Source organism: Bradyrhizobium sp. C-145 (assembly GCF_023375135.1).
GTDB lineage: Bacteria > Pseudomonadota > Alphaproteobacteria > Rhizobiales > Xanthobacteraceae > Bradyrhizobium > Bradyrhizobium zhanjiangense.
Genome location: NZ_CP088150.1, coordinates 4,806,968 through 4,862,002, shown reverse-complemented (window position 1 = coordinate 4,862,002; position 55,035 = coordinate 4,806,968). Strand labels below are relative to the sequence as shown.

57 protein-coding genes and 1 tRNA gene (2 of these 58 only partly in view) are annotated in these 55,035 nt (G+C 64.1%); 34 read left to right on the top strand and 24 right to left on the bottom strand.

All coding sequences use genetic code 11. The features are described from left to right. The 6 genes from ribD to LRP30_RS22700 form a co-directional block, all read left to right on the top strand. Window positions 1-1,047, top strand: the 3' portion of a protein-coding gene (gene ribD / locus LRP30_RS22725) for a bifunctional diaminohydroxyphosphoribosylaminopyrimidine deaminase/5-amino-6-(5-phosphoribosylamino)uracil reductase RibD (RefSeq protein WP_249756382.1). It extends 102 nt beyond the left edge of the window; 1,047 of the gene's 1,149 nt are visible here — the last part of the coding sequence; its start codon lies off the left edge, out of view; its stop codon occupies window positions 1,045-1,047. Continuing rightward, window positions 1,047-1,655 carry a riboflavin synthase gene (locus LRP30_RS22720; protein WP_249756381.1) on the top strand — a complete coding sequence of 203 codons (609 nt, stop codon included), beginning with the start codon at window positions 1,047-1,049 and terminating at the stop codon, window positions 1,653-1,655. The genes ribD and LRP30_RS22720 overlap by 1 nt, the downstream gene beginning before the upstream one ends. Window positions 1,656-1,744: 89 nt before the next feature. Continuing rightward, window positions 1,745-2,236 (top strand): 6,7-dimethyl-8-ribityllumazine synthase, encoded by a 492-nt coding sequence (gene ribH, locus LRP30_RS22715; RefSeq protein ID WP_128941835.1) that lies wholly within the window; start codon window positions 1,745-1,747, stop codon window positions 2,234-2,236. 3 nt (window positions 2,237-2,239) lie between these two features. After that, window positions 2,240-2,737, top strand: coding sequence for a transcription antitermination factor NusB (nusB, locus tag LRP30_RS22710; RefSeq protein ID WP_249756380.1), 498 nt, complete (start codon window positions 2,240-2,242; stop codon window positions 2,735-2,737). A gap of 154 nt (window positions 2,738-2,891) precedes the next feature. Continuing rightward, on the top strand, window positions 2,892-3,893 hold the full coding sequence (thiL, locus tag LRP30_RS22705) for a thiamine-phosphate kinase (RefSeq protein WP_249756379.1): 1,002 nt from the start codon (window positions 2,892-2,894) through the stop codon (window positions 3,891-3,893). Window positions 3,894-4,126: 233 nt separating this feature from the next. After that, window positions 4,127-6,247, top strand: a complete 2,121-nt coding sequence (locus LRP30_RS22700; protein ID WP_128941834.1) for a sodium-translocating pyrophosphatase — start codon at window positions 4,127-4,129, stop codon at window positions 6,245-6,247. Between the two features lie 175 nt (window positions 6,248-6,422). Here LRP30_RS22700 and LRP30_RS22695 read toward each other — a convergent pair whose 3' ends face one another. Further along, the gene (locus LRP30_RS22695) at window positions 6,423-7,436 is read right to left on the bottom strand and encodes a tripartite tricarboxylate transporter substrate binding protein (RefSeq protein ID WP_245474190.1); all 1,014 of its coding nucleotides are present in this window, start codon (window positions 7,434-7,436) and stop codon (window positions 6,423-6,425) included. A 110-nt stretch (window positions 7,437-7,546) separates the two neighbouring features. Continuing rightward, window positions 7,547-8,029, bottom strand: coding sequence for an outer membrane protein assembly factor BamE (gene bamE / locus LRP30_RS22690; protein WP_164935048.1), 483 nt, complete (start codon window positions 8,027-8,029; stop codon window positions 7,547-7,549). Between the two features lie 98 nt (window positions 8,030-8,127). On the opposite strand from bamE, the gene LRP30_RS22685 reads away from it, so the two are divergent. The 8 genes from LRP30_RS22685 to LRP30_RS22650 all read left to right on the top strand — a co-directional run bounded on the left by LRP30_RS22685 (window position 8,128) and on the right by LRP30_RS22650 (window position 14,436). Then, window positions 8,128-8,679 (top strand): ubiquinol-cytochrome C chaperone family protein, encoded by a 552-nt coding sequence (locus LRP30_RS22685; protein WP_128941832.1) that lies wholly within the window; start codon window positions 8,128-8,130, stop codon window positions 8,677-8,679. Continuing rightward, window positions 8,676-9,245, top strand: a complete 570-nt coding sequence (locus LRP30_RS22680; protein WP_128941831.1) for a DUF177 domain-containing protein — start codon at window positions 8,676-8,678, stop codon at window positions 9,243-9,245. Before LRP30_RS22685 ends, LRP30_RS22680 begins: the two co-directional genes overlap by 4 nt. Before the next feature lie 297 nt (window positions 9,246-9,542). Further along, window positions 9,543-10,604, top strand: a complete 1,062-nt coding sequence (plsX, locus tag LRP30_RS22675) for a phosphate acyltransferase PlsX (protein WP_091893283.1) — start codon at window positions 9,543-9,545, stop codon at window positions 10,602-10,604. Then, window positions 10,601-11,581: a beta-ketoacyl-ACP synthase III gene (locus LRP30_RS22670; RefSeq protein WP_128933372.1), complete on the top strand. Its 981-nt coding sequence runs from the start codon at window positions 10,601-10,603 to the stop codon at window positions 11,579-11,581. Before plsX ends, LRP30_RS22670 begins: the two co-directional genes overlap by 4 nt. Before the next feature lie 131 nt (window positions 11,582-11,712). Beyond that, window positions 11,713-12,054 carry an integration host factor subunit alpha gene (locus LRP30_RS22665; RefSeq protein ID WP_176945860.1) on the top strand — a complete coding sequence of 114 codons (342 nt, stop codon included), beginning with the start codon at window positions 11,713-11,715 and terminating at the stop codon, window positions 12,052-12,054. A gap of 24 nt (window positions 12,055-12,078) precedes the next feature. Then, on the top strand, window positions 12,079-12,657 hold the full coding sequence (locus LRP30_RS22660; RefSeq protein ID WP_128933373.1) for a MerR family transcriptional regulator: 579 nt from the start codon (window positions 12,079-12,081) through the stop codon (window positions 12,655-12,657). Window positions 12,658-12,770: 113 nt separating this feature from the next. Beyond that, window positions 12,771-12,848, top strand: a tRNA-Pro gene (locus LRP30_RS22655). 1,369 nt (window positions 12,849-14,217) lie between these two features. Further along, complete coding sequence (locus tag LRP30_RS22650) at window positions 14,218-14,436, top strand: hypothetical protein (RefSeq protein ID WP_128941828.1); 219 nt, start codon at window positions 14,218-14,220, stop codon at window positions 14,434-14,436. Window positions 14,437-14,563: 127 nt separating this feature from the next. On the opposite strand, the gene LRP30_RS22645 is transcribed toward LRP30_RS22650, so the two are convergent. The 5 genes from LRP30_RS22645 to LRP30_RS22625 all read right to left on the bottom strand — a co-directional run bounded on the left by LRP30_RS22645 (window position 14,564) and on the right by LRP30_RS22625 (window position 18,082). Next, window positions 14,564-14,773: a PRC-barrel domain-containing protein gene (locus LRP30_RS22645; RefSeq protein ID WP_128933375.1), complete on the bottom strand. Its 210-nt coding sequence runs from the start codon at window positions 14,771-14,773 to the stop codon at window positions 14,564-14,566. Window positions 14,774-14,881: 108 nt separating this feature from the next. Further along, on the bottom strand, window positions 14,882-15,112 hold the full coding sequence (locus tag LRP30_RS22640; RefSeq protein ID WP_249756378.1) for a hypothetical protein: 231 nt from the start codon (window positions 15,110-15,112) through the stop codon (window positions 14,882-14,884). Window positions 15,113-15,610: 498 nt separating this feature from the next. Further along, window positions 15,611-15,856 carry a hypothetical protein gene (locus LRP30_RS22635; protein ID WP_128933377.1) on the bottom strand — a complete coding sequence of 82 codons (246 nt, stop codon included), beginning with the start codon at window positions 15,854-15,856 and terminating at the stop codon, window positions 15,611-15,613. A 686-nt stretch (window positions 15,857-16,542) separates the two neighbouring features. Next, window positions 16,543-17,055, bottom strand: coding sequence for a septal ring lytic transglycosylase RlpA family protein (locus LRP30_RS22630; protein WP_245508733.1), 513 nt, complete (start codon window positions 17,053-17,055; stop codon window positions 16,543-16,545). Window positions 17,056-17,449: 394 nt separating this feature from the next. Continuing rightward, window positions 17,450-18,082, bottom strand: a complete 633-nt coding sequence (locus LRP30_RS22625; protein ID WP_128946716.1) for a TetR/AcrR family transcriptional regulator — start codon at window positions 18,080-18,082, stop codon at window positions 17,450-17,452. Between the two features lie 123 nt (window positions 18,083-18,205). On the opposite strand from LRP30_RS22625, the gene LRP30_RS22620 reads away from it, so the two are divergent. Continuing rightward, complete coding sequence (locus LRP30_RS22620) at window positions 18,206-19,171, top strand: alpha/beta hydrolase fold domain-containing protein (protein WP_249756377.1); 966 nt, start codon at window positions 18,206-18,208, stop codon at window positions 19,169-19,171. A gap of 121 nt (window positions 19,172-19,292) precedes the next feature. On the opposite strand, the gene LRP30_RS22615 is transcribed toward LRP30_RS22620, so the two are convergent. Beyond that, on the bottom strand, window positions 19,293-19,532 hold the full coding sequence (locus LRP30_RS22615) for a hypothetical protein (protein ID WP_128933382.1): 240 nt from the start codon (window positions 19,530-19,532) through the stop codon (window positions 19,293-19,295). 419 nt (window positions 19,533-19,951) lie between these two features. On the opposite strand from LRP30_RS22615, the gene LRP30_RS22610 reads away from it, so the two are divergent. Continuing rightward, the gene (locus LRP30_RS22610; RefSeq protein ID WP_249756376.1) at window positions 19,952-20,923 is read left to right on the top strand and encodes an SDR family NAD(P)-dependent oxidoreductase; all 972 of its coding nucleotides are present in this window, start codon (window positions 19,952-19,954) and stop codon (window positions 20,921-20,923) included. A 248-nt stretch (window positions 20,924-21,171) separates the two neighbouring features. Beyond that, a complete protein-coding gene (locus LRP30_RS22605; RefSeq protein ID WP_128941823.1) occupies window positions 21,172-22,284 on the top strand; it encodes an alpha/beta hydrolase in 1,113 nt (370 codons plus the stop codon). A gap of 13 nt (window positions 22,285-22,297) precedes the next feature. On the opposite strand, the gene LRP30_RS22600 is transcribed toward LRP30_RS22605, so the two are convergent. After that, window positions 22,298-22,804: a MarR family transcriptional regulator gene (locus LRP30_RS22600; RefSeq protein WP_164935046.1), complete on the bottom strand. Its 507-nt coding sequence runs from the start codon at window positions 22,802-22,804 to the stop codon at window positions 22,298-22,300. Window positions 22,805-23,210: 406 nt separating this feature from the next. On the opposite strand from LRP30_RS22600, the gene LRP30_RS22595 reads away from it, so the two are divergent. Next, the gene (locus LRP30_RS22595; protein ID WP_128933386.1) at window positions 23,211-24,734 is read left to right on the top strand and encodes a porin; all 1,524 of its coding nucleotides are present in this window, start codon (window positions 23,211-23,213) and stop codon (window positions 24,732-24,734) included. 466 nt (window positions 24,735-25,200) lie between these two features. Here LRP30_RS22595 and LRP30_RS22590 read toward each other — a convergent pair whose 3' ends face one another. The 3 genes from LRP30_RS22590 to LRP30_RS22580 form a co-directional block, all read right to left on the bottom strand. Further along, the gene (locus LRP30_RS22590; protein WP_249756375.1) at window positions 25,201-25,704 is read right to left on the bottom strand and encodes a GcrA family cell cycle regulator; all 504 of its coding nucleotides are present in this window, start codon (window positions 25,702-25,704) and stop codon (window positions 25,201-25,203) included. Between the two features lie 74 nt (window positions 25,705-25,778). Beyond that, window positions 25,779-25,976: a hypothetical protein gene (locus LRP30_RS22585; RefSeq protein ID WP_007603456.1), complete on the bottom strand. Its 198-nt coding sequence runs from the start codon at window positions 25,974-25,976 to the stop codon at window positions 25,779-25,781. Between the two features lie 200 nt (window positions 25,977-26,176). Further along, window positions 26,177-27,118, bottom strand: coding sequence for an acetamidase/formamidase family protein (locus LRP30_RS22580; RefSeq protein WP_249756374.1), 942 nt, complete (start codon window positions 27,116-27,118; stop codon window positions 26,177-26,179). Window positions 27,119-27,286: 168 nt separating this feature from the next. Between LRP30_RS22580 and LRP30_RS22575 the strand changes: the two genes are divergently transcribed. From LRP30_RS22575 to LRP30_RS22565, 3 genes are read left to right on the top strand one after another with little or no spacing between them, the layout of a single operon-like run. Beyond that, complete coding sequence (locus LRP30_RS22575) at window positions 27,287-28,054, top strand: YdcF family protein (protein ID WP_249761813.1); 768 nt, start codon at window positions 27,287-27,289, stop codon at window positions 28,052-28,054. A gap of 56 nt (window positions 28,055-28,110) precedes the next feature. After that, the gene (locus tag LRP30_RS22570) at window positions 28,111-28,893 is read left to right on the top strand and encodes a DUF169 domain-containing protein (protein ID WP_128946720.1); all 783 of its coding nucleotides are present in this window, start codon (window positions 28,111-28,113) and stop codon (window positions 28,891-28,893) included. A 9-nt stretch (window positions 28,894-28,902) separates the two neighbouring features. After that, on the top strand, window positions 28,903-30,081 hold the full coding sequence (locus LRP30_RS22565) for a saccharopine dehydrogenase NADP-binding domain-containing protein (protein WP_249756373.1): 1,179 nt from the start codon (window positions 28,903-28,905) through the stop codon (window positions 30,079-30,081). A 138-nt stretch (window positions 30,082-30,219) separates the two neighbouring features. On the opposite strand, the gene LRP30_RS22560 is transcribed toward LRP30_RS22565, so the two are convergent. Further along, the gene (locus tag LRP30_RS22560) at window positions 30,220-31,416 is read right to left on the bottom strand and encodes an FAD-dependent monooxygenase (RefSeq protein ID WP_249756372.1); all 1,197 of its coding nucleotides are present in this window, start codon (window positions 31,414-31,416) and stop codon (window positions 30,220-30,222) included. 147 nt (window positions 31,417-31,563) lie between these two features. Here LRP30_RS22560 and LRP30_RS22555 point away from each other — a divergent pair, with 147 nt between their 5' ends. Further along, the gene (locus LRP30_RS22555; RefSeq protein WP_164935052.1) at window positions 31,564-32,034 is read left to right on the top strand and encodes a MarR family transcriptional regulator; all 471 of its coding nucleotides are present in this window, start codon (window positions 31,564-31,566) and stop codon (window positions 32,032-32,034) included. Here LRP30_RS22555 and LRP30_RS22550 read toward each other — a convergent pair. From LRP30_RS22550 to LRP30_RS22540, 3 genes are all read right to left on the bottom strand, one after another. Further along, window positions 32,009-33,262 carry an O-antigen ligase family protein gene (locus LRP30_RS22550; RefSeq protein WP_249756371.1) on the bottom strand — a complete coding sequence of 418 codons (1,254 nt, stop codon included), beginning with the start codon at window positions 33,260-33,262 and terminating at the stop codon, window positions 32,009-32,011. The genes LRP30_RS22555 and LRP30_RS22550 overlap by 26 nt on opposite strands. Window positions 33,263-33,418: 156 nt before the next feature. Next, the gene (locus LRP30_RS22545) at window positions 33,419-34,969 is read right to left on the bottom strand and encodes an undecaprenyl-phosphate glucose phosphotransferase (RefSeq protein WP_128946724.1); all 1,551 of its coding nucleotides are present in this window, start codon (window positions 34,967-34,969) and stop codon (window positions 33,419-33,421) included. A gap of 117 nt (window positions 34,970-35,086) precedes the next feature. Beyond that, window positions 35,087-36,220 carry a glycosyltransferase family 4 protein gene (locus tag LRP30_RS22540; protein WP_128933395.1) on the bottom strand — a complete coding sequence of 378 codons (1,134 nt, stop codon included), beginning with the start codon at window positions 36,218-36,220 and terminating at the stop codon, window positions 35,087-35,089. Window positions 36,221-36,423: 203 nt separating this feature from the next. Between LRP30_RS22540 and LRP30_RS22535 the strand changes: the two genes are divergently transcribed. After that, complete coding sequence (locus LRP30_RS22535) at window positions 36,424-38,670, top strand: exopolysaccharide transport family protein (RefSeq protein ID WP_249756370.1); 2,247 nt, start codon at window positions 36,424-36,426, stop codon at window positions 38,668-38,670. Between the two features lie 164 nt (window positions 38,671-38,834). Here LRP30_RS22535 and LRP30_RS22530 read toward each other — a convergent pair whose 3' ends face one another. After that, window positions 38,835-40,016 (bottom strand): GNAT family N-acetyltransferase, encoded by a 1,182-nt coding sequence (locus LRP30_RS22530; protein ID WP_249756369.1) that lies wholly within the window; start codon window positions 40,014-40,016, stop codon window positions 38,835-38,837. Window positions 40,017-40,142: 126 nt separating this feature from the next. On the opposite strand from LRP30_RS22530, the gene LRP30_RS22525 reads away from it, so the two are divergent. Continuing rightward, on the top strand, window positions 40,143-41,186 hold the full coding sequence (locus LRP30_RS22525; RefSeq protein WP_249756368.1) for a polysaccharide deacetylase family protein: 1,044 nt from the start codon (window positions 40,143-40,145) through the stop codon (window positions 41,184-41,186). A 17-nt stretch (window positions 41,187-41,203) separates the two neighbouring features. Here the strand turns inward: LRP30_RS22525 and LRP30_RS22520 are convergent, their stop codons facing one another. Continuing rightward, complete coding sequence (locus tag LRP30_RS22520; RefSeq protein WP_027529931.1) at window positions 41,204-41,425, bottom strand: DUF2842 domain-containing protein; 222 nt, start codon at window positions 41,423-41,425, stop codon at window positions 41,204-41,206. A gap of 93 nt (window positions 41,426-41,518) precedes the next feature. Between LRP30_RS22520 and LRP30_RS22515 the strand changes: the two genes are divergently transcribed. Continuing rightward, complete coding sequence (locus LRP30_RS22515) at window positions 41,519-42,601, top strand: COX15/CtaA family protein (protein WP_249756367.1); 1,083 nt, start codon at window positions 41,519-41,521, stop codon at window positions 42,599-42,601. On the opposite strand, the gene LRP30_RS22510 is transcribed toward LRP30_RS22515, so the two are convergent. The 4 genes from LRP30_RS22510 to LRP30_RS22495 form a co-directional block, all read right to left on the bottom strand. Then, window positions 42,602-42,946, bottom strand: coding sequence for a hypothetical protein (locus tag LRP30_RS22510; RefSeq protein ID WP_128933400.1), 345 nt, complete (start codon window positions 42,944-42,946; stop codon window positions 42,602-42,604). 120 nt (window positions 42,947-43,066) lie between these two features. Further along, the gene (locus LRP30_RS22505) at window positions 43,067-44,347 is read right to left on the bottom strand and encodes an O-acetylhomoserine aminocarboxypropyltransferase (RefSeq protein WP_249756366.1); all 1,281 of its coding nucleotides are present in this window, start codon (window positions 44,345-44,347) and stop codon (window positions 43,067-43,069) included. Window positions 44,348-44,486: 139 nt separating this feature from the next. Next, window positions 44,487-45,071: a CoA-binding protein gene (locus tag LRP30_RS22500; RefSeq protein WP_091893390.1), complete on the bottom strand. Its 585-nt coding sequence runs from the start codon at window positions 45,069-45,071 to the stop codon at window positions 44,487-44,489. A gap of 19 nt (window positions 45,072-45,090) precedes the next feature. After that, complete coding sequence (locus tag LRP30_RS22495; RefSeq protein ID WP_249756365.1) at window positions 45,091-45,915, bottom strand: enoyl-CoA hydratase; 825 nt, start codon at window positions 45,913-45,915, stop codon at window positions 45,091-45,093. A gap of 85 nt (window positions 45,916-46,000) precedes the next feature. Between LRP30_RS22495 and LRP30_RS22490 the strand changes: the two genes are divergently transcribed. From LRP30_RS22490 to LRP30_RS22465, 6 genes are all read left to right on the top strand, one after another. Continuing rightward, the gene (locus LRP30_RS22490; protein ID WP_128933403.1) at window positions 46,001-46,429 is read left to right on the top strand and encodes a PaaI family thioesterase; all 429 of its coding nucleotides are present in this window, start codon (window positions 46,001-46,003) and stop codon (window positions 46,427-46,429) included. A gap of 156 nt (window positions 46,430-46,585) precedes the next feature. Next, complete coding sequence (gene rplM, locus LRP30_RS22485) at window positions 46,586-47,050, top strand: 50S ribosomal protein L13 (protein WP_018642440.1); 465 nt, start codon at window positions 46,586-46,588, stop codon at window positions 47,048-47,050. A gap of 1 nt (window position 47,051) precedes the next feature. Further along, window positions 47,052-47,531 carry a 30S ribosomal protein S9 gene (gene rpsI, locus LRP30_RS22480; protein ID WP_027559530.1) on the top strand — a complete coding sequence of 160 codons (480 nt, stop codon included), beginning with the start codon at window positions 47,052-47,054 and terminating at the stop codon, window positions 47,529-47,531. A 229-nt stretch (window positions 47,532-47,760) separates the two neighbouring features. Then, window positions 47,761-48,981 carry a GGDEF domain-containing protein gene (locus LRP30_RS22475; RefSeq protein ID WP_249756364.1) on the top strand — a complete coding sequence of 407 codons (1,221 nt, stop codon included), beginning with the start codon at window positions 47,761-47,763 and terminating at the stop codon, window positions 48,979-48,981. Window positions 48,982-49,040: 59 nt separating this feature from the next. Then, window positions 49,041-49,277 (top strand): hypothetical protein, encoded by a 237-nt coding sequence (locus tag LRP30_RS22470; protein ID WP_091893392.1) that lies wholly within the window; start codon window positions 49,041-49,043, stop codon window positions 49,275-49,277. 116 nt (window positions 49,278-49,393) lie between these two features. Further along, a complete protein-coding gene (locus LRP30_RS22465; RefSeq protein WP_091893338.1) occupies window positions 49,394-49,690 on the top strand; it encodes an antibiotic biosynthesis monooxygenase family protein in 297 nt (98 codons plus the stop codon). Between the two features lie 7 nt (window positions 49,691-49,697). Here the strand turns inward: LRP30_RS22465 and LRP30_RS22460 are convergent, their stop codons facing one another. Beyond that, on the bottom strand, window positions 49,698-50,837 hold the full coding sequence (locus tag LRP30_RS22460) for an AI-2E family transporter (RefSeq protein WP_249756363.1): 1,140 nt from the start codon (window positions 50,835-50,837) through the stop codon (window positions 49,698-49,700). Between the two features lie 260 nt (window positions 50,838-51,097). Between LRP30_RS22460 and LRP30_RS22455 the strand changes: the two genes are divergently transcribed. After that, window positions 51,098-51,871 (top strand): gamma-glutamyl-gamma-aminobutyrate hydrolase family protein, encoded by a 774-nt coding sequence (locus LRP30_RS22455; protein WP_249756362.1) that lies wholly within the window; start codon window positions 51,098-51,100, stop codon window positions 51,869-51,871. A gap of 823 nt (window positions 51,872-52,694) precedes the next feature. On the opposite strand, the gene LRP30_RS22450 is transcribed toward LRP30_RS22455, so the two are convergent. Beyond that, a complete protein-coding gene (locus LRP30_RS22450) occupies window positions 52,695-53,672 on the bottom strand; it encodes a helix-turn-helix domain-containing protein (protein ID WP_249756361.1) in 978 nt (325 codons plus the stop codon). Between the two features lie 149 nt (window positions 53,673-53,821). Here LRP30_RS22450 and LRP30_RS22445 point away from each other — a divergent pair, with 149 nt between their 5' ends. Together LRP30_RS22445 and LRP30_RS22440 are read left to right on the top strand one after the other, a co-directional pair. Then, entirely contained in the window at window positions 53,822-54,076 is a 255-nt protein-coding gene (locus LRP30_RS22445; protein WP_128941804.1) for a tautomerase family protein, read from the top strand. 180 nt (window positions 54,077-54,256) lie between these two features. Further along, window positions 54,257-55,035, top strand: partial view of a nodulation protein NfeD gene (locus tag LRP30_RS22440; protein WP_249761812.1) — the 5' portion only. It continues 604 nt past the right edge of the window; only the first 779 of its 1,383 coding nucleotides appear in the window; it begins with the start codon at window positions 54,257-54,259; its stop codon lies beyond the right edge, outside the window.

Below are 55,035 nucleotides of genomic sequence, written 5' to 3'. Positions count from 1 at the left end.
GGGCAGGGTCGCACTTGGCCGAACCCGGCCGTCGGTGCGGTCATCGTCAAGGATGGGGTCATCGTCGGCCGCGGCTGGACACAGCCCGGAGGGCGGCCGCATGGCGAGCCCGAGGCCTTGCTGCGGGCCGGCGAGGCGGCGCGCGGCGCCACGCTCTACGTCACGCTGGAGCCATGCTCGCATTTCGGCAAGTCGCCGCCTTGCGCCGATGCGGTGATCGCCGCCGGCATCAAGCGGGTGGTCGCCGCGATCGAGGATCCCAATCCGGAAGTTGCCGGCCAGGGCCATGCGCGTTTGCGGGCAGCCGGCATCGTCGTGGATGTGGGTCCATGCGCTGCGGAAGCCGCGTTCGATCACGCCGGCCATTTCCGCCGCATCCGGGACAAGCGTCCGCACGTGATCCTGAAGCTCGCGGTCTCGCCCGACGGCAAGATCGGCGCGGCCGGCGGCAAGCCGGTTGCGATCACCGGCGAGGCGGTGCGCAATCGCGTGCATCTCTTGCGCGCGCAGAGCGATGCCATCCTGGTCGGCATCGGCACGGTGTTGGCAGATGATCCGCTTCTGACCTGCCGCCTGCCGGGCATGGCGGCGCGCTCGCCGGTGCGGGTCGTGCTCGATCAGAGCCTACGGATACCCGGCGCAAGCAAGCTCGTTCGCACCGCGCGCGAGACGCCGCTCTGGGTGGTGAGCTCTGAACTCGCCGAAGCTGCGGCCGCCATGCGGCTTGGCGCGGCCGGTGCGCAAATGTTGCGCGTGCCGCCGGTCGGCGCATCAGGGCTCGATCTTGCGGCCGTGCTGCATGCGTTGGCCGAGAAAGGCATCACGCGCCTGATGGTCGAGGGCGGCAGCCGCGTTGCCGCGTCCTTTGTGGTGGCCGACCTCGTCGACGAAATCTGGCTGTTCCGCGGCACGGAAGAGGTGGGCGCCGGCGGCGTCGATGCGCTCGATGCATTGCCCCTGTCGAAAATCACGCAGTCGCAGGCCTACAAGGTTCATGCTAGCGAGACATTCGACAGGGATACTCTCACCGTTTACGAGCGCTCGTAATGTTCACTGGCATTGTCACCGATATCGGCGAGATCGTCAGCTTCACGCCAACGGCGCAGGGGCAGCTGCACCGCCTGCGCATCGCCTGCCGTTATGATCAGACCACCATCGCAGATGGCGCCTCGATCGCCTGCAACGGCGTCTGCCTCACCGTGGTCGCCTCCGGCATTGAGGGGAATAAGACCTGGTTCGACGTCGATGCCGCCGCCGAGACGCTGGCGCTGACGACCGCAAAACACTGGAAGGTCGGAACAAAGCTCAACCTCGAGCGGGCGCTCAAGATCGGTGACGAGCTCGGCGGCCACATCGTCGCCGGCCATGCCGACGGCATCGCGACGCTTCTCAGCCGCGAGGACCTGCCCGACATGGCGCGGTTCGAGCTCTCGACGACGCGCGAGCTGGCGCGCTTCATCGCCACCAAGGGCTCGGTCACGCTCGACGGCGTGTCGCTGACCGTCAATACGGTGAAAGACACGACCTTTACGGTGCTGATCATCCCGCACACGCTGACGGTGACGATGATCGGCGGCTGGAAGGCGGGGCACGAGGTCAATATCGAGGTCGATCTGATGGCCCGCTACGCGGCGCGGCTGACGGAAATGAAGTGACCGGCGCAGCCGGAACGACGGTTTAAAACTTGGCTTACCCGCCTGCGGCGACTACATAACGCGCCGACCACTGTAGAACGGATTGAACGATGGCAGACGCGCGGCGCGCACCCCTGAAGGACCAGACCGACATCTCCGGCGCACGCGCGCTGATTGTCGAGGCGCGGTTCTATGACGATCTCCAGGACGCGCTCCTGGACGGCGCAGTCGCCGAGCTGAAGGCGGCCGGCCTGACCCATGACGTCATCACGGTTCCCGGCGCGCTGGAGATTCCGGCAGCAGTTGCCATCGCGATCGACGCGGCTGCGGCGAACGGCAGGCCCTATGACGCGGTGATTGCGCTCGGCTGCGTGATCCGCGGCGACACCATCCATTTCGAGATCGTCTCGCAGGAATCCTCGCGCGCGCTGATGGATCTTGCGGTGGCGCGAAAGCTACCGCTCGGCAACGGCATCCTCACCGTCAACACCGAGGCGCAGGCCTGGGCGCGGGCACGCGCCAGCGAGCTCAACAAGGGCGGCGATGCCGCACGTGCCGCGCTTGCGATGCTGCGCATCAAACGCCGCCTGGCGCAGGCCTGAGCCATGGCCGACAACAACAAAAAGCCGGCGGGCGCTCCGGAGAAGAAGGCGAACCGCCGCGGCGCGGCGCGGCTTGCCGCCGTGCAGGCGCTGTACCAGATGGACATCGCGGGAGCCGGCATCAACGACATTTTTGCGGAGTTCGAGAGCCATTGGCTCGGCAACGAGGTCGAGGGCGACACATACCTGCCGGCAGAGGCCGCCTTCTTCCGCGATGTCGTCTCCGGCGTCGTTCGCGACCAGAGGAAGCTCGATCCGCTGATCGACGAGGCGCTGTCGAAGGGCTGGCCCTTGAAGCGGATCGAGGCGATCCTGCGGGCGGTGCTGCGCGCAGGAGCCTACGAATTGGAGCACCGCAAGGATGTGCCGGGTCGCGTGGTGATCTCCGAATATGTCGACGTCGCCAACGCTTTCGTCGATCGCGAGGAGACTGGTATGGTCAACGCGGTGCTCGACCAGATTGGCCGCCAGTTTCGCGGTGACGAGTTCGGGCGGGGGTAATTGAGACGACGACTTCCGCCGTAGCCGTCACCCTGAGGTGCCGGAGCGAAGCGGAGGCCTCGAAGGGCGGCGGCGTGCCGCTGAGGTCGCACCTCGGCCGTGCATCCTTCGAGGCTCGCAAGGGCTCGCACCTCAGAATGACGGGTCTGTTATCGTGACGCAGGACAAATACCAAATTTCCGGCGAAGGCTCCCTCATCGCGCGCTATTTCAAGCCGCTGGCGACCGATCCCGGCGCGTTCGGACTGGTCGATGATGCCGCTATCCTGAGATCTGCGGGCGAGGACATCGTCGTCACCACCGACGCGGTGGTGGAGGGCGTGCATTATCTTGTCACCGATCCGCCTGACGCCATCGCGCGCAAGGCACTGCGGGTGAACCTGTCCGACCTCGCGGCCAAAGGAGCGGTGCCGGCCGGCTTCGTGCTGACGCTGGCATTGCGCAGCAAGGAGGATGCCTGGCTCAGGCCGTTTGCGGATGCGCTCGGCGAGGACGCCAAGAGCTTCGCGTGCCCGCTGCTCGGCGGCGATACGGTGTCGACCCCAGGACCGCAGATGGTCTCGATCACTGCCTTCGGCCGCGTGCCGCAGGGACGGATGGTCGGCCGCACCGGCGCACGGCCGGGTGATCGCATCCTGGTGACGGGCACGATCGGCGATGCTGCGCTCGGCCTCGACGTGCTTACGGGCGGCGCTGCGGCCGGCGCGCTGACATCCGATCCCGCTGCACGGGATTTTCTGGTCTCGCGCTATCGCGTGCCGCAGCCGCGCAACGTGCTGGCGCAGGCCGTGCGCGATCATGCGACCGCTGCGATGGACGTCTCCGACGGGCTCGCCGGCGATCTGACAAAGCTCTGTGCGGCATCGGGCGTCTCGGCCACGGTCGAGGTGGCGAACGTGCCGCTCTCGGCTGCGGCCGCAAGCCTGATCGCGCGCAACGCTGTTGGCGTCGAGACGCTGCTGGCGGGCGGCGACGATTACGAGGTGCTGTGCACCGTTCCGCCGGCACAAAGCGATGCGTTGATCGCAGCCGGGCGGACGGCAGGCCTCGCCGTCACCGCCATTGGCACGATCATCGAGGGCGGGGCGCCACCGCGCTTCCTGGATGGGCAGGGCCAGGAACTGATCTTGAAGCGGCTGTCGTACAGCCACTTCTAGGAATTGCTCCAAACCGGCATCTTAGTTCTCCGGACTGGCCTAAATACCTGCCGAGATCGGCCGTTTCGGCCTTATCCGGCGTTGCACCCTTAATTTGATTTTGGCAAGCTTGCGACCGACTGGGGCCGCCCCTTCGGGCAAGGGGCGGCTTTGTTCAAAATCAAGGCGCCGCACCGCACGACGGACAACAAAAGGCGCCGGGGGTACATCAAGGATCTGAGGCAAAAAATCACATGACAGCATTATGGTTGATAGTGCTCTGCGGAGTGCTTTCCGTCGTCTACGCGATTTGGGCGACGTCTTCGGTGTTGGGCGCGGATGCGGGGACGCCGCGCATGCAGGAGATCGCAGGAGCGGTGCGCGAAGGCGCACAGGCGTATCTGCGGCGCCAGTACACCACGATCGGTCTCGTCGGCATCGTCATCTTCTTGCTGCTTGCCTATTTCCTCGGGGTCTATGTCGCGATCGGTTTTGCCATCGGCGCCGTCCTATCGGGGGCGGCCGGCTTCATCGGCATGAACGTCTCGGTCCGCGCCAATGTGCGCACCGCGCAGGCCGCGACGACCTCGCTCGCCGGCGGCCTCGAACTCGCTTTCAAGGCGGGCGCCATCACCGGCCTTCTGGTCGCCGGTCTCGCGCTGCTCGGCGTCACCCTCTATTTCGGCTTCCTGGTCCATTCGCTGAAGCTCGCGCCCGACAGCCGCACCGTGGTCGACGCCATGGTGGCGCTCGGCTTCGGCGCCTCGCTGATCTCGATCTTCGCCCGTCTTGGCGGCGGTATCTTCACCAAGGGTGCGGACGTCGGCGGCGACCTCGTCGGCAAGGTCGAGGCCGGCATCCCCGAGGACGATCCGCGCAATCCCGCCACCATCGCCGACAACGTCGGCGACAATGTCGGTGACTGCGCTGGCATGGCCGCCGACCTGTTCGAGACCTATGCGGTGACCGCGGTCGCCACCATGGTGCTCGCGGCGATCTTCTTCGCCAAGACGCCGATCCTCGCCAACATGATGACGCTGCCGCTCGCGATCGGCGGCATCTGCATCATCACCTCGATCATCGGCACCTTCTTCGTCAAGCTCGGGCCGAGCCAGTCGATCATGGGCGCGCTCTACAAGGGCCTGATCGCGACCGGCATCCTGTCGTTGATCGGCATCGCGCTGGTGATCTACTACCTGATCGGCTTCGGCAAGCTCGAGGGCGTCGACTTCACCGGCATGGCGCTGTTCGAATGCGGCGTGGTCGGTCTCGTCGTCACGGCGCTGATCATCTGGATCACCGAATACTACACCGGCACCGACTACCGTCCGGTGAAGTCGATTGCGCAGGCCTCGGTTACCGGCCACGGCACCAACGTGATCCAGGGCCTCGCGGTCTCGATGGAAGCGACCGCGCTGCCCGCGATCGTCATCATCGCCGGCATCCTGGTCACTTACAGCCTCGCCGGGCTGTTTGGCATCGCGATCGCGACCGCCACCATGCTGGCGCTGGCCGGCATGATCGTCGCGCTCGACGCCTTCGGCCCGGTCACCGACAACGCCGGCGGCATTGCAGAGATGGCGGGCCTGCCCAAGGAGGTGCGCAAGTCGACCGACGCGCTCGACGCGGTCGGCAACACCACCAAGGCGGTGACCAAGGGCTACGCGATCGGCTCGGCCGGTCTCGGTGCCCTGGTGCTGTTCGCGGCCTACAACCAGGACCTCAAGTTCTTCGTTGCGGACTCCGCGAAACACGCCTACTTCGCCGGCGTCAATCCGGACTTCTCGCTCAACAACCCCTATGTGGTGGTGGGCCTGCTGTTCGGCGGCCTCTTGCCGTATCTGTTCGGCGCGCTGGGCATGACCGCGGTCGGCCGTGCGGCCGGCGCGATCGTCGAGGAGGTCCGGCGTCAGTTCCGCGAGAAGCCGGGCATCATGCAGGGCACCGACAAGCCCGACTACGGCAAGGCGGTCGACCTGCTCACCCGCGCGGCGATCAAGGAGATGATCATCCCCTCGCTGCTGCCGGTGCTGTCGCCGATCGTCGTCTACTTCCTGATCTACGCGATCGCAGGCGGCGGCGTGGCCGGCAAGTCGGCAGCGTTCTCGGCGGTCGGCGCGATGCTGCTCGGCGTGATCGTGACCGGCCTGTTCGTCGCGATCTCCATGACCTCAGGCGGCGGCGCCTGGGACAACGCCAAGAAGTACATCGAGGATGGCCATTTCGGCGGCAAGGGCTCTGATGCCCACAAGTCGGCCGTCACCGGCGACACCGTCGGCGATCCCTACAAGGACACGGCCGGCCCCGCAGTGAACCCGATGATCAAGATCACGAACATCGTGGCCTTGCTGCTGCTGGCGATTTTGGCGCACTGAGCGGCGGCGGCGACACAAGACAAAACCCCGCGGCGCGAGCCGCGGGGTTTTTGCTTGGCAGGCCGAGCCCTCTCACCACGTCATTGCGAGCGCAGCGAAGCAATCCAGAATTTTTCGGCAGAGGCAGTCTGGATTGCTTCGTCGCAAGAGCTCCTCGCAATGACGAAGGTGGCGATCACTGCACGTCCATCTGCAACCCTTCCTTCTGGATGATGCCGGCGAACTTCTTCGTCTCGGCGTCCACGAAGGCGGCGAATTGCTCTGGCGTGCCGTAGTCGGCGCGGGCGCCCATGGCGGCGATCTGCTTCTTGATGTCGTCGCGCTCCAGCATCGCCTTGACCTGAAGATTGAGCGCGTTGAGCACCTCGGGTGAGACCCCCTTCGGCAGGAAGACGGAGAACCACGAGGATACGTCGAAGTTCGTCAGCTCCGGCGCGCTCTCGCGCATGGTCGGCAGGTTCGGCGCGAGCTCGCTGCGCTCGGTCGTGGTGACGCAGAGGCCGTTGAGCGTGCCGTTCTGCACCTGCGGCAGGCTCGGATAGAGATTGTCGAACAGGATCTGGATGTCGCCGGCGAGCGCGGCCTGGAGCGCGGGGCCGGCGCCGCGGAACGGGATGTGGGTCATCTTCAACCCGGTGAGCTGGAGAAACCAGGCGCCGGTGAGATGCGGGCTCTGGCCGACGCCGGAGGAGGCGTAGCTGAGCTTGTCCGGATTGGCCTTCAGGTACGCGATCAGCTCGGCGATCGATTTGATGCCGGTCTTCGGATGCGCCGAGACGATGTTCGGGATCCGGATCATGTTGGAGACCGGCTGAAGCTGGTCCGGCTTGTAGGTGAGGTTCTTGAAGATGCTGTAGGCGATCGCGTTCGGTCCGGGGTTGCCGACCAGGATGGTGTGACCATCAGGCTTGGCCCGGACCACCTCGGCCGTTCCGATCGTGCCGCCGCCGCCGGAGCGGTTTTCCACGACCGCCGACTGGCCCCAGGCGGTTTGCAGCTGTGCGGCGAGCAGCCGGCCCATGACGTCGGTGGAGCCGCCGGCCGCCGCCGGCACGACGAGGCGAACGTTCTCGGTCGGCTTCCAGTCGGCCAGGCTCGATCGCGGCAGGATGGCTGCGGCCGACAGACCGGCAACGCCGGTGAGCACGCGACGGCGGGACAACGAAATGTTCTGAAGTTTCTTGGGCACGAATCCTCTCCCTGCTTCTTGTTTTGCCGGGAGCGTAGGGAACCCGGCGCGCGGCGGCAAGCCGCGCGCGAGGGCAAGTGCCGCGCGGAGGGCGGCACGACGCCGCAGGCTCAGTTAAAGCTGAGCAGCTTGAACAGCGGCGCGAGGTAGCTCATCTCCTGGCCCGACGTCGCCGTGGTGCGGCTGATGAAGTCGAAGATCTTGCCGTCCTGGAGGCCATAATTCGCCAGCCGGCGCACGCGGCGGTTCTTGTCGAAATAGATCGCGATGACGCGCTGGTCGACCACCTTCTGGTTCATGAAGGCGACCATGCGCTCGGAGCGCTGCGAGATGTAGTAGAACACTTCACCGTCGAGGGTCGCGACCGTGGAGGGCGTGCCCATCACGATCAGCACTTGGTCCTGGCTCGCGCCGATCGGAATCTGCTCCAGCGCGCCGGGCGGCAGGATGTAGCCCTTCTGGAACTGCTCCCCAGTGCACCCGGCGAGGGCGGCGCCGACCAGAGCCACGGCCGCGAACATGCGCAGGCCGCGCCAGCGTGCATGAAGGCCGCGCTTGTCCGCGCGCAGGCCGGTCTGGTTCGTCATCGTCATTGCGGAATTGATTCCGTCCCCTTGCGTCGCGCGAGGCGCTGAAGTACCGGGCGGAGGCTCTGAATGCAACACGCGCGCGCCCGCTTGCGGAAACCACAATGCTTTGGCCGTTCAATCACTTCAGGAAACCCCGGCTAACCCCGCCGGGCACCATTGAAGCCATCTATGGCATGATCGTGACGCAGGCGCGAGAACCCATATTTTACCGTGACTTGGACGTACCAGATACGGTTAACGGGCGTTTCGACCTGTTGCTGCTGCATCTCTGGCTGCTGCTGCGCCGCCTGCGCACGGTCCAGGGCGCCACCGGGCTGTCGCAGGCGCTGTTCGACCGCTTCTGCGAGGACATGGACGACAATCTGCGCGAGATGGGGGTGGGCGACCAGACCGTACCGAAGCGGATGCGGGCTTTTGGCGAGGCCTTCTATGGCCGCGTCCAAGCCTATGACCAGGCCATGGAAGGGGCCGGCGACGCGCTGGCATCGGCGATCTGCAAGAATATCTTGAATGGGACCGGCATGGATCAGGCGCAGAGGCTCGCGGCCTATGCCCGGGCCACGGAAGCCGATCTCGGCCGGACCGACGAGGCCGCGCTCCTGCGCGCGTCCTTCAAATTTCCCCCGGCACTCCCAGAGGATGTCACGCCATGAGCCGACCGACGACCGGATCCGCGCCCGATCCCTGGCGGGCGCCCGTCATCGTGGCACAGGTCCCCGACACCGGCCTGCATCGCGAACTCGAGGCCTCGGCGGCCGAGCGGCAGGCTATGGCCGAGATCGCGGGCCTGCGGGAGATCCTGTCCGCCCATGCCAGCTTCGATGTCGTGCCGAAAAGCGGCGGGCGGGTCGAGGTCACCGGGCTGGTCCGCGGCCGGATCGGCCAGACCTGCGTCGTCACGCTCGATCCGATCGAGAGTGAGATCGAGGAGGAGGTGGACCTGATGTTCGCTCCCGAGGCCGAGGCGCGCCGGCTCGCCGACCTGATCGAGGAGGGGCAGGACGATCAGGAGCCGCCTGATGTCGCCGACCCCCCGGAGGCGATCGTCAATGGCATCATCGACCTCGGCCGTCTCGCCACTGACGCGCTGTTCCTGGCGATCGATCCCTATCCGCGCAAGGAGGGGGCCGTGTTCGAGGCGGAGGTCACGGCCCCCGATCCCGAGGACCATCCATTCGCAGCCCTGAAGGCACTTCAGGACAGGAAAAAGGGCAAATAGCTCGGCATTTCCGGCGGGACCGCTTGGGGCGGGACACGAGCCGTTTGCTGCGATGGTTTGAAGAGCGGTTATATCCGTTTGATTTCAATGCGTTTCCTGCCGATCCATCGGTTCGCTCGCGGATCGTCCTGAATGCAAAAGGCTGGGGGCAAGAGGTTGTTTCGGGGTAACAAAACGCTATTGTCGCGCCCCGGTTCGGGTGCGGCGTGGCGCTTGGCCAGTCGCCATGTCCGTGGCGAACCCATTTTGCGGCCCCGCTAGCTCAAGACCGCACGAGACCAGGTTTCCAGGACTTTCATGCCAAGCAAGGTTCGCATCGCGCTGGACGCCATGGGAGGCGATGTCGGCCCCGCCGTGGTGATTCCCGGTGCTGCCATCTCGCTGGGCAGGCACCGCGATAGCGAATTCCTGCTGGTCGGGGACCGCGCCAAAATCGAGCCCGAGCTCGAAAAGCACCCCGCGCTCAAGGCCGCCTCGAAGATCATTCATACCGACGTTGCCGTCAGCGGCTCGGACAAGCCGAGCCAGGCGCTGCGGCGCGGCCGCAAGACCTCCTCGATGTGGCTCGCGATCGATGCCGTGAAGAAGGGCGAGGCGGATGTCGCGATCTCCGCCGGCAACACCGGCGCGCTGATGGCGATGGCTCGCTTCCACTTGCGCACGCTGCCGGGCATTGACCGTCCGGCCATCTCCGCGATATGGCCGACCAGGCGCGGCGAGTCGGTCGTGCTCGATCTCGGCGCCACCCTTGGCGGCGATGCGCACCACCTGGTGTCGATGGCGGTCATGGGCGCGGCCAAGGCGAGCGTGCTGTTCAACAAGACGCGGCCCACGGTCGGGCTGCTCAACATCGGCGCCGAGGAGATCAAGGGCCACGAGGAGATCCGCGAGGCCAGCGAGATCCTGCGCGCGAGGAACCTGCCCGAGCTCGACTACATCGGCTTCGTCGAGGGCGACGGTATCGGCAAGGGGCTGGCCGACGTCATCGTGACCGAGGGTTTTAGCGGCAACATCGCGCTGAAGGCCGCCGAGGGAACCGCGCGCCAAATGGCGGAATTACTCCGCAACGAGATGCAGCGGAGCTGGCTGTCCAAGCTCGGCTATCTCTTTGCGCGCAGCGCCTTCCAGGCCCTGCGCGACAAGATGGACCCCAACAAGTCCAATGGCGGCGTGCTGCTGGGGCTGAACGGGGTGGTGGTCAAGAGCCACGGCGGAACCAACGCCGAAGGCTTTGCCTATGCGATCGATGTTGGCTATGAGATGGCTCACTACGATCTCCTGAACAAGATCAATCAGATGCTCAACCGCGAGGGCGGTGCACTCAGTTCCGTGCAGGCCGCGCAGGAGGCTGTTTCGTGACGAAAATCCGTTCGGTCGTGCTCGGCTGCGGCTCTTATCTGCCGGAGCAGGTGGTGACCAACGCCCAATTGGCGGCGCGCATCGACACCTCCGACGAGTGGATCGTCCAGCGGACCGGCATCCGTGAACGGCACATCGCGGCCGAGGGCGAGTTCACCTCGCACCTGGCGCTGAGGGCAGCGCAGGCTGCGCTCACCGATGCCGGCGTTGACGCGCAATCGATCGAGCTGATCGTGCTGGCGACCTCGACGCCGGACAATACGTTCCCAGCAACCGCGGTCGCCGTGCAGCACGGGCTCGGCATCAACCATGGCGCGGCGTTCGATCTCCAGGCGGTGTGCTCGGGCTTTGTGTTCGCGCTCGCCACCGCCGACAATTTCCTGCGCACAGGCGCCTATAAGCGCGCGCTGGTGATCGGCGCCGAGACCTTCTCGCGCATCCTCGACTGGAACGACCGCGGCACCTGCGTGCTGTTCGGCGACGGCGCCGGCGCGGTCGTGCTGGAGGCGCAGGAGCAGCCCGGCAATGCCGCGACCGACCGCGGCATTGTGACCACGCATTTGCGCTCCGACGGCCGCCACAAGGCAAAGCTGTTCGTCGACGGCGGACCGTCCTCGACCCAGACCGTCGGCCATCTGCGCATGGAGGGCCGCGAGGTCTTCAAGCACGCGGTCGGCATGATCACCGACGTGATCGTCGACGCCTTCCAGGCGACCGGGCTCAACGCCGACAGCATCGATTGGTTCGTGCCGCACCAGGCCAACAAGCGAATCATCGACGCCTCCGCGCACAAGCTGCATATCGCGCCGGAGAAGGTGGTGCTGACGGTGGACCGGCACGGCAACACCTCGGCGGCCTCGATTCCCCTGGCGCTCGCGGTGGCGCGCAAGGACGGCCGCATCAAGAAGGGCGACCTGGTCCTGCTGGAAGCCATGGGCGGCGGCTTCACCTGGGGCTCTGCCCTCGTGCGCTGGTAGCAACAATCGATAAAATTTTGCCGGAATCAGCGCGATTATCGATGCCTCTGCATTGATGAGCGCTGTTGACCGCCGTATCGTAACCTCCTAATTTCAGACAACAATTGTTCGCCGTGATGTGGGGCAGGGCGATGACCGAGACCAGCAAAACCGTAACGCGTGTTGATCTTTGCGAAGCCGTCTACCAGAAGGTGGGACTGTCGCGCACGGAGTCGTCCGCCTTCGTGGAACTCGTGCTGAAGGAGATCACCGACTGCCTCGAGAAGGGCGAAACGGTGAAATTGTCCTCGTTCGGCTCGTTCATGGTGCGCAAAAAGGGTCAGCGCATCGGCCGTAACCCGAAGACCGGCACCGAGGTGCCGATCTCGCCGCGCCGGGTGATGGTGTTCAAGCCGTCGGCGATCCTGAAGCAGCGGATCAACGCCCAGCACCGCACCAACGGCGATGGCAGCAAGGTTCAACCCGAGGCGTAACCGCCTATCGGAAAGGATTGGCATTTGGACAAGGCGCCGGATGCGTTCCGAACCATCAGCGAAGTAGCGCAGGAACTCGACATTCCGCAGCACGTGCTGCGGTTCTGGGAGACCCGTTTCTCCCAGATCAAGCCGATGAAGCGCAGCGGCGGCCGCCGCTATTACCGCCCCGACGACGTCGACCTGCTCAAGGGCATCCGCCGCCTGCTCTACGGGGAGGGCTACACCATCCGCGGGGTGCAGCGGATCCTGAAGGAGCACGGCGTCAAATCGGTGCAGGGCCTCGCCGACAGCGCCGCCGCGGTCTCGTTCGGCGCCATCGAGGACGCCATCGGCGCGAGCCTGATGGAGCCCGAGGACGAGGCGCCGATCAAGGGCGTCACCGACACGGACGATGACGACTATCAGGGCAACGAGGAGGAAGGCATCGACTTCCGCTTCGCCGAGATCGACGACGAGGACATCCTCACCACCTTTCGCAAGGGCGGCGCCGCTGCCGCACCCGCCGGCCCCAGCGCGCTCGACCGGGAACGGCTCGGCCGTGCGCTCGCCGACCTCGTCGCAGCCAAGGAAATGCTGGATCAGGCTCTGAAGGACGGGTGAGGAGCCGCTTTCCGCCGGCTTTGCGGGGAGTTCCGGGGGCGGTGGGCGGATAAGCCAAAATGCTGCAGCCTCGCCTTGCGCAAAGCGGCGATCCTAGCTAATGGAACGGCATTCGGAGCGTGGCGCAGCCCGGTTAGCGCACTAGTCTGGGAGACTAGGGGTCGGAGGTTCAAATCCTCTCGCTCCGACCATTTTTCTCAAACGATCTGTCGGGTGGATTGACCGTCGGCGTGGGGGCCTGCTCCCAGCCGCGACAGATGCGTGTGACCAGAAGCGCTGGCCGCTTCGGCGGCCGGTGCATCAAATGTCGAAAAACAACCCCATGCACAGTAGCGATGTCATTGGAGAATAACGTTTTTCCGAATCGATTTGACGCGTCGGGCAAAACAGGGGCATGATGTCATCATGCCAGCGGTGTCGTGATGGGAAGGTATCTCCGACAGCCGGCTCCGTATCCCGTGTTGGTGATGCGCGGAATTCGGAGTGCGCCATTTGCGAAGCGTCGGCACGCTCGCCAAGTTCGGGTGGCGCGAAATGCAAACAGCGTCAGCTAACTCAGATCACGCAAAACTTTTGCCAGAACGTCGCGGGACGCACCGCGGGCAATCAAGCCTTTGGCGGGTTCATCGACAGCACGATGATGCGGCCGGTTTTCTAAGAGTCGCTTAACGTCTCAGGTCGTCGCTACTGCCAAAGCCGGCGAGTGAGGTTGAGAAAGCCTGCCAGAGGCACGCCAAGCAAAATGCCGACAGTGCCGTATGCGATCGCGAACCGCGTCGCCATCCATGGCCCTGAACTTGTCGCTATCCCGTAAGCCGCACCAAGCCCGCCAAGTGCTCCAGCAATAACGATCATCTTGCGATCGTTGCGCGCCTCAACGTTGTGAATGGGCGATCGCTTGCGACCAATGATCGGAGGACCAAACGGCTGCCTTGACCCACAACTTGGGCAGGCAGCAGCGTTCCCAGAGACCGAGTGTCCGCAGTCGTAGCAATCGATCAGTTTCTTGAACTGTCCCATGCCGGGGGCGGTGTTACTCTGCCGCCCCTCTTTTAAAGCGATTGCAGATGGCGATCATAAAATTGATTATATATTTTTTATTTAATGTGATTTAATATTGGGGCCTTAATTGTAACAGTGCCCGTGCCTGAGCTTGGCCTAGAACGCTGGGCATCTCCTCAGCCACGCAGCTTGGGGTAATCTGCAGGGACCCGGGTGGCATGGATCGAGATCACCTTGACGCGATGTCCATTGATGAGTTGTGGGCTCTGCACACCGACGTGGGGCGCGTCCTAGCTGTCAGGCTGATCGCAGCAAAGCGCGAGCTTGAAGAGCGGCTTAGTCAGCTCGGCAGGAGCGCAGACTGGAAGGAGCCGGGGAAAAAGCACTACGGCGCACGACCGAGCCTCCGGCGCGAGTGTTATAATTCGTGATTAATTTGAATTAACTTTATTTATTTTTTTTGGGCATTTGTGTGATTTAATTGTTGCCTCACTATGCAAAAAGCGCGGCGCGGCCTTCCTACTCCATTTCCCATGCGCCCGCTCGGAAGGTCCGGCCATGACTGGTCTCCATCATTTCCAGAATTCCCCAGCGTCAATGCGATCGGCAGCTCCGTTCGAATGGGCCAACTTGCCCGAGGCGGGCAATCGCGGCGGTCGAGCGGATGCCGCTGCCGCTGTTCTTCGGCACCGCTTCGAAGCGCTCGCTGCTCAGATTGCCGAATTGGAAGCACTGCGCGAACGCGTCCTTGAGGCTGAGCAGAAGATCGCCTTTTGAGTTGAACAACGCAGCTACCTCCGCTCACGTCGGCCGTCCGCGCCAGATGAAGCGCCTGCCACAGCGCGGCAGCACCAATTGCTCGTGCCATGAACGACGATCAGCGCACATAAGCAGATGGGCACCGTCACTTCTGCGCCAGCTTAATCGTTGCCACGGGCCACTTTCCGGGATGGCCAGCAATGGAAAGACGCAAGCCGTGCGCTTCGTCCAAGTACAATTCCTCGACAGTCCCTGCTGTACCGTCCGTGAGCACCACCGCCTTGCCGATCAATTCTGTCTCGGCTTCGTGATATTCGCGTAGAATAGCAGAGGCGTGAGCTTCAGCCCGGGGCATCTGCCGCATCTCGTCCTGGCTATGCGAGCAAAACCGTCGAGACTGAACTGCGTTCCTTTCGCCTATCGGAGTAGAAAGGGTCGGCGAGACGGAGATCATAACTCCCGATCAATCGCAGCAGCATGGCTGCGGTTCTTCACCTTGATCCAGTGCTTCTGCCGACCGCCTCGGTACGGCCGACGCGCTGTGCAGAGCGTTGAAGTCGCTGATACCGTCGACGCCGAGGATCACGGCCTCGCCATCGATCACAAAGCGCCTCTGCCGGTTTTTCAGCGCGGCCTCAGCAATCCAGAGATAGCGCTTCGTCCAGTCGGTGCCGTTGCGAGAGAGGAGGCGCACGCGCTCATCCCGACACAATGTCGATTAACTTGGATTATTGTTTAAATTTTAAACTGCAGATAAACTGACATTTAATTGGCGTGGACTGCTCGGGGGAGCGCAACCTGAGAGAGGAGAGATCCATGAAGCTCACCTGGGGCGTTCTTTCCGCAGCGGCATTTGCGTTGGCTCTTGCGATGACGACCGTGCCACCTGCCTCGGCTTGCAACGGCAATGGGAATTGTCCCAACGCGCCCGGCCAGAATAAGCCTGGTCATGTCAGTGGAGCCCCCGGACCGATCGCAGGTGCCGGCCTTCCTATTCTCGCGATTGGATACGGCGTGTACTGGCTGGTAAAACGGCGGCGGACCCGCTAGGTCCCCGCGATCGCTCTCACCGATGCAGCTGGCCAGCAGCGAGAACTCCAAGCAACCTCCAAGCGGCCCCGGCCTTTCTCGACGCCCAAAAGCCCCACGGCGGGGGCCGTTCCACTCGGGCTTGATGCAGAGCAATCGGAAATTAGTTTAAAAGGATCTCATAGCGACGTTTGAGCCGGTCGCTTGTGGTCTTTGCTGCGTATTGAATGCGTGCAAGGTCGCAGCCTTCCTGCGCGACGACATGTAGCTTCCACTCTGAGGTGCCGGGTCGGTGATCGGGCCCGAACTCAACTTCGATGGACACGACCTTCTCTGTGCCTGGAAAACTTCGGATCTCCTGCAGCGCAATTCGCTCGAGCTCGTCCTTCGACACCGGTGATCTGGACACCGTTCGCTCCTAAGGGTGGAGGCGGCTGCTTGAAGCCGCGCTCAGCTCAATGCAGTCAGTGACCTCGACGTTCCTCCTCAAGATGAGAAGGCGCATCGCGAATCGCTCCAAGCTCGCGCCGATCTTATGATCAGCGCAATTGCTGCAGAGCTTCCGGAGTCAGCTCGTATCGACTCCCCACCTTTTTCAACCAGCGTGCTTTAAGCATTTGCAGTGTAGAACCCGCACAGTGGACGGTTGCCTCCTGGATAAAATAGCAGGCCATCGCGTTCGATCAGATAGCCGTACAGCTATGCGCTCCGCAGCGGCCTACCGCGACTGGTCTACAACCCCAATGAACAACCCCAATGAAAAGTCGTGTCGGTTCAGTCAGAACCAGCTCAGTAGTTTCCTGAATTTTCCTTAGCGGAACAAAGGTCTGCTTGCGCCTGGGAGACTGGGGGCGGAGGTTCAAATCCTCTCGCTCCGACCATTTTTCTCAACATCTGTCGGGTGGATTGACCGTCGGTGGGAGCCTGCTCCCGCCGGCGGCGGATGCGCGCTCACCAGCCCCATGCACAGTAGCGATGTCATTTGGGTAATAACGGTTTTCCGAAGCGATTTGACGCGTCGGGCAAAACAGGAGCACGCAGTAGCGTCGGAGTTCTTTTAATTGCAGGCAATTTCGCTTCGGCGCCGGTGTGTGTTCACAACACCTCGGCACGAATCTGAGCCACGCCACGATCCGTAATCCCCAAGCTGCGCGCAGCAGCCAGCGAAAGGTCGAGGACACGACTGCGGACGAACGGACCGCGGTCATTGACTGTGACGATGACGCTTCGGCTGCCGTGAGTGACGCGCAACTTGGTGCCGAAAGGCAGGCGGCGGTGCGCCGCTGTTAGCCGATTACGATCAAACGATGAACCGCTCGCTGTCTTGCCTTTGAAATAAGAATAGTAGGAGGCTTTGCCGGAAAAGACTCGATTAGAAGATTGGGCTCCTAAACGATCTTTCGAGGGCTCTTCCGGAGTCAGAGGTTGCGCTTGCTGTGGGGTCGAAGGTGGCGTCTGCGTTTCGTCCTTCTTTGTCTGGTCAAGCCCTTCAGGGGCTGGCTCCGCCTGAGCTTTTGGAATGATGAACCACCTATCATCGAAGGTTTGCGCGACAGCAGGAGTCGAGTAGATCGCCATCCAAGCTGGGATTGTTGCAATCGCGATCATTCTACAAAGAACTTGCATGATCGGCCTCACGCATGAAACTGACGGACAATGCAACTCATCGGCCTGTGTTCCTGCACACGCATTCTCGTGCAGACAAAGGTGAATGCATACCGATCGTTATATGCGTAGTTCCGAGAGTGCTTAGCGCAGCGCAGCAAGCAATTGTCTCGCTGCGGCGCATCACGGCCGTAGATCTGCAACCCGAGGCACGAGATTGCCGCGTTCAGCAGCCACTGCTTGGCTTTTACTCCAACAGTGTAGTCCTTCGATCTCGAAACTGCTCGAGCTTCGCAATTTGCGTTAGCTGCCAGAACTCCCAGTCGGGCAAGGTCGAGATCAATAACCTTCTGGGACTTGTCGACGCTCTAGCAATGAGCGCTTGCAATATCGACTGCTAAGCGGTTGGTCGCAAATATCCCACCACCATCCGCGTCGTCTCGTCCACCAGCGTCCGCACCATTTTCTCCGACAGCATCTCGGCCTGGTTCAGCACGGTGTTGTGCGCGACCGCCTCGATCGCGCTGACGCAGATGAACGTCGCTAGGGCCGGGTCGATCTTGCGCATCTCCATGCGGCGGCTTTCGAGATAGGCGCGCACGAGAGCGTGGACCTCGCGGTTGAAGGCTTCGACGTCTTTGAGCTGGCCGGTGCGCGGGATCTGCTCGGCGAGGACGCGGTGCAGTTTCGGGTCGATGCGGTGGGCTTCGATCGCGACGGTGACGAGTTTTCGCACGGCATTTTCGATCGGCAGGTCGGCGACTTCGGACAGTGCGGCGCGGACGAGGCCCATGATCTCCTCGTTGTGACGGTCGATCACGGCGGCGACGAGCGCCTCCTTGCTCGGAAAATACTGATAGAGCGAACCGACGCTGACGCCGGCGACCTCGGCGATGCGGTTCGTGCTCGCCTTCTCAAAGCCTTCGCGGACCATAATGCGAGCGGTTGCCTCGACAAGTGCGTCGACGGTGGCGCGGGATCGCGCTTGCGAGGCATTTTTCCGGGGTTTTGTCGGCGGTTTGCGCGCCATGGTGTCGAATCCGAATGCGAGTAGGAAAAGCGAGCGAATGCTCGCATTATAGCCGCAAGTGGCGGCGGGTCGGCAAGCGTCTTTGTCGCCCTGAGAGATCAAGCCAGGCGGAGAGAAGTGGCCATGAGCGTCGCAAAGATGTTGTCGTCCCTGCAGTTTTGCCCTGACTTCGGTGCCTTGCGCCGCGGCGATCCCGCACCGAGCTTGCAGAGCCGTTGCTTCAATGCGCTGCTGCGGCAGCTTCTGTTCAAGCAGCAGCTCGCCTCAGCCGAAGCCGTGCAGGCGCATGTTCAGAAGCTCGCATTACAGCCGGCCTCATATGAGCCGACGGGACTGGGCCGCGGCGTCGAGGTGACGTTGACCAAGATGGGCGGCTGGCCCGTGTATTACACCGTGCCGTCGTCGGGCCATGAGGGCTGCAATCACGTCATGTTCCTGCATGGCGGTGGCTTCATCAACGAGATCGTGCCGGCGCATTGGCGCTTCATTGGCGAGATGACACGGAAGGCGCGCGTCGTTTGCGTCGTGCCGATCTATCCGCTGGCGCCGCGCGCGACCGCGAAGGAGATCGTGCCGGCGACGGCCGAGCTGTTGCGCATGCTGCTGGAAGACGCGGGGTCCGCAAAGGTCACGGTGGTCGGCAATTCCGCCGGCGCGGGTCTTGCGCTCGCCGCCTGCCAGTGGCTGCGCGATCGCGGGCACCGGCAGCCGGCCCGGCTGGTGCTGATCTCGCCCGCGGCCGATGCCACGGTCAGCCGTCCGGAGCAGGTCGCGCTTGCCGCCCGCGATCCCATTCAGGACATTCCGGGGATCGTCGAGGCGGGACGGCTCTATGCCGGCGAGCTCGATGTCGGTCATCCCTTCGTCAGCCCGCTCAACGGCGCGTTCCGCGCGCTCGCGCCGATGACGATCTTTTCGGGCACGCGCGACCTTCTGTATCCCGACAGTGTCGATCTTGTGGAGCGGGCGAGAGCGGTGGGTGTGGCGGTCGAGCTGCACCTGCTCCGTGACCAACCGCACAATTATGCGCTGATGCCGACGCCGGAGGGGCGACGTGCGCGTGCGCTCATTTTGCGCGCGGTAGCTTAAAGGAAGGGCGTGATCATTGTCACAGAGCGCGGCGGCCGAATGAGGTGGCGCTATCGAGCCCATGCGGAGGGAGAATGGGCGCGCCTCCGGGGCGTTTCCTCGACGTCGTAATTCTACGGGCCTACGCGTGGCCCTTGATCTCGTAGTGGCCCGGCACGCATTTGTAGCGCTCGAGGCGCCAATTGGCGTGATAGATCGGATGCTCGCCCATCCATTTCGCCAAGGGGGCCTGTGCGCCGATCGCGCATTGCATCATCGACATCTCGGGCGTCATGTTGCTGTCGGTCACGATTTCCTCGACGCAACTGCCTGAGCTGACTGCGCTTAGCCGGCAAAGCACGGCAACGACGGTCACGAACATTCCTGTCACCTCATCGGTTGTTTCTGACCACGAAGAGGATGCAAGCGGAGTGCCAGAGCCTGTGACACGCACGCAACACGCTGGCCTAGCCGAATCGCCCCAGCGTCCACGCCAATTTGGCGATTCGGACTGTAAAAAAATTCCCCCTAACCCGAAGCCGGACAAATACGGGAACGGGGCAGTCATCTCCCGATTGTGGGACCAGCGCCACGCGGCGGCCTTTCGCGAGGCGCGCCCGACGCGCTGAGCCAGCCGCGCGTCGACGCGGCGGAATAGTCCGTCCGCCGAAATAACTGATGTCGGACCTGGCTGGACGCCGCTTTTACCTGCGGATGCGGCGCTGCTACAGTTTTGCGCGCGTTGCGGTGAGCGACGCTGTGACGAAGAAACATACCGACAAGGGGAGGGACCGAAGTCCCATGAAGGATTTTGCAGGAAAGATCGCGGTCATCACCGGCGGTGGCACGGGAATGGGGCGCGAGCTGGCGCGGCAGCTCGTGGCCGAAGGCTGCAACGTCGCGATGTGCGACGTCTCGGAAGCGGCGATGGCCGAGACCAAGCGGCTCTGCGAGGTCGAGAAGCTGCCGCAGGGCCTGCGCGTCACGACGCATGTCGCCGACGTCGCGATCGAGGATCATCTGAGGCGCTTTCGCGACGAGCTCGCCGAGCAGCAGAAGACGGACAAGATCCATCTGTTGTTCAACAATGCCGGCATCGGCGGCGGCGGCAGCTTGTTCACCAACACGCGCGAGCAGTGGGAGCGAACCTTCAACATCTGCTGGGGCGGCGTCTATCTCGGTGTGCGCACCTTCCTGCCGATGCTGGTCGCCGCCGACGAGGCCCACATCGTCAACACCGCGAGCGTCAACGGCTTCTGGGCCTCGATCGGCATGAACCAGGCGCACACCGCCTACAGCTCGGCCAAGTTCGCGGTGAAGGGATTTACCGAAGCGCTGATCGACGACCTCCGCCTGCACGCGCCACACGTCAAATGCTCGGTGGTGATGCCCGGTCACATCGGCACCTCGATCGTCTCCAATTCGCGCAAGGTGCAGAGCAGTGACGGCTCGGACCGACTCAACGCCGACGAGGTCGCGCTGACCCGCAAGCGCATGGTCGCGGCCGGCGTGCCGGATGCCGACAAGATGTCGGACGATGACATCCAGGCGGCGTTTGCCGAGCGCGCCCGCAGCTTCCTGGAGGATGCGCCGACGACGGCGGCAGAGGCCGCGAAGATCATTCTCGATGGGGTCAAGGCGGAGCGTTGGCGCATTCTCGTCGGCGAGGACGCCAAGCGCCTCGACGAGCGCGTGCGCGCCACGCCGGAGCAGGCCTACGACCGCGCCTTCTACGAAAGTTTTACGCAGGAGGTCGGCTGGCGGCTTGGCTGACCGCCCAAGAGGCGCGCGAATGTAGGTATGATAATCGTCATGGCAAGAGGTGCGCCGGTGATAATGCGTGCCACCTCTTGCCAGTGTTCAGCGCCTCATGCCGAATTCGAATGTCACGCATGCGACGCGTCCGTGCGTTCAAGCGATGGTGATCTTGAATGGGTCTCATTTGACGCACGCCAGCTTGGTTGGCCAACCAAAATAGTCTAGTCAATCAGGGGTAACGCGACGACAGAGCGTAGCTCCCGATGATACCCGCATGCCTCTCCGACGACTGGACCCTTTGCCCGGAGAGAGAGGACATCTCCGCTGAATTCACGCGGCTGCTCACCGCGGCCCAGGAGGGCGGCGCCACGATCGCCGAATGCCTGATGATTGCGCGGCAGCTGAAGCGGGGCAACGATCAATCCTGGCATCGCGAGTGGAAGAAGCTGGCGCAGGCCAACCGGCAGCGTGCCGAAGCCGCCTTCGCGGAAGGCCATTTGGCGACGGCACAGCGCAACTGGCTGCGTGCGACGAACTACTATGGTGCAGCGGCGATGCCGCTCGACCCGGCCGACGAGCGCCGCTGGGTCGCAGTGCTCGCGATGCAGGAGTGCGCCCGCCGCTATTTGTCGGCGCGCGGCCCGGCGGGCGAGGTCGTGACCATCCCCTGGATCGACGGACATGCGCTGCAGGGCTACTTCCTGCCTGCGTCGTCGGGAAGGGGGCGGGCGCCGACCGTGATCTGCATTGGCGAGCCCGGCCACCGCAAGGAGGAGTTTCTGTTCAAGCTCGCGCCGCATGCGCGCGAGCGCGGATTCTCGATGCTGGCACTGGACCTCTTCGGCGACCAGCGCGACGATTTTCTCGACGAGCTGCTGCGACGCCGGGATCTCGAGAGCTCGATTCCCTGCGTCATGGACTATCTGGAGATGCGCAGCGACGTCGATTTCGGGCGCGTCGCGATCGTTGCGGACGGCTGGGGCTCTTCCTTCGTCGCGCGCGCGGTATTGCAGGAGCCGCGGCTTGCCGCCGCCGTCTGCGACGGCGGGCTGTGGGATCTGCACGAGCGGGCTTTCTTCGCCAGCCGATTCGCCATGAGCGACGTCAGCATCGTGCCGGTGCCGCATGCCCCGCTGATGGCTTCCAGCGCCGACTGCCCGGTGCTGATCACGCTCGGCGAGGACGGCTGGCTCAAGGCCGATCGGGCCCGTCAGCTCGTCCAGAAATCTCGGCTCGGAAGCTCGGACGTGATGCTGAAGGTGTTCACTGCGGCGGAGACCGGCGCGGCGCAGGCGCATGCGGACAATCCCAGCCTTGCCAACGAATACATCTTCGACTGGCTCGAATCGCGGCTCGGCGCGGCCGGGCGGATCTGATCTAAAGCGCGCGTCAGAAATCGAGGGTGAGGCGGACGCAGGCCTTCTCGAGGCGGGACTTCAGCATTGCGAGCTTGGCGGTGAATTCGGTGAGCTCGTGCTCGTCGAACTCCTGGAAGACAAATTCCTTGATGGTCTTGTACTGCTCGTTGAGGCTCGCCAGGTGCTTCTGCGTCTTCTCGGTCAGGGACAGTCGCACCACCCGAGCGTCGGTCGGCGAGGGGCGACGGCGCAACAGGCCCTTCTTCTCGAGCAGCTTGGACTGGGTGGTGACGAACGAGGGATCGACGTGGAGGAGCTTGGAGACGACGTTGACCGGGATGCCGTCGTCCTTGTCGAGGTCGGAGATGGCCATCAGGATCAGCCATTGCGGGCCGCTGATGCCGAGCGTCCTCGCCCAGAACTGACGCAGCTCCTCCAGATACATGTTGATCGACGATATCTCCCAGGTGAAGCGCCTGATGATATCCAGATTTCCGATGGAGCGCAGGCGCGCACCCTCTTTCCTCGTTGCGGACACAGCGTCACTCCCGTGAACTGATTCTTCAGGCCGGTGTTCATGGAGGGCCATAGTCCACGCAAGCCTGCCCTGACGCAAGTGCAGAGCAGGGTAATTTCGTCACTAAAACTACAAAGATGATCAGCTCAGCAGATTTGGCTCACCCTGGTGTTGCGCGCGGGGCACAGGTTTAGTGAAACAATAAAGCTGACTAAATAAACTATTTTGATTAGCGGAACAGCGTAGGCATATTGGCTGGCGACGGTGGGGGGTACTCGATCGTCCCGTTGCAGGTGGTTCGCTCACGTCCCTCGCGTTGCAAGCGGGTGCGTCCGAAAGCGCGAAGCGGCCGAGCGGATTGAAGAGGCGGGGACCTGGGGGGCCTCACGGTCCAGTCTCCGTAAAATGAGCAACTTGGAGGTTTTAAATGAAAGTAGTGAAGAGCCTTTTGCTCGGCACTGCGGCGGGTCTGATCGCCGTAGGTGGAGCCCAGGCGGCCGATCTTCCGGTCAAGGCCAAGGCGGTCGAATACGTGAAGATCTGTTCGCTCTACGGCGCGGGTTTCTACTACATCCCGGGCAGCGACACCTGCATCAAGCTGGGCGGCTATTTGCGTGCCGAAGTCGCGCTCAACGCGGGCGGCAACTACAGCGCCCAGTACAACGGCGTCTTCGCGGCGAACAACCGCCTGACGAACTACTACTCGATGCGTGCTCGTGAGGATCTCAACATCGATACGCGCACCGCGACCGAGTACGGCGTGGTCCGCACCTATTTCGATGCGGTCTTCACCTGGACGACCGGCAGCTATGTCGGCACCGGCTCTGCCACAGGTGCGACCGGCTACAGTGCCACGACGGCTGGCTCGTCCACCATCAACCCGACGGACGGCGGCATCTCGGGCGGATCGCTCGGCGTCTACTACGCCTTCATCCAGTTCGCCGGCTTCACCATGGGTAAGTCCGTCTCGCAGTTCGACGCGCCCTGGATCAACTATCCCGGCAACAACTTCGACCAGCTGGTCGGCGGCAGCGGCTCGACCAATGGCGTCGCCCAGTTCACCTACACGGCTGATTTCGGCCAGGGCGTGACGGCGACGATCTCGGCGCAGGACCAGACTCAGTTCTTCACGACCAACATCTGGAACACGGCCGGCATGAGCACCACCGGCGTCCTCGGCGGCGCCTACGGATCGAACGACATCGGTGGCACCCGGTCGCCCGACATCGTCGGCGTCGTCCGTGTCGACCAGGCCTGGGGCCTGTTCCAGGCGTCGGTCGCCGCGCACGACAATCACGTCGGCTACTACGGCGCCACTGAAGTCACCGGTCATCCGGAAGACAAATGGGGCTGGGCCGTCCAGCTCGCTCTGTCGATCAAGAACATTCCGACCGGCGCAGGCGACGTGATCAACGTGTCGGGCGTCTACACCGAAGGCGCGAGCCGCTACAACTTCCAGTCGCTGGCTGCGACCAGCTACTCGATGTTCGGCAGCTCGAATGCGGCATATCAGAGCATCGGCTTCGCCGGCGTGTCTGACGCGGTGTTCGGCCCCGGCGGCAACCTCGAGCTGACCAAGACCTATGGCTTCCGTGGTGCCTACACCCACAACTGGAGCCCGTACTGGAACACGGCGCTCTACGGCGCGTGGGCTGCGGTCAACTACAGCGGCACGGCGAAGGGCCTGATCTGCGGCAGCGCCGCGTTCGCGACCCTGACCGGCACCTGCAACCCGGACTTCAACATCGGCCAGGTCGGCGTCATCACCCGCTGGACGCCGGTGAAGAACCTGACCTTCTCGGCCGACTTCACCTACAGCCATCTCGACCAGAAGTATTCGGGCGCGATCACGACCGGAGCACTGACGAGCGTCGCCAAGCCCGCGGCAACATATGAGCTGAAGGACCAGGACACCTACAGCCTGCTGCTGCGCGCCCAGCGCAACTGGTAAGCGCGGTCTTCGGACATGAAGCAGCCCCGGCGGGAAACCGCCGGGGCTTTTGTTACGATTCGGAAATCCGGCATCTATCCACGCAATCGATGAAGGCAAGCCATGCGATTCGATCGCCCTCAGACTTATTTACTTACTTGAGTTACTAAGCTATATAACTCTCAGCCGATTACGAAAGTTGCGGCTCTTAGCTTCACGCTAAGCCTCCAAGAACCTCCGGTGATGCCCCGCCGGAGGTTTTTCGTTTTCTAGAGCATGATTGAGATGAGGCTTGATCGCTGCAACACCGGAGGTGCACTCCCTCTCCCGCTTGCGGGAGAGGGTTGGGGAGAGGGTGTTTCCGCAATGGGACAATCCCCAAGAGGAGACAGCCCTCACCCGGCGCTTCGCGCCGACCTCTCCCGCAAGCGTGAGAGGTGACCGAGCCGCGGCTACACACATTTCATGCTCAAGAGATCCCGCGGCTTCAGCCGCGCATGGCGCGGCTGCGCGAGTTCGGCCGGTAGGCGAGGCGGCTGTGGCCGGCGCAGTAGGACTGGCCGTCGGGTGCAGCATTGCCGCAAAAGCAGAAATCGTCTTCACCCGGCGTCGAGATCGGCCAGCGGCACCGGTTCTCGGAAAGCTCCAGCAGCGAGCAGCGGTTGGCCTCATCGATCGGCCCTGTGATCACAGGCGCGTCGGTCTCGCCGTAGATCGTGGCGAGCATCTCATATTGCAGCCGCGGCACGGCCCTCGGTGCGCGCGCCGGCGCAAAGCCCCTGTCGTGAACCTTGCGCTCGTCGGCCGTCCGGCCCCGCGTCAGATTCAATCGGGACAGCTTGCCGATCACGGCGTTGCGGCTGACGCCGATGTCGGCGGCGATCTCGCGGCAGGAGAGGCCGGCCTCGAAATACCGCTTCAAGAGTTCAATGCGTTCGTCGGTCCAAGTCTGTGAAGCAGTCTGTGAAGCAGTCGGGGAAACAGCAGGCATGTGTAACGGTCCCAGGTTGCGAGATGTCGGCCATCCGCCTCTCGAGATCGGTCCGCCTCACGTCCGGCGCGCGTTCACGTCCTGCCATTGTCGCGGATCGACAAAAGCCCGTCCTTGATGGCGAGACGGATGCCTTCCTCGATCAAGGTACGTGCGACGCCGGGGACGCTGGTGCCGTGGGTGCCCTGTCTCACCAGTTTCTCCAGATAGGTGATGGTCGAGAGCGCCAAGGTTACGGGAATACGGTCAGTCTCGGCTTTTTCGGTGGCCATGGCCCGAACGCTAGCCTCTTACTCGGGTACATAAAAGTAACGATTAAGACTCTATTTAGGTCCAGGGGTGGAAGTCAAATCCGGGCCATGCCGGTGCATCAGCCCATTGGAATCGCTGGAGAAGTTCGGGCATGGCGCGGCGCGCCGCCCGAACGGCCGGGCGGCGGGATGCATCGACACGTCAGGGAAGGGTGGCCGGCTCAGCCGTGCACGATCGCCTTTTCGATCATGCAATGGATGCCCTTGGCGCCATTGACGGTCTGGGTCACCCGCAAATCGGCGGCCAGGCTGCACAGCGTATAGGCGTCCTCGCGCGACAAGTTTCGCGTCTCGCCGAGCAGCGCGATCATGTCGCGCAGCGCGCGCACCGCGCACTGGTCGAGGTCGGGGTCCATCGCCATGGTCATGTAGTGCGTCGCCGTCTCGGCGCGGGGATAGTCGAACTTGAGGTCCTTGCGCAGCGTCAGGCGGAAGCGGCCCCGGAGTGCAGTCTCGATCGCGGTGACGCAGACCTCGCCGTCGCCTTGCACGCCGTGGCCGTCGCCACAGGAGAACAATGCGCCCGGCACGAACACCGGCAAATAGAGCGTCGCACCCGCACCTAACTCCTTGTTGTCGAGATTGCCGCCCATCGCACGCGGGATCAGCGAGGAGATGCGGCCCCAGTTAGGTGGCGGCGACACGCCCATCACGCCAAAGAACGGTTTGAGCGGCAGGTCCAGGCCCCATGGCATGCGGCCGACCATCCGCGACCGGTCGAGCGGAATATTCAGGATACGCGTCTCGTGGAAATCGTCGGGCAGGGTGCCGGACAGCGGCTTGATCATGTTCCAGCCCCAATCCTGCCGGAGCTGGACGTCGAGGATCTCGACCGCGAGCACGTCGCCGGGCTCGGCGCCTTCGACCGCGATGGGGCCGGTGAGGATGTGGCCGGGCAGCATGCGCTCGTTTTTGGCGTGAACCTCGAACATCTCCGGCGGAATGTGAAACTTGTTGCGGTCGGGCAGCATGTCCGGACCGCCGCTGATGGTGTCGACCGTCACCTCATCGCCGCTGGCGATGGTGAGGACGGGCTTGAGCGCGGCTTCGAAGAAGCCCCAATGACAGGTTTCGGGGCTGGAATGCAGGTGATGATGGGTCATTTGCCGCGTCCGGTTGGTTTCATCGGCCGCGGGCTTGACCCGACGATCGATCCTCTTTCAAGAAGATTTCTGAAGAAGGCCGGGCCGGTCAAGCCCGCGCATGACAGGCACGATCATTTCAGCGAGGCTCCCCTGTTTTTCGCTCTTTCCAAGACCCTCGGCGTCGCGCTGCTGCCGATCAATCTCCTGGCCGAGCTCGGAATCCTGTCTGTCGTGCTGATGGCGACGCGCTTTGCCGCGCTCGGCCGCAAGCTTGCCGTGACGACGCTGGTTCTGCTGGCTCTGGCGGTGTTCTCGCCGCTCGGCAATCTCCTGATCTATCCGCTGGAGTCGCGCTTTGCGCCCTGGGATCCGTCGCGCGGTGCGCCCGACGGCATCATCGTGCTCGGTGGCTCCGTCGACACCGATCTGTCGGCGGCGCATCGCACGCCGGTCGTCGCCCACGCGGCCGATCGTCTATTTGCGCCGGCCGAGCTTGCCCGCCGCTATCCCAATGCGCGCATCGTCTTCACCGGGGGCACGTCGAACCTGGTCTCGACCAACGCGAGGGAAGCTGATTATTCCGCGCCAGTCCTGGAGAATGCCGGCATTGCGAAGGAACGCCTGATCCTCGAGCGGGACTCCCGCAACACCTGGGAGAATGCCATCTTCACCAAGCAATTGGTGTCACCGAAGCCGGGCGAACGCTGGCTCCTGGTGACGTCGGCCTTTCACATGCCGCGCTCGATGGGAATCTTCCGCAAGGCCGGATTTGACGTCGAAGCCTATCCGGTGGACTGGCGAATGGGCGGGCGTGACGATCTCTTCTCCTTCACCAATATGGGTGCGGACGGCCTTGGCCGAACCGACGTCGCCGTGCGCGAGTGGATCGGCCTCGTGGCCTACCGCCTGATGGGCAGGACCGGCGAGTTGCTTCCGGGGCCCGCCAAGGACTAGAACGAGAGCCGTAGAACAAGAACAGACGGCGCGCGATCGCCGGCTCGGAGGACGCCATGCAACAGCAGAGTGCGGACAGGATCGATCTTGCCGGCCTCGTCGCCGATCTCAACAGCCTGCTGCGGCTGAAGACGACGGTGATCGGCATGAAACTGTTCGCGCGTGCCGCGGACATGGAGGCGATCCCAAAAATCCGGCGGCCGAACGCGATCCACACCACCGATCAGATCGTCAGCATGGCCGCGCGTCTGGGATGGACCGTCGGCATCACGGCCGACGATCTCGTGGGCGCGCAATGCCGCGCGGTGATCGGCCTTGCGCCGCAGGATGAAAAATGGCTCGCCGGCGAAAATTACGTCGGCGTGTGGCACGGCACGGCGGAAGATGCGCGCAAGCGCCAGGAGGCGCTGGACGTGGTGCCGTTCGGGCAGTATCAGGCGCTCGCCGTCAGTCCGCTGGCGAGCGGCCGGCTCGATCCGCCCGACATCTGCCTCGTCTATGCGACGCCCGGGCAGATGATCATCCTGATCAACGGGCTGCAATATACCGGCTACAGGAAGTTCGAATGGGGCGTGGTCGGGGAGACCGCCTGCGCGGATTCCTGGGGACGGGCGCTCAAGTCCGGCGAGCCCAGCCTGTCCTTGCCATGCTATGCCGAACGGCGCTATGGCGGCGTGCCGGACGAGGAGATGCTGATGGCCTTGAAGCCCTCGCATCTTGCGAAGGCGATTGAGGGCATGAAGGCGCTGGCTAAGAACGGCCTGCGCTATCCGATCCCGCCCTATGGCATTCAAAGCGACGTCCGCGCCGGCATGGGCGTGAGCTACGCGAAAAAGTAAAGGCCGATCATGAGCTCTGCGAAATTCGACATCGTCGTCTATGGCGCGACCGGTTTCACCGGCCAGCTCGTCGCCGAATATCTGGCGGCGCATTACAAGGACGACAAGGCGCTGAAATGGGCGATGGCGGGCCGCAGCCTCGACAAGCTGAAGTCCGTGCGCGAGGCGATCGGCGCGCCCGCGGATACGCCGCTGATCGTGGCGGATGCGGCCGATCCAGCATCGCTGAAGGCGATGGTGGCGCAGACCAAGTCGGTGATCACGACGGTCGGTCCGTACCAATTCTATGGCGAGGGCTTGCTCGCGGCCTGCGTCGCCGGCGGCACCGATTATTTCGATCTCTGCGGCGAGCCGGTCTGGATGCGGCAGATGATCGACAAGTACGATGCGGCGGCCAAGGCGAGCGGCGCGCGCATCGTGTTTTCCTGCGGCTATGATTCCGTGCCGTTCGAGCTTGGCACCTTCTTTGTGCAGGAAGAGGCCAAACGCGTGTTCGGCGCCTCGGCTGCGCGTGTGAAGGGCCGCCTGCGCGACATGCGCGGCACGCTGTCAGGCGGTACCGCGGCGAGTGCGAAAGCGACCTTCGATGCGGTTGCCAAGGACCTCAGTCTTGTCGCCATTCTCAACGATCATTTTGCGCTGACGCCGGGCTTCACCGGGCCGAAGCAGCCGAAGGGTAACAGGGCATCCTATGAGGAGGATCTGCAATCCTGGGCCGCGCCGTTCATGATGGCGCTGATCAACACCCGCAACGTCCATCGTTCCAACATGCTGATGGGCTTTCCCTACGGCAAGGACTTCGTCTACGACGAGATGGTTCTGACCGGTCCCGGCGAGAAGGGCGAGGCCAACGCGAAGCGCGTGATGGCGGCCAATGCCGAGAAGACCGGGCCGAACGCGCCGAAGCCGGGTGAGGGGCCATCGAAGGAGGAGCGCGAGAACGGTCTCTTCAATCTGCTCTATGTTGCCATCGCACCGGATGGCCGCCAAGTGCGCGCCGGCGTCACCGGCGACCGCGATCCCGGCTACGGCTCGACCTCGAAGATGATTTCCGAATGTGCGATCTGCCTGCTGCGCGATGCGGCCGACGTTCCGCCTGGCTTCTGGACCCCGGGCGCAGCGATGCAGCACAAGCTGATCAAGCGGCTGCGTGACAATGCGGGGCTGACGTTCGAGGTGGAAGGGTGAGCGCGGGTGCGCATCACAACCACGGTGTCATCGTCGGGCTTGACCGGACGATCCAGTATTCCAGAGATGGTGTGATTGAATCGAGAGGCCGCGGCGTACAGGATGCCCCGCCTGCGCGGGGCATGACAACGTCCGCCGTCACACCGCCCGCGCGTCATACGCATACATGAAGTCCATGCCCTTGGCGCCTAGCGGTAGCAGCCATTTCAGCATCTGATTTCTGATCCACGCACCGGTCGCGCTGAACTCGCGCTTGCTGTTGCCGTTGCGGCGGGCCATGGCGACGATCTTTTCGGTGCGCGGGCGCCGCTCGGCCTCGAAGGCCTGGAAGGTGGCGCTGAGCTCCTGGCCCTCCTGCATCAGCCGCGCGAGCCGCATCGCGTCTTCGAGCGCCAGTGAGGCGCCCTGGCCGGCATGGGGGCTGGTCGCATGCGCGGCATCGCCGATCAAGAGCGAGCGCTTGCGCGACCAAGTCGGCAAGGTCGCGACGTCGAGCGTGTCGGTGACGACGATGTTCTCGGCCGCCTCGATGATGTCGGGAATCGGATCGTGCCAGCCGCGGTGGAAGCCGCGCAGATGCTGCTTCAGCGTCGCTGGGTCGAGCGCGCGGAACATCGTGGCGTCCATGCCGTGCGCCGGCTGCGTGCTCCACCACATCACGCCGTCGTTCGGATCGGGGCTGCAATAGCCGTAGCCGAAGAAGCCGCTTTGTCCGAACGTGGTCTCGACGTGACGGCCGATCGGCCTGCCGTCGAGCACCGCGTGCGGGACGAAGCCGCCGAAGCCGATCAGTCCGGTGTTGAACGGTTGCGGTCCGTCCGGCACCACCTGACGGCGCGCCACCGAGTGCACGCCGTCGGCGCCGATCAGGAAGTCGCCTTCGGCCGTGGTGCCGTCGGCGAAGTAGGCGATGATCGGCTGGTCGCCGCGGTCCTCGATCTTGATCAGGCGCTTCTCGAAATAGAGCGAGACGCAGGCACACCAGGCCTTGTCGATCAGGATCTCGTTCAGCGTGGCGCGACAGACGTTCACGGCCGGTTGGCCGAAGCGCCGCGCCAAGTCGCGGTTGATCGAGCCGAGCCGTTCTCCGCGCTGCGAATAGAAGTCGAAGGATTCCGCGACCGAGCCGCGGCTGATCAGTTCGTTCGCGAGGCCGATCTCGTCCATGACGTGCATGCCGTTCGGCGCGATCTGGAGGCCGCCGCCGATGCCTTTCGAATAGGGCCAAGCCTCATAGATCGCGGATTCGATGCCGGCGCGGCGCAGCAGGATGGCGGCCACGGGCCCGGCGATACCGGCGCCGATGATCAAGGCCTTGCGGGGACGGCTGGACATGGCTTGCTCCCGAGGTTTCCGTGGTGCTAGGAGAAATTACGGTTGCTAAATCTCTTAGCAACTAAGATATACATCGAGTAAGAGAAGAGGCCGACCTTGTCAAGGACGAAGGCGCGCACGGCGTTGTTGCAGGAGCTCGAGGCGGCGATGCGCAGGTCGTCCGCGCAGGGCGTGCTCTATGGTCAGACCGTTGCGAACGTTGCCGGAATTGCCAATTCCGACCTCGAATGCATGGACATCCTCTATCTCGAAGGCCGCGTCACCGCGGGCCGGCTCGCCGAGGTCACGGGCCTCACGACGGGCGCCATCACGGGCGTGGTCGACCGGCTCGAGAAGGCAGGGCTGGTGCGCCGCGAGCGGGACGAGACCGATCGCCGGAAGGTCTTCATCGCGGTCGTGCCGGACGCGGCGATGAAGATCGGTCAGTTCTACGTGCCGATGCAGCAGGCGATGGAGAAGGTGTTCGGCGGCTATTCCGACGAGGAATTGCGCTTGCTGCTACGCTTCGCCAATGATGGCTACAAGGGCGTGCTCGCGGCCACAGAGGCGCTCAAGAGCCTGCTCGACACGCCGCCGGAAAAGCGGCCCGCTCTCAAGCTGAAGAAGCTTCGTCGCTAGCCGCCTTGTAGACCTGCGCGGCCGCGATCATGCCCCACATCGCGCCCAGCATCATCCAGAAGTGCCGCCAGTGGTCGGTGTCGATCACAAAACTTTCGCCGACAGTGCCGACGAAGGCTGAAAATATCGCGAGATAGGCGCGCTGCCAGGGCACACGGACGAAGATGTGGCGGAAGCCCATGATGAGGGTGGTGAAGACCAGCGCGGGATAGCATACGCCGGAGAGCCAGCCGCCGGACATGAAGGCGTTGAGGTAGGAGTTGTGGGTGTCCTCGGGGAAGTAGCGATGGAATTGCAGGGGGCCGATGCCGAGCGGCAGGTCGAGCGCCATCTCCGCACCGAGGATGTGACGGCCGAACCGGCCGAATCGGCCCTCGTCATAGCTCTGGTCGAAGCTGGCGCGCTGCTTGAACATTTCGGCAGTGGAGTCGAATGACAGCAGTGCTGCGATCAGCACGAGCCCTAGCACCGCGGCGACGATCGCCATGACGATGATGCGCGAGCGCTGCGCGTTGGTGCGGCTGGTCAGCACCATCAGCGCCAGCATGAAGGCGGAGGTCAGCACCAGCCCGCCCCAGGCGGCTCGGGAGAAGGCGAGCAGGATCGCCAGCGACATGATGCCGAAGGCGATGACGTTGCGGAACGCCTTGCCGAGCTTGTCCGAGACCGCGCTCTGAAGCGCAAACAGCGCCGGCAGGATCAGGAAGGCGCCGAGCACGTTCGGGTCCTTGAACGTGCCGCGCGCGCGTCCGTAGAGCGTGAGGAGGTCGTTGCCGCCGGGAACCAGGTGGAAGTAGCCGGCGACCGCCAATAGCGAGGCGACCATGGCGCCGACCACGAGCCCGCGGCGCAGCATGTCGAGCCGGGCCGCCGTATCCTCCGAGGTGACCATCGCGAAGAACACCACGGTCACCGCCATGTACCAGGAGGTCGCGATCCAGCTCACCACCTCCGACTGCTCGAACAGCGGGATCGCGCTGATCGTGTAACCGACATTGAGCAGGATCAGCAGTGCCAGCAGCGGCATCAGCACGAGCCTCAGTCGCAGGCCCGTGGCGAAGAAGGTGAGGGTCGCGAGCAGCGTCGCGATCTCGTAGGGGCTCGGCTCGATGAACACGATCGCGCCGGACGCGCCGACCAGCCACACCAGCGCGCGCTGCAGCGCCAGCACGCCGGGCGCAGCCGGCGCGGCTAATTTCACTTCACCGGCTGTCGCCGCATAGGCCATCACACGCTCATACGCTTACGCTACTGGTACGCCACAAATGCCGCTGTCATCGCCCGGCTTGACCGGCGATTCAGTACTCCGCGGCGCCTATTGCGGAAAACGATTGGCGCTGCGGAGTACTGGATGCCCCGGTCAAGCCGGGGCATGACCACAACCTCAATACGCGTTCTCGTTCTTGGTCAGCAGCGAGATCGGCGTCTTCAGGAGAATGTAGAGGTCGAACAGCACCGACCAGTTCTCGATGTAATAGAGGTCGAACTCGACGCGCTTCTGGATCTTCTCTTCATTGTCGATCTCGCCGCGCCAGCCGTTGATCTGGGCCCAGCCGGTGATGCCGGGCTTGACCCGGTGGCGGGCGAAATAGCCGTCGACGGCTTCGTCGAACAGGCGGCTCTGCAGCTTGCCCTGCACCGCATGCGGACGCGGGCCGACCAGCGAGAGATTGCCGGAGAATACCACGTTGAAGAGCTGCGGCAGCTCGTCGAGGCTGGTCTTGCGGATGAAGCGGCCGACGCGGGTGACGCGCGGATCGTTCTTGGTCACGACCTTCGAAGCGGTCGGATCGGCCTGATGGTGGTACATCGAGCGGAACTTGTAGACGTCGATCCGCTCGTTGTTGAAGCCGAAACGCTTCTGGCGGAACAGCACCGGGCCGGGGCTGTCGAGCTTCACCGCCAGCGCCACCAATCCCATCACCGGCAGGGCGGCGAGCAGCGCGAGACTGCCGACGACGCGGTCGAACAGCCATTTCATCACCAGATCCCAGTCAGTGATCGGTGCCTCGAACACGTCCAGCGTCGGCACCTCGCCGAGATAGGAATAGGAGCGGGGACGGAAGCGCAGCTTGTTGGTGTGCGCGGAGAGGCGAATGTCGACCGGCAGCACCCAGAGCTTCTTCAGCATCTCCAGGATGCGCGTCTCCGCCGAGATCGGCAGTGCGAACAGCACGAGGTCGACGCGGGTGCGGCGGGCGAACTCGACGATGTCGTCGACCTTGCCGAGCTTGCGCGCGCCGGCGCAGGTGTCGAGCGCGCGGCTGTCGTTACGGTCGTCGAACACGCCGAGCACGTGGATGTCGGAATCCTCCTGCGCCTTCAGCGCCTCGACGAGCTGCTCGCCGTTGCTGTCGGAGCCGACGATGATGGTCCGGCGGTCGAGCCGACCTTCGCGCGCCCAGGCGCGCACCAGCGAGCGCAGGACGAGACGCTCGGCCATAAGGGCGGCGAGCCCGAGGAAGTAAAAGGCGGCAAGCCACAGCCGCGACACTTCGCTGCCGAACTTGGCGAAGAACGAGATGCCGATGAACAGCAGGAAGACGACCGACCACGACGAGATCATCCGCGTCATCTGCCGGAGCTGCCCGCGGAACAACTGCACCTGATAGATGTCGGCGGCCTGGAAACAGACCACGGCGGCGACCGCCACCGCAATGATCTCCGCAGGATAGACCCAGCTGAAGGCACCGGCGAGCGGCATGACATAGCCGACATAGAGCGCAATGCCGACGAGGCTGAGCAGCGCGAAATCAGCCAGGCGGACGAAGCCGGCGATCACGATCGGCGAATAGGCGCGGGCGACCTTCTGATTGACGACCTCGAGCGCAGCGGGCGAGAGCCGGCGGCGGCGCTCCACAAAGGGTTGGGCAGCGGGCGTCGCCGCGGCGCTGGCCGCGGCATCGAGCATCGAGCGTGCGTTGAGCGGTTCCACGGGCGTCCACGTCCATTCCAAAGCCCGCGGCACGGCCTTGCGCGCCCGGGCGAGCATTCCCTGGGCCTTCGATTATCGAACAAATCGGAAGATTTTCTAAAGCGGGCTTAAGGATGGTTAATGATTGGCAAATGCGTCGCGATAGGCGGCGAGCACGCCGTCGACCATCGCGGCTTGTGAGAAATGGGCCGAGATGCGCGCGCGCAAGGCGGCCGCGCGCTGCGCCGTTGCTTGCGGATCGTCGAGTGCGGCCGCGATCGCCTCGGCCATGGCCTCGGAATTGCTCGGCGCGAACAGGGCCGGACTCTCCGCCCCGAAGATCTCGGGAATGCCGCCGATGCGGGACGCGATCATGGGAATGCCGGCCGCGCCCGCCTCGATCACGACATAGGGCATGGAATCGCCGCGCGAGGGGACGACCAGCAGCCGCCCCTTGGAGAAGCCGTAGCGCGCCTTGACGTGGCCGATGAAGCGGATCGCGCTGGAGAGGCCGAGCCTCTCGACCTGAGCCTTCAGCGCCGCGGTTTCCTCGCCATCGCCGCCGAGCGTCAGCGTGACCTTCTTGCCGCCCTCGTGCAGGCGCGCCACGGCATCGACCAGCAGATCCGCGCCCTTGATGTGCCTGAACTCGCCGACATAGGCGAGGTCGGTGGCATCGTCGGCGATCACGACCGGCTCGAACTCCTCAGGGGTGACACCGTTGAAGACGCAATGCACCACGCCCTTGGGCGTGCCGACGATGCGTTGATAGGTGTCGCGGGCAAAGGCGCTCTCGAACAGAAACAGGTCGGTCGCGTCCATCAGCGTGCGTTCGAGCCGCGCGTAGAACTCGCCCTTGAAGGTGTTGAGAGGATAGTGCAGCGAGCCGCCGTGCGGGGTGTAGATGCGGATGGTATCGTCCGAGCGCCGCCGCATGCGGATGAAGGCGCCGGCCTTGGCGCCGTGGCCGTGCATGACGTCAGGCTTGAGCGTCGCGATCAGGCGCCGCATGCGAAGCCACACCAGAACATCGCCAGGTGACGGTTCGCGGTGGATCGCCAGCCGGTGCACGCCGAGCTTCAGCCGCGGCGCGAGCTCGGCAAGCGCCTTGTCGGCGCGCTCGCCGCCGGTGAGGCTGTCGGCGAGGATGCCGACATGATGGCCGCGGTCGACCTGGCCATTGGCGACGTCGAGGATATGGCGGAAGATGCCGCCAACGGGTGCGCGCACGGCGTGCAGGATGCGAAGCGGCCGGTCGGGAGAGGGGGGCATGATCAAAACCAGCGCTCGACGGCGGCTACCGAACAATTCTCGCGAAATAATCGAGATGGATTAAGGGGCATCGTGGTTAACAAACGGTGACGAGCGCGCGTGCGCCGGTCGCCGGACGTTGCGATTAACCCAGCGGCAACCTTAATGGAGTGTAATCGCTCCGGTTGAGATAGAGTCGCAGCGTTGCCCTGCGGGAGTGTTCGATGCGTTTAGCGTTCTGGCGTGCCGGCAAGGACAAGGCTGTGATCGAGCGGGCTGTCTCGAAGTCCAAAGCCGAAGTCGCGCCCAAGATCGAAGCCAAGATTGAAGCAGGGCCTGCGCCCGTTGTCGCGAAGCAGGCGCAAATCCAATCCGGCGACATCGACCTGCACGCGCTCGGCGCGGCATTGACGCGCAAACGCGGCTGGATCGTCGTGCCGACGGTGCTGGTGCTCGTCGCATCCATCGCCGTCGTGAATCTCGTCACGCCGCGCTATAAGTCCGAAGCCCGCATCCTGATCGACGGCCGCGAGAACGTGTTCCTGCGCCCGAACAGCGATCGCACCGAGGAGCGGCAGGCGCTCGACGCCGAAGCCGTCACCAGCCAGGTGCAGCTCGTGCTGTCGCGCGATCTCGCGCGCGAGATCATCAAGAAGAACAAGCTCGCGGAGCGACCCGAATTCGATCCGGTGCTGCAAGGCATCTCGCCGCTGAAATCGCTGGCCGCGCTGGTCGGCATCGGCCGCGATCCGTTCTCGATGACGCCGGAAGAGCGCGTGCTGGATGCCTATTACGAGCGCCTCCAGGCTTACGCCGTCGACAAGTCGCGCGTGATCGTGGTCGAATTCCAGTCCGCCGATCCCGAGCTCGCCGCGCGTGTCGCCAACTCCATCGCCGACGGCTATCTCGTGCTCCAGCAGGGTGTGCGCCAGGAGCAGGCCAAGAACGCCAGCCAGTGGCTCGCGGGCGAGATCGAGAATTTGCGTAAGAAGGTCTCCGACGCCGAGGCCAGGGTCGAGGATTTTCGTTCCAAGTCGAGCCTGTTCGTCGGCACCAACAACACCACGCTGTCGAACCAGCAGATGGGCGAGATCAATACCCAGCTCAACAACGCGCGCTCGATCAAGGCCGACGCAGAGTCCAAGGCGCGCCTGATCCGCGAAATGCTCCAGAGCGGAAAGCCGATCGAGGCATCGGAGGTGGTGAACTCCGAATTGATGCGGCGGCTGTCGGAGCAGCGGGTGACGCTGCGTGCGCAGCTCGCCGAGCAGTCGTCCACGCTGCTCGGCAATCACCCGCGGATCAAGGAGTTGAAGGCGCAGCTTGGCGATCTCGACAACCAGATCCGCGACGAAGCGGGCAAGATTTCGCGTTCGCTCGAAAACGACGCTCGAATCGCCAGCGGCAGGGTCGACGGGCTGACGACGAGTCTCGAGCAGCTCAAGAAGCAGGCGGCATCCACCAACGGCCAGGACGTGCAGCTCCGCGCGCTGGAGCGCGAAGCCAAGGCGCAGCGCGACCTCTTGGAAACCTATCTCGCCAAGTACCGCGAGGCCAACACCCGCGAGACCATCGATACCGCGCCGACGGATGGCCGCATCATTTCGCGCGCCATCGTCTCGAACACGCCGGCCTATCCGAAGAAGCTGCCGATCGTGCTGATCGCGACCATCGCGACGCTGCTGCTGTCGTCCGGTGTCGTCGTCACCGGCGAGCTGTTGCGCCAGACCGCACCGCGCGCGGTGGGTGCGATCCTGCCGTCGCGGGTGGCGGTGCGTCATGAGCCGGTGGTCGAGCCGATGGTCGATCCGGTCGTCGACGAGCCGGGGCCGCTTCAGCCAGCGATGACGGCTGAGGCCGACATCACCGAATTCACCGAGATCGAGCAGCTGGCCGAGCGCCTGCGCGCAGCGGGCGCGGCGGCGAAGAAGATCACGGTGCTCGGCACCGCGGCCGGCGCATCGATCACGCTCACGGCGCTGACGCTCGCCCGGCATCTCGCGCGTGACGCTCGCGTCGTCGTGGTCGATCTTGCTGCGTGCTCGCCGACCATTGCCGCGGTGGCTGTCGATGCCTCTGCGCCTGGCCTTGCCGAGCTGATGCAGGGCGAAGCGTCTTTCGCGCAAATCATCACCCGGGACAAGCTGTCGCGGCTGCATCTGGTCATGGCCGGCCGCCCCGGCTTCGATCGCAGCTTGCTGCAATCGCCGCGGGTGACGCTCGCGATCGATGCGCTCCTCCGCGCTTACGACCACGTGCTGCTCGATGCCGGCAGCGCCTCCGACCTGCCGGCGGAATTGCTGACGACCCATGCCCGCGCCGTCGTGGTGCCTGAGGCGTCGATGGCAGCGGACGCGCGTACGTTGATGTGCGAACAGCTGAGGGCGGTCGGCTTCAGCGACGTGACGATGCTGAGCAAGCCGGTGCAGCCGTCGGATGCGATGGAGACGCCGCGCGTCGTGGCGGCATAGGCTTTTCTTTCTCTCTCAGCGCGCTCGGAATCGTAGGTAGGCAAAGGCGCGTTTGCGCCGTGCCCACCATCGATCCAATACCGCAACAGAAGTGGTGGGCACGCTTTGCTTTGCCCACCCTACGATACTTTCCCTTAGCGGGGCAGCTCGCAAGCGGAGAATTGCTACCCGAACGCTTGCCGCAACGTACGCGCCAAGTCGAACAGCATCTGGTTCTGCTTGACCATTCGCTTGCCGCGGCTCAGTGAGGACATCGCCATCGCCGCGAGCTTTCCGCGTGAGGTCAGCGGGACAAAGCTGTCGAAAATATCTTCGTTGTCCTTGCAGAACATCCGCTTGTAGTCGTCCGAGCCGATGCCGAGGTCGAGCGAGCAATAACCGCGCTCGGCGCAGTCATCGATGATGTAGCGCATCAGGATCAGGCCCGGGCTGTAGCGGGCGTGCTCGGACATCGTGTAGGTATTGAACATCATCGAGAGGCGCTGGCCGTCGGCGACGCCGGCGAAAATCGCGATCACGTCCTCGTCGCATTCGAGCGCGTGGATGTCGATCACGCGTCCGTCTCCGCGCCGGGCAAGGCAGGCGCTGCGGATGAACTGTTCGATGCCCGGTTCGGCGAAGACGTTCGGCAGCTTCTGCTCCGCCATCCGCGCCGGCTTGACGCGGAAGAACCAGTCGAGCAGGCGCACGATGTCCGCATCCTCGGTCGCAAGGTGGTAGCGGTAGCCGGCGAGGGCCTGGAGCTTCTTCTCCTTGCTCTTGAGACGGCGGCGGAACGAATTGCTGATGCGCGATGCGGGCGGGCCGGCCGGCTCCATCGCCAGCAACGGGCAGCCGTTGACCGAGCTCTGCTGCGGCAGCAGCGCGAACGGGTTCTGCTGGTCGTTCCAGCGCTTGGGTTGCTGCGTCAGCGAGAGGACGTCGACATGCTCGTGCAGCGGCGCAAGCAGCGCATCGAGATCCGCGAGGACGACGTGAGCCGCGAATTCGGCGCTCCACAGGCCCATGTTGTAGGTGGTATGCTTGCCGCCCATGAAGCAGGCCGTGCGTACGCCATGGCTTTGGCGCAGTGACAACGGCAGCAGCAGGAGCGGCCGTTGCTCGGCGTCGCGGGCGATCACGATGAACGGGCGGGCGCCCTCGCGTTCGCCGACCAGCTGCTGCCAGGGAGCAAGCAGGTCAAAGCGCTGATAGGGCGTGAAGAGGTGGCCGCTCTCCTCGAAGGCGCGCCAGGCCGCCTCGGCCTCGCCGAGATCGGTGACGATGTCGACCTGGGCGATGCGGCTCGTTTTCGACCGCGCTGGCGCTTCTGCCGTCCGGCTTTGCATCGCCGCAGCCATGGTCATTCGCGAAACCTGTCGAGAAATCAAAAATATACGTATTTCGGCCCGTGGCCGACCTTTGCAAAGAAGTGTCAACAAAGGGTAATGATAATAGGCGGGGGGAACAGGCGCCGGAGGGAGGTGTAGACCTTGGCATCCGACGACAGATGGCCGGCGCGTCTGCGGCTTGAGCTGGCCTGGTTCAGCGGTCAGGCTGCGCTGCGCAGCCGTGGTGCCGGCGCCATCCTGCGCTTCGCGCATGTGCGGCCGCGGCGGCGCGGCCGATTTCAGCCGCTCGGCCAGCACGAGATCACGCCGCAGTTCCTCGATCGCGCCATTCGCGCGCTGAAGCAGTGGAAGTACGATTTCCTTGGCATGGATGAGGTCTGCCGCCGCGCGGTGACGCTGCCGGAGAAGCGGCGCTTCGTGGCACTGACCTTCGATGGCGCCACTAAGGATCTCATCAACTTCGCTTATCCGGTGCTGGCGCGCCACGCTGTGCCATTCACGATCTATGTGCCGACCGCGTTCCCCGATGGCGTCGGCGAAGCTTGGTGGCTCGCGCTCGAACGGATGATCGCGCGCGAGAGCCGCATCAGCCTGATCATGGACAACCAGGAGCAGCGCTTCACCATCACTGACAATGCCGAGAAGCAGGCGGTGTTTTCGTATCTCGAGGGCTGGCTGCGTTCGCTGCCGCCGGCGGATCTGTCAGCGGCGATCGCCGATCTCTGCACGCGCTACCGAATAGACCTCGCCGCGCTCTCACGCGAAGCGTCGATGGATTGGGAAGACCTGACCAAGCTCGCCGCCGATCCGCTCGTCACGATCGGTAGCGCGACCGTAAACTATCCCGTTCTCGCCAACATGAAGGATGCGGCCGCGCTCCGCGAGATGACGATGGGCAAGGCGGTCGCGGAAGCGGCCTTCCGCCGCGAGATCAGGCATCTCGCCTTTCCGTTCGGCGATCGCTCTTCGTTTCGGCGCAGCCACGTCGTGATGGCGGAGGAGGCCGGCTTTGCCAGTGCCGTGTCGACGATCCCTGGTATCGTGGATGCGGAGGGACGCACCAATTTGCGCGCGCTGCCGCGGATCTCCTGGGACGGCCGGATCCAATCGCTGCGCAGGATGCGCGTGCTGATGTCAGGCGTTGCCTTTGCGCCGGTGAAACCGACGGGAAGCGCCAGGAGCTAGACGTTACGAGCTAGCCGCTACGAGCTGGATTTGGCGCGATCGGGACGCTGCATCCAGCTCACGATCGGCATCGCCGGCAGCACCCAACCCATGCCGACGACTACGTAGTAGATCGCCTGCCGCCAGCCGGACTCGGCGATCCACGGCATCTGCGCCAGCGCCATGCCGAGCAGAGCCCAGACCGTGGCCAGCACCAGGAGCAGGATGGCGCCGAGGAACTTGCGGGTGCGGATCGTCATGGCGGAATGTTGCGGCTTTCGCGTAACTTGCGCTGCGGGAGCGGGGGACTATAAGGGGCGCGCAGTCCGGTTCAAGCCTGGTTTTTGCTCCCAATGACGACGATTTCCGCCCCGTCCCAACCGCATCGCGCCGTGCGCGTGTGGCTGATCGCCGTGGCCGCGCTGATCGCGCTGATGGTGCTGGTCGGCGGCGCGACGCGGTTGACGGAATCCGGCCTCTCGATCGTCGAATGGAAGCCGGTTACGGGCAGCGTGCCGCCGCTGACCGAGACGCAGTGGACCGAGGCGTTCGAGGCCTACAAGAGGATCCCGCAATATCGCGAGCTCAACGCCGGCATGAGCCTGTCCGAGTTCAAGGAGATCTTCTGGTGGGAGTGGAGCCATCGGCTGCTCGGCCGTTTCATCGGCGTCGCCTATCTGCTGCCGTTCCTGTTCTTCCTGTGGCGCGGCGGGCTGCCGGGTGAGCTGAAGCGGCGGCTGTGGCTGTTGTTCGCGCTCGGCGGCCTCCAGGGCGCGGTCGGCTGGTGGATGGTAGCCTCGGGCCTGTCGGAACGCATCGAGGTGTCGCAATATCGGCTGGCGACCCATTTGATGCTCGCGCTTCTGATCTTCGCCGGCATCGTCTGGACGGTGCGGCGGCTCAAGGAGCGGCCGCAGATCGCCGTGCCGGCGCGGTTGAGGTTCACGAGCGCGCTGCTCCTCGTTGTGACCTTCGTGCAGATTTATTTCGGTGCCCTGGTCGCGGGTCTGCGGGCCGGGCGCGCCTACAACACCTGGCCGCAGATCGACGGTGCGTTCATTCCGTCGGCGGATCGGCTGTGGTTCGAGACGCCGTGGTGGCGCAACCTGTTCGACAATGTGCTGACGGTGCAGTTCGAGCATCGCATGACCGCCTATGCGCTGTTCGCGCTGGCGGCGCTGCACGCGGTTGACGCGGTGCGCTCGCGCGCAGGTTCAGCTGCAAGCGGCGCGCTCTGGTTGCTTGCTGCGGTGAGCCTGCAGGCGGTGCTCGGCATCCTGACGCTGCTCAACCAGGTTCCGATTGGACTGGCGCTCGCGCATCAGGCGGTCGCGATTGTGGTGTTGACGCTTGCGGTGATGCAGACGGAGCGGCTGGCCTCGCGGCAGCTGACTGAGGTGCGGCCGCGCGGTGTTCCGCTGGGTCAGGCCAGCTGATCAACAATAGCCGTAGACTCCGCACGCGTAAGGCAGGCGCCAGAAATAGTCGACCTGCTTCCCGCCGTAATACGAGCCCTGATAATCGTAGTCCCAGGGGCGACCGTAATAGCCCGGCAGCGTGTGCGAGCCGGGCAGGAGCGGGGTGCCCGGTAGGTTGCGGATGTAACTGCCGATGCCATAGGCCGGCGAGATCAGCGCGTCCGGATCGGTCTCGACATAGACTCTTGGTGCTTCCTGCGGCGGAACAGCGGCGCGTCGCTTCGGCGTGGCCGGCAGATCGGCAGCCAGCGCCGTTGAAACCGTCAGCATCGCCGCAAGGGCAGGCACCATCCAGCGCAGCATCGTCGGCTCCGAATCAAAGGGGCGATCCAAAGACGATGTATGCGGCAGATATGGTTAATGACTGTTAACTGAGGCGATCAATCCAGGGCGGCTTTGTACCCCGGCCCGGAATGACAACAACTACGCGCCCAGAGCTTGTTCCAGATCCGCGATCAGGTCTTCCTTGTCCTCGATGCCGATCGAGAGCCGCACCACGTCAGGGCCGGCGCCGGACCTGACCTTGGCGGCGTCGTCGAGCTGGCTATGCGTGGTCGAGGCCGGGTGGATCACCAGCGAGCGGGTGTCGCCGACGTTTGCCAGATGCGAGAACAGCTGCAACTTCGACACCAGGCTGACACCGGCGTCATAGCCTCCCTTGAGGCTGAAGGTGAACACGGCGCCCGCGCCCCTCGGCGCGTATTTGCGCGCGAGCTGATTGTACTTGTCGCTCGGAAGGCCCGCATAGCCGACCGAGGCCACCGCCGGATGGCCGGCGAGGAATTCGGCGACCGCCTTGGCATTGTCGCAGTGCTTCTGCATGCGCAGCGGCAGCGTCTCGATGCCGGTCAGGATCATGAAGGCGTTGAACGGGGAGAGCGCCGGCCCGAGGTCGCGCAAGCCCAGCACGCGGCAGGCGATCGCGAAGGCGAAATTGCCAAAGGTCTCCTGGAGGCGGATGCCGTGATATTCGGGCCGCGGCTCCGACAGCATCGGATATTTGCCGCCTATGGACCAGTCGAACGTGCCGGCATCGACGATGATGCCGCCGAGCGAATTGCCATGGCCGCCCAAGAATTTCGTCAGCGAGTGCACGACGATGTCGGCGCCGTGATCGATCGGGCGGATCAGATAGGGCGAGGCCAGCGTGTTGTCGACGATCAGCGGCACGCCGGCCTTGCGCGCCACCGTCGAGATCGCCTCGATATCGGTGATGCTGCCGGCCGGATTGGCTATGGACTCGATGAAGATCGCCTTGGTGCGCGGCGTCACCGCGCGCTCGAAGCTTGCGATGTCATCGGGGTCGGCCCACACCACGTTCCAGCCAAAGCTCTTGAACGCATGCGTGAACTGGTTGATCGAGCCGCCATAGAGTTTTCGCGCGGCGATGAATTCATCGCCGGGCTGGAGCAATTGCTGCAGCACCACGACCTGTGCGGCATGGCCCGAGGCCACCGCGAGCGCGGCCGTGCCGCCTTCGAGCGCAGCGACACGCTCCTCCAGCACCGCGTTGGTGGGATTGCCGATGCGGGTATAGATGTTGCCGAACGCCTGCAAGCCGAACAGCGAGGCGGCGTGGTCGGCATCGTTGAACACGAAAGACGTCGTTTGATAAATCGGAGTTGCGCGCGCACCGGTGGTGGGGTCGGGCTGTGCACCGGCATGCACGGCGAGCGTGGAAAATCCCGGAAGGCGATCGCTCATTGAGGGCGTCCTGTTCTCTTGGTCTGAAATCGCGCGGCATGCTGATCGGCGCAGCGTCCGCCGTCAAGCTGCGGCTTCACATCGAAAACGATCGTGCTACGCATTGTCGCGATCGCGAAATGAATCCTACGCGATCGCGTCAGCTTTGCTCGGTCTTGTTTTTGGCGGCGCGATCTGATGCCGCGGTGTCGCCACCGCCGACACTCATCCGATTGAGGGATAGCCGCATGCCTTGCGTCGGTACCGGAGCGCGCTTGGAGCTGAGCGTGCGTGAATTCACGCCCATCCAGGAGATCTCGGACGACAAGCGGCCGTATTCGATCTTGGGGCAGCGGTTCATCACCACCTTGATACCGACGGACTCTGCCTTCGCCGCCGCAGCGTCGTCGCGCGCGCCAAGCTGCATCCAGATCACCTTCGGCAATGGATCGAGCGTGAGCGCCTCTTCGACCACAGGCATGATGTGGCTGGAGTTGCGAAAAATGTCGATCATGTCGATCGGACGGCCGATGTCTGAGAGCGAGGCGACGAAGGGCTTTCCGAGCAGCTCTTTGCCGACGTGTCCGGGATTGACCGGGATCATGTCGTAGCCGCGCTGCGCCAGATATTTGAACGCAAAGTAGCTCGGCCGCACGTTGACCGGCGAGGCGCCGACCATCGCGATCGACTTCACGCTGTTGAGGATGCCGCGGATGTAATTGTCGGGATAGGCGTCGTGGTTCATCTCATATCTTTTCTTGTTGTCATTCATCCCGCCATGTCGGCGTACGCTTTGCGATGAAGGCGTCCATGCCTTCCTCGGCGTCGCGCGCCATCATGTTCTCGGTCATCACCTCTGCCGCATGGCGATAGGCCTCGGCAAGGCTCATCTCGGCCTGGCGATAGAATGCCTCCTTGCCGAGCTTGACGGTGTAGGCAGATTTCAGTGCGACCTGCTGTGCGAGCGCAATCGCGGCCTCGCGCTCGGTGCCGGCGGGGACGATGCGATTGACGAGGCCGATCTCGCGGGCGCGCGCGGCCGGGATCGGCTCGCCCGTCAGCAGCATCTCCATCGCCTGCTTGCGCGGCACGTTGCGCGACAGCGCCACCATCGGTGTCGAGCAGAACAGGCCGATGTCGACGCCGGGAGTGGCGAAGCTCGCCGCCTCCGAGGCGATCGCCAGATCGCAGCTTGCCACGAGCTGGCAGCCCGCCGCGGTGGCGATGCCTTGGACTGCAGCGACCACGGGCTTGGGCAGGCGCACAATCGCCTGCATCATGGCGCTGCACGCCGTCATGATCTGCGCAAAATAAGCCCGGCCGCGATCCGGATCGGTACGGCGCGCGGTCAGTTCCTTCAGGTCGTGGCCGGCGGAAAAAGCCGGGCCGTTGGCTGCGATGACGGCCGCACGGATGTGCTTGTCTTCCGCGATCGCATTGAGGCTCGCATGCAGCTGTCCGATCATCGCCTCCGAAAGGCTGTTGCGCGCGGCTGGTCGGTTCAGCGTGAGCACGGCGACGCTGCCGACGATCTCGCGCAGCAGGATCGGCGGTTGCGGGGAGGGGGCACGGGCGGCCTGGGCGGACATTGAAGCGTTTCCAGTTGGATTATTGCAATTGGATGATGCAGATAACTTAATGTAACAGGGCAAGCGAAGCGAGGGTGGGAACAGCATGGCATTGGCGAAAATGAGCGTGGCGGAGGTCGAGCAGTTTCTGCGTGACGAGTTTCCCCAGGCCTTCAGCGGCGATGACATCACGATCGAAAGCGCCGATGGCCAGACCTGCCTTTTGCGCCAGCGCTACAGCGAAAGGATGCTGCGACCGGGTGGAACCGTGTCCGGACCGACGCTGATGGCGCTGGCCGATTTCGCCATGTACGTGGTGTTGCTGTCCGCAATCGGGCCGATCGGGCTCGCGGTCACGACCAATCTCAACATCAACTTCCTGCGCAAGGGCCAGCCGGGGCAGGACGTGCTGGCCGAGGCCCGACTGCTCAAGCTCGGCAAGCGCCTGGCAGTGGGGGAGGTGAATCTCCTGTCGGGCACATCAGCCGATCCAATCGCCCATGTCACCTCGACCTATTCCATTCCAAATGTTTGAGCTTTTTGCAGGTAATATAGCACCATATTTTTAAGTCATTGATTCTACGAATATAAATTCCGTCTTGGGGCATTGACCGCTGCGCCTCTCTTCTCTAGAAACCCGCCCAGTCCGGTGCGGTGTTCGCGCCGATGTCTCCCTCACGGAAATTCTGACATGAAAACCTTTTCGGCAAAGCCGGCCGAGGTGACGAAGAAGTGGGTGCTGATCGACGCCAAGGGTCTAGTCGTCGGCCGTCTCGCTACCATCGTCGCCATGCGGCTCCGCGGCAAGCACCTCCCGACCTACACCCCGCACGTCGATTGCGGCGACAACGTCATCATCATCAACGCCCAGCATGCGGTCCTCACCGGCCGCAAGCGCGAGCAGAAGACCTACTACAAGCACACCGGCTACGTCGGCCACGTCAAGGAGCGCACCGCGCGCCAGATCCTCGAAGGCCGTCATCCCGAGCGCGTGCTCGAGAAGGCCGTCGAGCGCATGATCCCGCGTGGTCCGCTCGGCCGCGTGCAGATGGGCAACCTGCGTGTCTACGGCGGCGCCGATCATCCGCACGAGGCGCAGCAGCCCGAGAAGATCGACATCGCCAAGTTGAACCGCAAGAACACGAGGGCCGCATAACATGGCCGAATCCATCCAGTCGCTCGACCAGCTCTCGCAGCTCAAGACGGCGGCCGCGCCCGAGGCGCCCAAGCACGAGAAGAAGGTCGACAAGTTCAACCGCGCCTATGCCACCGGCAAGCGCAAGGACGCGGTCGCCCGTGTCTGGATCAAGCCGGGCGCCGGCAAGGTCACCGTCAACGCGCGCGAGGTCGAGGTCTATTTCGCCCGTCCCGTGCTGCGCATGATGATCGAGCAGCCGTTCTCCGTGGCCCAGCGTTCCGGCCAGTACGACGTAATCTGCACGGTCGCCGGCGGTGGCCTGTCCGGCCAGGCTGGCGCCGTCCGTCACGGCATCTCCAAGGCGCTCACCTATTTCGAGCCGGAGCTGCGCAGCGTGCTCAAGAAGGGCGGCTTCCTCACCCGCGACTCGCGCGTGGTCGAGCGCAAGAAGTACGGCAAGGCCAAGGCCCGCCGGTCCTTCCAGTTCTCGAAGCGTTAATCGCTTCGATCACATTCGCCGCGAAAGTGGTTTCAATGAGATGCAAAAGGGCGCTGTTTTCAGCGCCCTTTTTGTTGTTCGTTTGTACGCAAATTGATGACGTGTTTCCCGAAAACTTGGGTCCACGCGAAAACCTGAATGGAACCCGCGAGACATAGCGTCACATTCGGAAGGGCGCGCAAATCGGCTTGGCCGATCGCGTAACTGCTATGTTTTAGAGGGGGCCGACATGATGTCGCTCGATAGCATCACGCTCTATTTGGTCGCCACCATGGTTGCCGCACTGCTCGGCGCCATGATGGTGTTTTTCGGCAGACAGGAGAACAGCCCCGCGCTGAAATGGTGGGGCACCGCCTATCTCCTCGGCGCCGTCTCCGTTGCGCTATGGACTGCGGCCGGCGACAAGCTGGGGCCGCATCTCTATCTGGCGTTAAATGCCGTCGGCTTCGTCGCCTGCGGCATGGTGTGGAATGCGGCGCGCGTCTTCCATGGCCGCAAGCCGAACTGGCCCGGCCTCGTGCTCGGCGCGCTCGCCTGGGTCGCCGCCGTCACGCTGCTCGCCCCTGAGGCGTCCATGCTGCGGATGATCGTCGGTGCCGGCATCGTCTCGGTCTATGCGGCGCTGACCGCGAGCGAGCTCTGGACCGAACGGCGCAAGAGCATGCAACGGCGCTGGCCGGCCTTCGTGATGCCAGTGATGCACGGCTGCGCATTGATGCTGCCGATCGTGCTCGGCAGCTTCCTGCGCCCGCACGATGCGACCTTCTCGTCGAGCATCTGGGTCACCGTGTTCGCGGTCGAGCTCGTGCTTTATGCCGTCGGCACCGTGTTCGTGATCTTCATGCTGGTGTCCGAGCGCACGGTGACCGCGCACCGGACCGCCGCGTCGACCGATCCCCTGACCGGCATGCTCAACCGGCGCGGCTTCTCCGAGGCCTGCAGCCGCGTGATCGAGCGCGAGGCCAAGGCCGGGCGGCCGGTGACCGTGATGATCTTCGACATCGACCACTTCAAGTCGATCAACGATCGGTTCGGTCATCCCGCGGGCGACGAGATGCTGAGACTGTTCTCGACCGTCGTCGTCAGCAACCTGCGCATCTCCGATCTCTCGGGCCGCATCGGCGGCGAGGAGTTTGCGGCCTTGCTGCCGTGCTCGCTGGAAGAGGGGGTGCTGGTCGCCGAGCGTGTGCGCGAAGCGTTCGAGACCTCCGGCGTCGTGGTCGATGAAGGTCCAGTCGATACTACCGTCAGCATCGGCGTCGCCGGCGGTCCGGCCGGCACCGAGCTCGAGGTGCTGCTGGCTTCGGCCGACACCGCGCTCTACCAGGCCAAGCGCGGCGGCCGTAACCTCGTCGAGGCGGCGGAGGAGCTGCCGCTGTCGCTGGAGAACTGGCGTCGCCAGAGCGCTGCGCGGCCCGGTGCACAGCAGGCGCGTCCGGCTACCGCCTGAGACGACAGGCGGCCTGGCGGTAATCCTCTGTTTACCATTCGATCCCTACCATCATGGTCATGGAATCGATCCGTCGACAGACCCCGCAGGCCGCCCTGATGTCACTCGAAGCCCAAGCTGCCTCGGCACGCGGCGGTTTCGCCTGTCTGTTCTCGACGGCGGACGAATACGAGAGCGCGCTGATCACGGAGCGTCGTGCGCAAGGACGATACGGCCAAGCCCGCAGCTACTGGCCGTTCGTGCTGTTCGTCGGCTGCGCGTTCATCGTGGCGGGCACCGTGCTGCTGCTTGCCTGAGAGGCTTGCATTCAAGAGACCTGCACTTTCCAGCCGTCCAGGCGTCGTTTCGGCGCCTTTTTCTTTTGCGCCGGCTGCGGTAGACACGCCCATCGAACAAGAATGGGTGGAAACCGATGATCACAGAGATCGCGCAAATCGACGTCAAGCCGGGCAGCGAAAAGGATTTTGAGGCGGCCGTCGCCAAGGCCAAGGCCGCCTTCGGCCGCTCCAAGGGCTTTCACGGCTTCGAACTGCACAAGTCGATCGAGAAGCCGCAGCGCTACCGGCTGATGGTGAAGTGGGCGACCCTGGAGAGCCACACCGTCGATTTTCGCGGCTCCGAAAACTTCACCGAATGGCGCGGCCTCGTCGGGCAGTATTTTGCTTCGCCCCCCGAGGTCGAGCACACCGAGACCGTGCTGACGACCTGAGGCAGGCTCAGGCCACCTCGGCCAGAGACGGCGCCTCATACGTCTTGAAATGGTCGATCATGACCTTGGCGATGGCGACCAGTGGCAGCGCCAGCGCGAGGCCCCAGATTCCGAACACGACGCCGAGCAGGATCTGGAACGCGAACAGTGTGGCCGGCGGAATGTCCAGTGCCTGGCGCTGGAGGATCGGCGTCAGCACGTAGCTTTCCATGGCGTGGACGCCGAGGAACAGCAGCAGCGCGGACAGCGCCGCGATCCAGCCCGACGCAAGGCTCGCCAGCACCACGATGACCCCGGCGATGATGGCGCCGACGGTCGGGACAAAGGCGAGCAGGCCTGCCTGGATTCCCAGGATGAACGCGCCGGGGATGCCGATGACGGCAAGGCCGATCCAGGTCACCGCGCCGACCGCGAGCATGACCGTAATCTGCGCGATCAGCCAGCGCTCCAGCGTCTCGCTGATGCGGTCGATGATGAGGGTGATGCGCGTGCGATGTTTGGCCGGCGCGAGGAACAATAGGCCGTCGTGATAGACGCTGGGCTGGGCGGCGAAGGCGAGACCCAGGAACAGCACGATAAAAATGTTTCCGACACCGTGGATGGTGCCAAGCAGCAGCTTGAAGGTCTGGCTCACGATCGCTCCGCCGCTGGAGGCGAGCGCGCCGGCGCCGGGCAATGCACCGCGCGGGGGCGTTGCTGGTGAGGGCGTCGAGTCCGATGTTGTCGCCGCCGTGGCGTCAGGCGCCGCGTTGCCGAGATCGAAGAAGCTGGTGTCGATGCCGTGGCCTTCGAGGAAGGACCGGACGTTCGTGATCTGCGACTTGATGGTGTTGCTCAGCAGCGAGGCCTGCTCGGCGATGGTGGCACCGCCGAGATAGGCGACGCCCGCGAGCATCAGGGCAAGGGCGACGCAGACGATCGCGAGCCGGACGGGATGCGGCAGGTGCACGCGGCGGCCGAGCGCGCCCGTCAGCGCATTGAGGCCGAGGCCGAGCAGCATGCCGGTGAAGATCAGCAGCAAGGTGGCGGCAAAATACCAGGTGAAGACCAGCATCGCCGTGAACAGCACAACGCCGATGCCCCCGACCGAGATCGCCCAGGCGAGATCGGCACGGGGACGGGGCCGTTCATCTGCGGGGATGGTCACATCGGGTCCTTTCGGCGGCTGCGGGGGAGGCACTCTTTCGCGAAATCCCGCCTTGGATCAAGCCGGCCGATAACCGCCGGTTTGACGTTGTCCACGGTCTCGTCGGGCGAACGCCACCGGCGTGAACGGCGCCGCGGCCGCCCTCCGATCGGGCATTTGCGCGAAAATAGCATTGCCGTCCCGCGATCCCTTCTGTTGAATTTGTTCCACCCCAAGGGCATGTTTGGAGAATCTTCTTACGGAGGAGGTCGGAACGGGAGATGAGAAAGCCGGTCGTCGGCGTGATCGGGAATGCCCATCGCGTCGAAAATCGATTTCAGGTCCAGATGGTCGGCGAGCGAAATCTGCGCGCCGTGGCCGAGGTCTCCGGTGGCTTGCCGGTGATGTTCGCGGGCTCGCCCGACATCACCGATATCGGGGCGCTGCTCGATACGGTCGACGGCGTCATCCTCACCGGCGCCCGGGCCAACGTGCACCCGACGCGTTTCAACGTCGATCCCTGCGAGAAGCACGAGCCCTACGACATCCACCGCGACGAGGTCGCGCTGGCGCTCTCGGTTGCCTGCGTCGCCCGCGGCATCCCCCTGTTCGGCATCTGCCGCGGCCTCCAGGAGATGAACGTCGCCTTCGGCGGCTCGCTCCACCCCGAGATCCGCGAAATCCCCGGCCGCATGAATCACCGCATGCCCCGGCTCGAGAACGGCGAGATCCATCCCGATCCGACCGTGGTGTTCGCCGACCGTCACGACGTCGACCTGACGCCGGGCGGGGCGTTCGCGAAGATCCTCGGCTGCGAGAAGATCCGGGTGAATTCGCTGCATGGCCAGGGCATCCTCGAGCTCGGCAAGCGCGTGCTGATCGAGGGGGTCGCCGAGGACGGCACCATCGAAGCGATCCGCATCGCGGAAGCCCCGACCTTCGCGCTCGGCGTGCAATGGCACGCCGAATACGATCCGCAGCACAATCCGATCAATCGCAAGCTGTTCGAGGCCTTTGGCGAGGCGCTCGTGGCGCGGCAGAAGGCGGTGGCGTAGGCTAAGCACACGTCGAGGCTTTGGGGCCGACTCTCGGCACGCCGTCATTGCGAGCCAACGGGTCCGACGAATTCAATTCATCGAGCTCATGCTAGGCATGTATGCTGAGGAGCCGATCAATTCGATCTGCCGGAACGAGCTCCATTAGGTCTGCATGCCTGCTACACCATCGATCGCTGCGGGCCTATAAAGGGGCTGGACCGCCGCGCGCGGTGAGCGCCCGTGCGTACCACCCATTTTCATAGAACTAGATTGTAACTGCCCCACGTAGCTTAATTCGGTTGTGAGGGCTTAACTCATGACGAAGCACTTTTCGAAACGCATCGTGACTGATGTGTTCGTAGTCGTCATATCGGTGGTGACAATCACGATTGCAGCGACCTCATTGGGTGAGCCCATTTTGTCAGGCATCGCGGCTTCTATTCCGGGCCCATTTCATCTTGCGATGGAAAACACACTTGGAAATGCCGGGCCGAGCACACCGAAGCAGGCCTCCGCGCAAACAGGTTGTCGGCTTCGATCTGCTCCTCCGCAATGGAACGTGGACTGGCTTTTCCGGCCGCCTGCCGCTCCCGCACGATGAATGCGATCCCAATTGAGGGCGCGGCAAAGATGGGCGGCCCGTGTTTCGCCCATGCGCCTTCCAAATCTCGGGCGGCATAAACCAATCAGTAGGAATTGGTCCGTCCAGATTTTCGCGGCGCTGATTTGTTCTTTGAGAACGAATTGGAGTCAGATGCAGAACGAAAGCTGACGGTGAGGTGCAAGTTCATCCAGTGCGGTTGAATCGTAGGCGCGCTCAGTTGGTCGTCTGGCCTCAGCCTCACACCGTCCGCTCCACCCGCCGCGTGCGGTAGGCCTGCGGCGACATCAGGGTCAACTTGCGGAACGCCTTGCGAAAGCTGCTTTCGTCCTCGTAGCCGGCCGCCCGCGCGATGGTCTTGACCGGCTGAGCCGTCGTCTCCAGCAGCGTGCGCGCGTGCTCGACGCGGCGGCGCGTGATGAAGGCCTGCGGCGGCTCGTGCGTGAGCTCCTGAAACTTCCGGTTCAGCGTGCGCTCGCTGAGGCCGAGTGCGTCGGCGAGGCGCTTGACCGTCATCGGACGCTTGCCCGCGCGCCGTACCAGCAGGTCGGCCCTGGTCAGCAGCGGATCCTGCGACAGCAGGTAACCGACGGGCATGAAGATCGACTGGCTGCGCTGCGCGGTGTCGATGACGACGTAATCGGCGCACAACTTTGCGATCTCCTTGCCGTCGACCATCTCGATCAGTCTGAGCAGGAGGTCGACCCACGACATCGGTCCGGCCGCGCAGACGAGGCGGTCCGCGCAGGTGATGACGGCGTCCGGGGCGAGGTCGATCGCGGGATGGCGTTGCCGCAGCTCGTTTTGCAGCCACCAGGTGATGGTGGCGCGGCGGTTGTCGAGCAGGCCGGCGCCGGCCAGCAGGAAGACGCCGCTGCAAAATGCCCCGATCAGCCGGCCATTTGCGTGCTGCTGCCGGAGCCAGGCGCCGGCGTGGGCATATTGCGGTTGCAGCCGCGCGGCCGTGACGTGGTCGACGAGATTGCCGGGGATGATGATCGCGTCGAAGCTGCCGCGGCTCGTGATCGCGCCGTCGACCGAAACCAACTGGCCGCCGCCGGCGCGCACCGCCTTGCCATCGAGCGAGAGCGTCTGGCAGGCGAAGCGGGATTTTGCTCCGCTCTGCTGTATCACGTGGTTGGCGAGCGACAGGATGTCGGCGACGCCGGCGATCGCCGAATGCATGCAGCCTTCCAGCGCCAGAATTGCGAGCTTCATAGGACCTCCGGGCGATGCGACGATCCTATCCGATCGGCGTACGGGTGCGTGGCGGAAATTGCCCGATCTCTGTCTTATCCGCCACTGCCTGGCCGCCACTGTCCGGTCCAATCTGCCGCCGTCGTCACACGACATGATTGGAGAAAGACATGCCTTACGTCACCATTTCCACCGTCCGCGGCATCCTGGACGCCGTGCAGAAGAAGACGCTGCTCGAACGCGTCACCGACCTCCTGGTCGAGGTCGAAGGGCAGGGCAACCCCGATTTCCGCCGCAACGTCTGGGTGAGGATCGAGGAGCAGGAGCCCTCGCACTGGTCGCTCGGCGGCATGCAGCCGACGAGCGAGATCATCGCGAGCACGTTCGGACCGATCGGCGCGGACGGCGTGAGGGTGGCACGGTAGCAGCGCCTGGCGCAGGGCGGATCAGCCGTACGCAGGTCCGCCACTGCCCCTGCTCAACCGATCACATCGCCACCCTGCATGGCCATTTGCATTGCGTTGCACAATCGCAACGTTGGCCTCCACGCGCAGCATTGAGGTTCACAAGGGGAACACCATATGCTGTGCAAGGGAGCCCTTGCCGTGCAAACCATGAAGGCGGCCCTCGTTGCGGCGATCACCGTCGTGGCATTGACCTGCTGCCTCCTTCCCAGCTCAGCGGAGGAGAGCGGCCGCCTTGCACTGGTTGTTTCGATCGACGGGGCCATCGGCCCTGCGTCAGCCAGCTACGTGCGGGAGGCTTTGGCCAAGGCGAGCGAACGGCGCGCCGAGGTCGTGCTTCTGAGAATGAACACGCCCGGCGGTCTCAATTCCAGCATGCGCGAGATCATCGCGGATGTGCTCGCCTCGCCCATCCCCGTCATCGGCTACGTCGCTCCCTCCGGTGCCCACGCGGCGAGTGCCGGGACCTATATCCTTTATGCGACCCATATCGCGGCGATGGCACCAGGCACCAATATCGGTGCGGCGACGCCGGTGCAGATTGGCGGACCGTTGCCGGGCCTGCCGAGCGGCACACCCGACAAGGATGGCAAAGACAAGAAGGACGAGCCGAAGGATGCGATGACGGCGAAGGCCACGAACGATGCCGTCGCCTTTATCCGCAGCCTCGCCGAGCTGCGCAGCCGCAATGCGGACTGGGCGGAGAAGGCGGTCCGTGAGGCCGCCACTCTCTCTGCCAACGGCGCGCTAGAGGCCCATGCCATCGATCTCGTCGCGCGGGACCAGGCTGAATTGCTGCGGCAGCTCGATGGCCGTGTGGTGGAGGTTGCAGGCGGCAAGACGCAACGCCTCGCCACGAAGGATGCGGTCGTCGAAGCCATCGAGCCGGGACGGATATCCCGCTTCCTGGCGGTCATCAC

Excerpts from the sequence above, each read along its gene's own strand:
- LRP30_RS22720 (WP_249756381.1), top strand. The coding sequence starts at position 1,047 with ATGTTCACTGGCATTGTCACCGATATCGGCGAGATCGTCAGCTTCACG.
- ribH (WP_128941835.1), top strand. The coding sequence starts at position 1,745 with ATGGCAGACGCGCGGCGCGCACCCCTGAAGGACCAGACCGACATCTCC.
- nusB (WP_249756380.1), top strand. The coding sequence starts at position 2,240 with ATGGCCGACAACAACAAAAAGCCGGCGGGCGCTCCGGAGAAGAAGGCG.
- LRP30_RS22700 (WP_128941834.1), top strand. The coding sequence starts at position 4,127 with ATGACAGCATTATGGTTGATAGTGCTCTGCGGAGTGCTTTCCGTCGTC.
- bamE (WP_164935048.1), bottom strand. The coding sequence starts at position 8,029 with ATGACGATGACGAACCAGACCGGCCTGCGCGCGGACAAGCGCGGCCTT.
- LRP30_RS22685 (WP_128941832.1), top strand. The coding sequence starts at position 8,128 with ATGCTTTGGCCGTTCAATCACTTCAGGAAACCCCGGCTAACCCCGCCG.
- LRP30_RS22680 (WP_128941831.1), top strand. The coding sequence starts at position 8,676 with ATGAGCCGACCGACGACCGGATCCGCGCCCGATCCCTGGCGGGCGCCC.
- plsX (WP_091893283.1), top strand. The coding sequence starts at position 9,543 with ATGCCAAGCAAGGTTCGCATCGCGCTGGACGCCATGGGAGGCGATGTC.
- LRP30_RS22665 (WP_176945860.1), top strand. The coding sequence starts at position 11,713 with ATGACCGAGACCAGCAAAACCGTAACGCGTGTTGATCTTTGCGAAGCC.
- LRP30_RS22650 (WP_128941828.1), top strand. The coding sequence starts at position 14,218 with ATGACTGGTCTCCATCATTTCCAGAATTCCCCAGCGTCAATGCGATCG.
- LRP30_RS22645 (WP_128933375.1), bottom strand. The coding sequence starts at position 14,773 with ATGCCCCGGGCTGAAGCTCACGCCTCTGCTATTCTACGCGAATATCAC.
- LRP30_RS22630 (WP_245508733.1), bottom strand. The coding sequence starts at position 17,055 with ATGATCGCGATTGCAACAATCCCAGCTTGGATGGCGATCTACTCGACT.
- LRP30_RS22625 (WP_128946716.1), bottom strand. The coding sequence starts at position 18,082 with ATGGCGCGCAAACCGCCGACAAAACCCCGGAAAAATGCCTCGCAAGCG.
- LRP30_RS22620 (WP_249756377.1), top strand. The coding sequence starts at position 18,206 with ATGAGCGTCGCAAAGATGTTGTCGTCCCTGCAGTTTTGCCCTGACTTC.
- LRP30_RS22615 (WP_128933382.1), bottom strand. The coding sequence starts at position 19,532 with ATGTTCGTGACCGTCGTTGCCGTGCTTTGCCGGCTAAGCGCAGTCAGC.
- LRP30_RS22610 (WP_249756376.1), top strand. The coding sequence starts at position 19,952 with ATGAAGGATTTTGCAGGAAAGATCGCGGTCATCACCGGCGGTGGCACG.
- LRP30_RS22605 (WP_128941823.1), top strand. The coding sequence starts at position 21,172 with ATGATACCCGCATGCCTCTCCGACGACTGGACCCTTTGCCCGGAGAGA.
- LRP30_RS22595 (WP_128933386.1), top strand. The coding sequence starts at position 23,211 with ATGAAAGTAGTGAAGAGCCTTTTGCTCGGCACTGCGGCGGGTCTGATC.
- LRP30_RS22590 (WP_249756375.1), bottom strand. The coding sequence starts at position 25,704 with ATGCCTGCTGTTTCCCCGACTGCTTCACAGACTGCTTCACAGACTTGG.
- LRP30_RS22585 (WP_007603456.1), bottom strand. The coding sequence starts at position 25,976 with ATGGCCACCGAAAAAGCCGAGACTGACCGTATTCCCGTAACCTTGGCG.
- LRP30_RS22580 (WP_249756374.1), bottom strand. The coding sequence starts at position 27,118 with ATGACCCATCATCACCTGCATTCCAGCCCCGAAACCTGTCATTGGGGC.
- LRP30_RS22570 (WP_128946720.1), top strand. The coding sequence starts at position 28,111 with ATGCAACAGCAGAGTGCGGACAGGATCGATCTTGCCGGCCTCGTCGCC.
- LRP30_RS22565 (WP_249756373.1), top strand. The coding sequence starts at position 28,903 with ATGAGCTCTGCGAAATTCGACATCGTCGTCTATGGCGCGACCGGTTTC.
- LRP30_RS22560 (WP_249756372.1), bottom strand. The coding sequence starts at position 31,416 with ATGTCCAGCCGTCCCCGCAAGGCCTTGATCATCGGCGCCGGTATCGCC.
- LRP30_RS22555 (WP_164935052.1), top strand. The coding sequence starts at position 31,564 with ATGCGCAGGTCGTCCGCGCAGGGCGTGCTCTATGGTCAGACCGTTGCG.
- LRP30_RS22550 (WP_249756371.1), bottom strand. The coding sequence starts at position 33,262 with ATGGCCTATGCGGCGACAGCCGGTGAAGTGAAATTAGCCGCGCCGGCT.
- LRP30_RS22540 (WP_128933395.1), bottom strand. The coding sequence starts at position 36,220 with ATGCCCCCCTCTCCCGACCGGCCGCTTCGCATCCTGCACGCCGTGCGC.
- LRP30_RS22535 (WP_249756370.1), top strand. The coding sequence starts at position 36,424 with ATGCGTTTAGCGTTCTGGCGTGCCGGCAAGGACAAGGCTGTGATCGAG.
- LRP30_RS22530 (WP_249756369.1), bottom strand. The coding sequence starts at position 40,016 with ATGACCATGGCTGCGGCGATGCAAAGCCGGACGGCAGAAGCGCCAGCG.
- LRP30_RS22520 (WP_027529931.1), bottom strand. The coding sequence starts at position 41,425 with ATGACGATCCGCACCCGCAAGTTCCTCGGCGCCATCCTGCTCCTGGTG.
- LRP30_RS22515 (WP_249756367.1), top strand. The coding sequence starts at position 41,519 with ATGACGACGATTTCCGCCCCGTCCCAACCGCATCGCGCCGTGCGCGTG.
- LRP30_RS22510 (WP_128933400.1), bottom strand. The coding sequence starts at position 42,946 with ATGCTGCGCTGGATGGTGCCTGCCCTTGCGGCGATGCTGACGGTTTCA.
- LRP30_RS22505 (WP_249756366.1), bottom strand. The coding sequence starts at position 44,347 with ATGAGCGATCGCCTTCCGGGATTTTCCACGCTCGCCGTGCATGCCGGT.
- LRP30_RS22500 (WP_091893390.1), bottom strand. The coding sequence starts at position 45,071 with ATGAACCACGACGCCTATCCCGACAATTACATCCGCGGCATCCTCAAC.
- LRP30_RS22495 (WP_249756365.1), bottom strand. The coding sequence starts at position 45,915 with ATGTCCGCCCAGGCCGCCCGTGCCCCCTCCCCGCAACCGCCGATCCTG.
- LRP30_RS22490 (WP_128933403.1), top strand. The coding sequence starts at position 46,001 with ATGGCATTGGCGAAAATGAGCGTGGCGGAGGTCGAGCAGTTTCTGCGT.
- rplM (WP_018642440.1), top strand. The coding sequence starts at position 46,586 with ATGAAAACCTTTTCGGCAAAGCCGGCCGAGGTGACGAAGAAGTGGGTG.
- rpsI (WP_027559530.1), top strand. The coding sequence starts at position 47,052 with ATGGCCGAATCCATCCAGTCGCTCGACCAGCTCTCGCAGCTCAAGACG.
- LRP30_RS22475 (WP_249756364.1), top strand. The coding sequence starts at position 47,761 with ATGATGTCGCTCGATAGCATCACGCTCTATTTGGTCGCCACCATGGTT.
- LRP30_RS22470 (WP_091893392.1), top strand. The coding sequence starts at position 49,041 with ATGGAATCGATCCGTCGACAGACCCCGCAGGCCGCCCTGATGTCACTC.
- LRP30_RS22465 (WP_091893338.1), top strand. The coding sequence starts at position 49,394 with ATGATCACAGAGATCGCGCAAATCGACGTCAAGCCGGGCAGCGAAAAG.
- LRP30_RS22455 (WP_249756362.1), top strand. The coding sequence starts at position 51,098 with ATGAGAAAGCCGGTCGTCGGCGTGATCGGGAATGCCCATCGCGTCGAA.
- LRP30_RS22450 (WP_249756361.1), bottom strand. The coding sequence starts at position 53,672 with ATGAAGCTCGCAATTCTGGCGCTGGAAGGCTGCATGCATTCGGCGATC.
- LRP30_RS22445 (WP_128941804.1), top strand. The coding sequence starts at position 53,822 with ATGCCTTACGTCACCATTTCCACCGTCCGCGGCATCCTGGACGCCGTG.